Below are 57,671 nucleotides of genomic sequence, written 5' to 3'. Positions count from 1 at the left end.
TAGCCTTGGCTTTAGTACCAGAGGCGATTGCGTTTGCTCTTATACCTGGCTTTTCTCCATTAACAGGACTATATGCAGCTTTTGTATTAGCACTTATTACTTCAATTTTTGGTGGAAGGCCTGGTATGATATCTGGTGCAACAGGGGCTGTTGCGGTTATATTTATTGGTTTAATATTAGAATTGAAACGTAATTTTCCGGGTATAGAGCCAGAGACAATTTTAAATTATGTTTTTGCCACGGTCATAATTGCGGGGCTATTACAAATTTTAGCCGGAGTTTTAAAGCTAGGAAAGTTTATACGTTTAGTGCCGCATCCGGTAATGTTCGGTTTTGTAAATGGTTTGGCAATTATCATATTTATGGCACAATTTCCAAACTTTTATCAGAAAGGCACCGATAGTTTATTGACAGGTATGAATATGGTAATGATGTTAGGTCTTACTCTTCTTACGATGCTTATTATTTGGGGGCTTCCTAAATTAACCAAAGCAATACCATCCTCATTGGTAGCTATCGTTGTAGTTTCGGCAATAGTAATAGGGTTTGGAATTGATACCTTAACTGTTGCTGATACAATGAGAGAAGGCGAATCTATTAAAGGTGGATTCCCACCACTATCCATCCCGCAAATACCATTAACTTTTGAAACTTTTAAAATTATCTTTCCATATGCGGCAATTGTTGCTGGTGTTGGTTTAATTGAGAGTTTGCTGACATTGAACATTATAGACGAGATTACCGAAACTAGAGGTAATAGTAATAGGGAATGCATAGCACAGGGTTCCGCCAATATTCTATCTGGATTTTTATCAGGTATGGGTGGTTGTGCAATGATTGGTCAAAGTTTAATTAATACATCTTCTGGAGCAAGAGCAAGATTGTCAGGTATAACTGCAGCAGTAATGTTGTTGGTATTTATTATGTTCGGTTCTAGTGTAATCGAACGTTTACCTATGGCTGCATTGGTAGGGTTAATGTTTATGGTAGCCATTGGTACTTTTGAGTGGGCAAGTTTTAAGACCTTTCGTAAAATGCCAAATTCAGATGTAGTTGTAATGATTTTGGTAACCTTAATTACAGCAATCACACACAATTTGGCTGTTGCCGTTCTTTTAGGGGTTATAATATCTGCATTGGCCTATTCTTGGGAGAATGCAAAAAGAATTCGTGCGAGAAAATATATTGATGAAAATGGAGTAAAACACTACGAAATTTATGGTCCTTTATTTTTTGGTTCTACTACTCTTTTTAGTGAAAAATTTGATGTTCCAAATGATCCAGAAAATATAATAATCGACTTTAAAGAAAGTAGGGTAGCGGATATGAGTGGCATAGAAGCCTTAAATAAAATAACGGAACGTTATGCGAAATTAGGGAAGAAAGTTCACTTGCGTCATTTAAGTAATGATTGTATTCGTTTATTGGAAAATGCAGAGGAAATAATTGATGTGAATGTCATGGAAGATCCTACCTACAAGGTCATGGTTGATAAACCTCTTTCTAAAACAAAAGATGCAGAAACCAAAAACCCATTTAAACTTTGGGGTTTATAGGAGCCAGCACATTAGTCATTGTTGTTACCTAAAATTATAGATAGCGTAAAAGACTCCTAAGACTATAGCTAAAGAGAGTATATAAATACCTGTTTTTTGTATGCTATCTTTTTTGGCTTGAGCTCTTATTTTATCACGTACCATTTTACGCTCAACATCGGTAAGTTCTTTAAAGTGAAGTTTTGTTTCTTGTGAGTAGTCAAGATAATCTTTACGCAATTCTCTAAAGCTTCTACTTTTTTTAAGTAAAACCCTATTTGACTTTAAAACCTGTGTAGCATGCCCTGAGAATCCCATCGTCATATCTTTCTTATATGTAGAGAAATTGAAGGTTTGGTTACATAAAATCTTATTTATCGAAGTGTTTAGGTAATACTTTTAAGATTTTATTGCTTTCAAATTTTCAAGGTTAGCATATCTTTTGTAGCAACTTACTAAATGTAAGATTGGCTAATAATAAATAGAGATAGTAATAGGAATATTGATGCAGGCATTGACTGTTTCGGTGAATCTTTAATCTTTACATGCATTAATATTGCTCCTACCATTAGTATTGCCATTATACCGGCAGAAGGTAGGGTTAACATAGGAACCCAAATAGAAACTATTAAGCCTAGGGCACTAAGTACCTTTAAGGCACCAATGATATACATAGTAGATTCTGATAATCCATAAGCGGCGAATTCTTCTTTCATTGACGAAGCATTGCCTCCCCTGTACATTGTTTTCTTATTAAATCGAAAAAACCAAACATTAATGATGGCTACGAAAATAATTACTTTGGCAAAAATGACAACAAAATCCATATTGTTTAATATATTTGAAATAAAATTAAACAAAATATTTTAAAGTGAATATAATTTTCTCTGATTTTAAGGAATATTTGTGGGTTACTAAGGTAATTATTGTTTTTTCAGGACTTTCGTTTCTTTTTTTTGGGATTAGCTGTTTGTTTTCAAATTTCATGGTAATTGAATTTAAACGTTATGATTTGGAGAAATTTAGAATTATAGTTGGATTACTACAATTATTAGGTTCGGTTGGGCTTTTTATAGGGCTGTTTTCTAAAAACTGGGCAATGTTAGCAAGCTTAGGTTTAGCTATTTTAATGGCTTTTGGGTTTATGGTAAGAATTAAAATCAAAGACCCATTTTTTTTAGCTTTTCCATCATTATTCTACGCGCTACTAAATATGATACTATTCATCATTATATTCCGATTTGAGAATAAGTAGTCAACAAATCACTGTATTAAAAGATAAAATTGATTGGGTCTTTAGTTATTTGCTAAATTGTATCATAGATTGAAAATAGAGTATTAACAGAGCTTTTACGTAAATAAGTATGTTATTGCCTTAATTTTTAAAATAAAAAATTATGCTCCTTAATGTTTTAGGTACAAATTTGATTCCTTGTTGTTATGAGCCTTTAACGGGCTTTTATAGAGATGGTTTCTGCAAAACCGGTGCAGAGGATTCTGGCACCCATACCGTTTGTGCAGTGATGACAGCAGAATTTCTAGAATACTCTAAGGAACAAGGAAATGACTTAAGTACCGCTAAGCCTATGTATAATTTTCCCGGACTAAAGGTTGGTGATAAATGGTGCCTTTGCGCCTTACGTTGGAAACAAGCTGCTGAGGCTGGTGTTGCACCTCCTGTAATTTTAGAAGCCACTCATAAGAAAACATTAGACCTTATAGATTTCACAATGCTTTTAGAAGCTAAGTACTAATATTTACACTTATTTTTAAATAAGAGTATTCAATACCATTTGGCTAGGTATAATATTTCACGTTTAGTATTAGACAGAATTAAATTGTGCTTATTTTTAGAATATGAAATACAAATCGTTGGTTGCTGTTTTGTTATTAGGAATAGTATTGAGCCTGGTAAATAGTTGTAAGATGAAGGAGATAGAAAATGAAGAGATTCTATTTGTTGGTACATATACCAATAATGGGAGTGAAGGTATTTATAGGTATAACTTCAATCTTGAAACTGGACAATTAGAGAATAAAACCCTAGCTGCTACTATTAAAAACCCTTCATATTTAACCTTGTCTCCTGATAAGAATACAATGTATGTAGTTAGCGAGGTTGATAATTTTAAAGAAGATAATGGCTCAATTACCACGTTTAGAGTAAAAGATACAGTGCTTATAGAAGTAGATGTAAAGTCTACTTATGGAGCTAACCCTTGTTATGTTGGCGTTAATGAAAGCGGCGATTTGGTCGCAGTGGCGAATTATACAGGAGGAAATGTTGCAGTTTATAGTGCTGCGCATAATGGTAACCTTAATCCTTCACCTCAAATTATTGACCATAAGATTTTAGATACAACCAAGACTGCTCATGCTCATATGGCTAAATTTATAAATGGAGAATTATTTGTGTCTGATTTAGGATTAGATAGAATTGAAAAATACCGTAAAACGGATGGGCAATTTTCAACGAGCGAGCACAAAGAATTGGTTTTAGCGGAAGGTGCAGGGCCTAGGCATTTTGTGAGCTCTAACGACGAAAAATTTATTTACGTAATTAATGAATTGAATTCAACCATTACAGTTTTTGGATTGGATGATGAAAAGTACTATGCTATTGAAACTCAAGAAACCACAGCCTCTAATTTTGAGGGGGAGAGTTTTTGTGCCGATATTCACTTATCTTCAGATGGTAAATTTCTTTATGGTACAAATAGGGGAGAAAACACCATAGTTATTTTTGAGGTTGATCAAGCAACCGGTAAACTGAAACTATTAGGTAGAGAATCGGTAAAGGGTGATTGGCCTCGAAATTTTTCAATTGATCCTAGCGAAAACTTTATACTGGTAGCAAATCAACGTAGTAATAATATCGTTGTCTTTAAACGAAATATTGAACTCGGTACTTTGAGTTTCGTTAGCCAGGTTGATTTGCCTAGTCCAGTTTGTTTAAAATTTAATTAAGTAGTTTTAATAACCTTTAAAAGGTCATGCTTGGGCACTACGCCTGATTGTCGCCACACTTGCTTGCCGTTTTTAAACAAAATCATGGTAGGCACTCCTCTTACCTGATATTGCGTTGCTAATGCTTGGTTCTTATCTACGTCTATTTTAATGACTTTTATTGAATCACCTAAATCACTTTTCACGTCTTTAAGAATTGGAGCCAATGATTTACAAGGCCCACACCAGTCAGCAAAAAAATCAACCAGTACAGGTGTTTCTCCTTTTATTATTTCAGAAAATGATGATTTCATAGTTCTTGATTTTTAATGTTCAAAATTTAATATGGAATAATTTTTATCCTTTTAGAGTAAAATTAACAGACCCCAGTTACCGGATCACAACTATTACCTTCACTTATAATCTTTAATGGTGATACTTGTTGAAATGCTTCTAAAAATACTGATGCTGGCTGTGCGCCACTAATACCATATTTATCATTAATTATGAAAAAAGGTACACTATTGACACCACGCTGTTGATAATGAGCAATCTCTTGTTTAACAGCATATGCGATGCTATCATCTTCTAGAACTTGTTTTGTTTTTTCGGCAGACCAATCATATTCAGCCATTATTGAGCTTAATACATCAATGGTATTCAAGTGAAGATTTTCATCAAAATAAGCTTTCATAAAACGCTCTTTCAACGCATCTTTAAATCCTTCTTCGCCAGCTACATGCAATAGTTGATGTAGTTGAAGTGTGTTGACAGCAAGCCATTCTTGTCCGAAGTTAAAAGTAATGCCTTCTTCCTTCCCACTTTCTTCTAAACGTTTTGTCATTTCTAGAGGGCCTTCTAAACTTCCGAATTTATTGGTTAAATAAGTATCTCTATCCAAACCTTCTTTTGGTATATTAGGATCTAATTGAAATGGATGCCATTCTATTTCTATAGGAATACCATGCCATTGTTTAATTGCTTTTTCTAATCTTTTTTTACCAACATAACACCAAGGGCATGCAACATCAGAAACTATATCAATTTTTATTTTATCGTTTTGCATTAGATTTTTCATTTCTATTTATAGCATCTTGGTCGTAAATACACAGTAAAACCTACACGACTTAATGTACTTAATTATACGATTTGATTTAATAATTTAAATCAAAAAAATAGAAATGTGGTACTAACTAAAAAACCCTTTCAAGCTATTGAAAGGGTTTTTTATAACGTGTGTGAATTGTCTTAAAGCGTTCGTAAATATTCTGCTAAATTTCGAGCGTCTTCTTCTTTTAAATTCTGGTTAAGCATGATGGCATTATTATATTCTTTCAATAATGCTTTTGCAATAGGATCTTCTTTCAACATTTTATCTGGGTTGATAATCATATTCATAACCCATTCAGGACTTCTACGTTCGTAGACACCTTTTAATGCTGGCCCGATCATACGTTGCTCGGCCATATGACATGCAGTACATATTGCTTGAAACTTTTCTTTACCTGCAGCGGCCATTTTCTCATTAACAGCATCGTCAAATTTAACGCTGGTTATTGAGCCTACTCCTTTATTATTAAGGTCAACAGGTACACCTTCACTCGCTGTTTCTGTTTTAACTTCTTTTTTGGCTCGGTTCATTTCAAAACCTTCTTTTTTCTCTTCTTTCTTCTCGCCACAGCTGATAATCATCGTGCTAAGGGCTAATAAAGTGAATAATTTACGCATACGTTTATTATAATTTAATTATTGTGAGTCAATTGAAGGACTAAGATAGGAATTTTTACGTGTAGCTCTATCCTATAATAAAGTGCAATTTAACTTTAAAGTGATTTTTTAACAATAGTATTGTGATACATTGTTTTTTTAAAATGATGAACTTAGATTAATTAAAATTCGAAATGAACTCTAAAGTACGACGTTCGGTATAAGTGAAATTGTCAGGACCATAAAAACCTACATGCCCTCCATATTTTGGAACTTCTAAGAACAAGGTTTTATGTTGTTTGGCAATATCAACAGGGTAGCATGCTTCTCCTAAAAAAGAATCGTTTTCAGCGTTAATTAATAAGGCGGGAATTTCAATAGTGTTTAAAAATTGAAGACTACTACACTGCGCATAATAATCCATAGCATCTTTAAACCCATGTGCTCTGCTCGTATAAATATCGTCAAAATCTTTCAATGTCTTTATTTGTTCGATATCCAAATCTGATATCATGTCTGGATATGACTGTTTTTTCAGCTTAAGTTTTTCAACTAAATTACCCTTAAATCTTCTTGCGTATAGAAAATTTTTAAATTGTAATAACTGATGAAGCGAATCTGCTAATTGACAAGGTACAGAAATAGCTACTGCGCCTTTAATTTCTTTAGGCAGTATACGCTCTTCACCTAAATACTTTAGTAACAGATTGCCGCCGAGACTAAATCCGTGTAAAAATATAGAGGAGTATTTATCTAGTTGAAGTACATGGTCAATGACAGATTGTAAATCTTCAGTAGCGCCAGAATGGTACGATCGATATAAATTATTCATTGAGCCACTGCAACCCCTAAGATTAATGGCACAGACATCGAAACTCGATTCGGTTAATGCTTTAGCGCTTCCTTGTATATAAGCGCGTTTAGAGCTTCCTTCAAGGCCATGTATAATAAGAACAAGTTTTTTAGATGGAGATTTTGAATAACTCCAATCCAAATCCAAAAAATCAGTATCTGGTAAGGTTAGCCGTATTCTTATTTGTTCTATAGGCTCAACAGTTCGAATTAACCCAGAATATATCGTCGACAAATGTCCGTTTTTAAAAAGTAGTGGCGGATTGTATGACGAGTTAAGTATGGGCATTACAAGTATTAAGGGATTTTTTGAAATAGGGAATAAACAATCTACATTTTAAAATATACCAAAGACACTGAAACAGGATTGTAAGTTTTTATTTTGGATAGTTTTCAAGAACCTTAATTTGTTCTTCTATAGCCTCTTTAAATTCTGACTTCAAATGTGATACTAACTTGGCTACAGGTAAGCTATCTGTAATAAGTGCAGAACCTTGGCCTGCCGACCAAATAGTTTTCCATGCTTTTGCCTCGGTATCTAGCTCTTTACCAAAATCAATTTTTCGGTCTTTTTTAAGATCTTCTTCGGTTATTCCGGCAGCTTTTAAACTAGCTCCTAGAAAATTCGCGTGAACTCCAGAAATTGCAGCAGTATATACAACATCACTAGCGCCAGCATCAATAATCATCTGACGATATTCTGGTGTAGCCTTACTTTCAATTGTATTAATAAAACGAGTACCCATATAAGCTAAATCAGCACCCATTTGCAATGCCGATGCAATATCTCTACCGGTACTGATACATCCAGATAGCAAAATAGTTTTATGATAGAATTTCTTTATTTCAGCAACTAAAGGCATGGGGTTTATTGTGCCTGCATGACCACCAGCCCCAGCAGCTACTAGAATTAACCCATCTACACCGGCCTCAGCAGCTTTTTCTGCGTGACGTTTTTTAATGACATCGTGAAAAACTAGTCCGCCATAACTTTGAATGGCATCGACAACTTCAGACACCGCACCTAATGAGGTTATTATTAATGGAACTTTATGTTTGACACATAATTTAACATCTGCCTCTAACCTTGGGTTTGTAGGGTGCACAATTAAATTAACACCAAATGGTGCCGCTTTTTTACCAGTTTGCTCTTCAAATTCTTTTAAAGTAGATTTTATTTCAATTAACCATTCTTCAAAGCCTTCACTCGTGCGTTGGTTTAATGCAGGAAAAGTGCCTACAATACCATTTTTACAACATTCTATTACCAATTGCGGACCTGATATTAAAAACATGGGAGCGGCAACTATGGGTAATGATAATTCTTTAATGAAAGCAGGTTTTTTTGACATACAGAAATAAATATTTTCAACTCGAATTAAAAATAGGTATAAAAAACCATGTTCTTAATTCCTTAGGTTTCAAAACTATGTTATTTTTATCAAGTATTATGCATGCATAACAAAAAAAGGCAGAAGATGTACTTGAAAGATTTTGAAATAAGATGGAGCGACGTGGATGCAAATCGTCATCTAGCGAATTCAGCATATATTAATTTTATGAGCCATACACGTATTTCATATTTGATGGAATTAGGATTTGACCATAAAACAATGGCAATTCATGAAATAGGACCTGTTGCGTTTTATGAGCATTTGTATTATTTTAAGGAAGCATTTATTGGTAAACCTATTAAAGTGTCTTTGGAAATAATGGGAATGAGTGAGGATTGCAAATTTTTTGAATTTCATCATAATTTTTATAATCATAAAGGGGAGAATATTGCCCATTGTGAAATGATGGGTGCATGGATGGATTTAAAGACTAGAATGCTGACAGGCTTAACGAATGAATTTCTAAAATCATTTAGTGGAGTAGAAAAAGCGAAGGGTTTTAGAGTTCTTACTAAAGAGGATTCACGCAAATTTGCTAGATTTCCTAAAAATCTATAAGTCTACTATTGTAATTCGGTAATTGAATTGTGATCGATTCCTTAATAGTATTTTAATTATTTGTTGATAACGCTATTTTAGTATATTTACGATATGGTGAGCTTGCCAGAAGAACTATTTCAAGAGACATACGGGAAAGTGAAGAAATTGATCGTTACCAAGAAATTGGCACCAGGTCAGTTAATTACGCTGCATAGGTTATCACATACACTTAATATTAAAGATGATACCATACCCGTAGTATTGCTTCAATTACAAGAAGAATCTTTATTGGTTGGTACGCTTACTAATGGACTAACGGTTCTTGAGCTTTGTGAACAGGATATTTCTGAAATGTTCGATTGCAGAATCGCATTAGAGACAATGACCGTAAAACTATTTACACGTAATGCCTCGCAGTCGAGAATTGACGATTTGCGAAATCTTTTAGTTCCGTTCGAGAATGGACCACAGAACGCATATGTTTTCCATAAAATAGATAGATATTTTCACGAATATATTGCCAAAAATTGTGGGAATAGAAGGTTGTATGAATTGTTTAAGACTGCCAAAATATTACCGTTCATGGATCTTGTAGGTCTAGTAAGGCCATTGAAATTAATAATGCAAGAGCATTTAGATTTAGTCTCTGCAATGCATCATAGAGATGAAGAAATGGCTGTTAATGCAATACAGACACATCTTGAGAATGCAAGAAAATCACATATATAGTCAATCAGTATTAAGCCTATAGGGTTGTACTATTTTAATTTTTGATAAAACCTATTCGGTTTTCTACTGGCGAGATATACCCCGACCAACACGAAACATGCTGCAACGATTTTTATTAAGGTGAGGTTGTCTTGACCGGTGAAAATGGCATACCCTATGCCAACCAAAGGTTGAACATAAACAAAAGCACTTAGCGTAGAAGCCTTTAATTGAGTTAATGCAAAAATGTTAAATAGGTAAGTGCAGAATGTGGTGCCTAAAATAACAAAAGCGATTCCACGATAAGCTTCAAATGGCAGGGAGCTCCATTCTATCTGCATAAATTCTTCTAACCCGAAAGGTAAACAGATAAGGACACCTAATGAGAATAACCACTTCATAAATGTAAATGGGTGATATTTGGTAATTAGTGCTTTTACGACTACTAAATAAGAGCCATAAAATATAGAATTAAGAAAAATAAGGAAATTTCCCATCGGTATATTAGGTGCATCTTGGCGCACTTCTGATCCATATAGAATTAAGCCTAAAGCGCCAAATAGGCCTATTCCGATGCCTAATATCTTTCTGCTTGAAATTTTTTCCTTTAGAATTACTGCAGATAAAACAAGAACAATAATTGGAGTGGTAGTTATTAAAACGGCGCTATTTATAGGCGTAGATAATGACAGTCCTTTAAAGAAAACGAGCATATTTAAACCCATACCTAAAAAGGCGCAAACAATCATTCTTAAATAATCTTTGGGATCAATCTTCTCTTTTGGCCCCAAAGGAGAAATGAGCCAAAATAAAATTGCAGCACCTAGTACTCTTAAAATAATAAAACCATAAGGTTGTACGTAATGTGGCATTATACCTTTTGCAACGGTATGGTTTATACCATAAATAGTGGTGGCCCCAATTGCAGCGATTATTGCTAATAGACGTTTATTCACGAATGAATGGCCTTTTGAGCGGCCTCTACAACCTTTTTGCTATTACCAATAAATATTTGGTCGTCCACCATTATAACCGGACGCTTTAAAAAAGTATACTGTTCTAAAATCAAAGCCTTAAAATCATTTTCGGTAAGATTTTGCGCTTTTAAATTTCGCTCACGATATAATATGGCTCTTTTGCTAAACAATGCCTCGTAGCTATTAGATAAAGCATGCATTTGTTCTAACTGAGATTCCGTAATGGGCTCAGATTTTATGTCCTGTAGTTTAAAATCATTAAGAGGTTGTAATTCTTTAATAATTCGTTGGCAAGTAGAACAAGTACTTAGGTGATATATTTTTTTCATGCTTTGCGGTGTTGCTTTAATTGTATTTTAAACCAAAAAAAGGTGTAAACAACAAATTTCAAATAGGCTTTCTGGTTTACAAAGAAACTTATTTCCCATTAATTGTACTATTTTTATGCTCCTTTAAATGTGAAATAATGTCTAAGAATTTATTTGAAATCACCCTACAGAATCGAAAAAACTTACACTCGATACTTACAAAAACTCCAAAAGAAAAACTTCTTAATATACCAGAGGGCTTCAATAATAATATATTTTGGAATATAGCTCATACCGTAGTTACTCAGCAAATTTTACAATATAAATTTAGCGGACTTCAAATGCGTGTGCCAGATGAGTTGGTGGCTAAATTTATGAAAGGGACAACCCCAGATGGTACAGCGACTGATGAAGAGATTATGATGGTGGCAGATTTTTTAATCTCTACAATAGAATGGTTAAAGGAAGATTATGATACAGACCTATTTCAAAATTATCAAGAGTATACTACTAGTGCGCGTGTAACGCTTAAAAATATTGATGATGCGATTGCATTTAATTTATTTCATGAAGGGTTGCACATTGGTACAATCATTCTATTGTTAAGAGCGGTTAGTTAGGGCATTACGGAAATCTTTAAAAAATTATTAGCATCATTATAAGGTATAGTTAATATAATGGGGCCATCGGCAAATGATGCGATTTCATAAGGCTCGTAAAATAGTAATAGGCCTTTATCGGTATAGCCAATATTTTCTGGTAAATAGAAACGTTCTGTTTCAAACATAAAGCCTGTACTATTTATAGTTGCATCTGCGGGCACATCTTCTTGTTTTCGAAATATAGTTTCAGTAAATGCTTTGAATTCATCTTCATTTTTGAATAATTCTTGGCGGTCTAATTCCACTTTCTTGATTTTGTCAAAGTTTAAAAATCGATTGGTGCCATAGCCATGTGCACCACCTGTGTATATGTATGATTCTAATTTTATAGTTAATACATCTTTGTTTTCAAAAATTATTGAGCCATTTATTTTAGCCTCCCAAGGCATAGATTCTTCCGGATATTTGCCATTCAGTTCTTTGTAATCCTTTACAAATGCTTCAGTAGCTCCTTCAATAGTCTGAGCATTACTTTCTTCATCAAAATTCAGGAGCGCAATAATCTCTTCTTGAAGGGCGATATTAATGGTCTCACTTAATTTTATTTGACCCAATGCTTTTGGAATTTCAATGGATACTGAAGTGCAATTCTCACAGGCATCATTAGATATATTTAATGTTTCAAAGGTGAGAGATTCCTCAGTATTACAAGCAACAAGAGAAATACAAATAAGTAGGTAGAGTAGCTTTGATTTCATGAAAAAATTAGATTTAATGTAAAAATACACCTTCATTGTATTCTCCAAAAGATAACAATACATTTGTGTGCTAAATACTTTAAAAATGGCCACTAAAAAATATAGGTTTAATACAAACACCATTCATGGTGGTCAACAACCAGATAAGGCATATGGAGCAGTAATGCCGCCTATTTATCAAACATCAACTTATGCGCAGACAACCCCTGGTGGCCATAAAGGGTATGAATATTCGAGAAGCGCGAACCCGACCCGTACTGCTTTAGAAAATTCTTTGGCAAGTATTGAAGATGGTGAATTTGGTTTAGCGTTTGGTAGTGGTCTTGCAGCGATAGATGCGGTCATAAAGTTATTAGAACCAGGTGATGAGGTAATTTCTACAAATGACCTTTACGGAGGTTCTTATAGAATATTTAAAAAGATATTTGAGAAATTTGGTATTGTTTTTCATTTTGTGGGCATGCAAGGCACCGATGCCATACGTGGCAAAATAAATTCAAAAACCAAATTGGTTTGGGTCGAAACACCAACAAACCCTATGATGAACATCATAGATATAAAAGCAGTTGCCGAGTTGATTAAGAATAAGAATATTCTTTTAGCGGTAGATAATACTTTCGCAACGCCATATTTACAAATGCCGTTACAATTAGGGGCAGATATTGTAATGCACTCAGCAACTAAATACCTAGGTGGTCATAGCGATACTGTTGTTGGAGCTTTAGTGGTAAGAGATAAGGAATTAGCAGATAGGCTTTATTTTATACAAAATGCGAGTGGTGCGGTTTGTGGGCCAATGGATAGTTTTTTGGTTTTAAGAGGAATTAAAACGCTACATGTAAGAATGCAACGCCATTGTGAAAATGGAAGAGCAGTAGCTGAATATCTAAAGAATAATTCTAAAGTTGAAAAAGTATTTTGGCCTGGTTTCAGTAATCATCCTAATCATTCAGTAGCAAAAGAGCAGATGAAAGATTTTGGCGGAATGATATCATTCGTACCAAAAGGAAGTAATTACGAAGATGCAATTAAGATTGTAGAACGTTTAAAAGTGTTTACTCTAGCAGAGTCCTTAGGAGGTGTTGAAAGTTTAGCTGGTCACCCAGCAAGTATGACGCATGCGAGTATACCTAAACTAGAACGTGAAAAAATCGGCGTTGTTGATGCACTAATAAGACTTAGTGTAGGTATAGAAGATTCGGAAGATTTAATAGCAGATTTAGAGCAAGCAATAGGATAAACCGTAATTCGTTAAATTTTACGCATTAAGAATGGGTATTTTGTTGCTAAAACAACAAATTTTATCAATTTTAAAAAAATAAGCAATCAAATTACATAAATAGCATAATTTTGCCGTTATATTTTGAAATCAATAATTTAACTAAGTGTAAATAGCTTTATGGACGATAAAATAAAAACATTTATGGATGAGGTTACCGCCAGAAATGGCCACGAACCAGAATTCATACAAGCGGTACAAGAAGTAGCAGAAACAGTAATACCATATATTGCTACACAAGAAATATATAATGGTAAGAATATTCTTTTAAGAATGGTTGAGCCAGAGCGTTTAATTTCTTTTAGAGTAGCCTGGGTAGATGATGCTGGAGAAATACATGTAAACCGTGGATATAGAATACAAATGAACTCTGCAATAGGTCCTTATAAAGGTGGTTTGCGTTTTCACCCAACTGTAAATGCGAGTATTCTTAAATTCTTGGCTTTTGAACAAGTCTTTAAAAACAGCCTTACAACACTACCAATGGGTGGTGGTAAAGGTGGTTCTGATTTTGACCCTAAAGGTAAATCAGATGATGAGGTAATGCGTTTTTGCCATGCCTTTATGTTAGAATTGAATAGACATATTGGTCCGAACACAGATGTACCTGCAGGAGATATTGGTGTTGGTGCTCGTGAAATAGGTTTCCTATTTGGTATGTATAAGAAGATACGTAATGAGTTTACCGGTGTGCTTACAGGAAAAGGTTTGTCATGGGGTGGTTCTAAAATTAGACCAGAAGCAACAGGTTATGGTACTGTGTACTTTGCAGAAAGTATGTTAAAGACTAAAAATGAAACTTTTAAAGGTAAAACAGTTGTAATTTCTGGTTCAGGAAATGTTGCTCAATATGCTGCAGAAAAAGCAATTTTACTAGGAGCTAGAGTGGTAACTCTTTCAGATTCTAGTGGATATATCTATGATAAAGATGGTTTAAATGATGAAAAACTAGCTTTTGTAATGGATCTTAAGAATAATAGAAGAGGACGTATTTCTGAGTATGCAGATAAATATGCTTCTGCAGAATTTCATGAAGGTAAAACTCCTTGGAATGTTAAATGTGATATCGCATTACCTTGTGCAACTCAAAATGAGTTGAATAAAGATGATGCTAAAAATCTATTAAAAAATGGATGTATGTGTGTTGCAGAAGGTGCGAACATGCCTTGTAATGCAGATGCTGTTCATGTGTTTAATAATGCAAAAGTATTGTTTGCACCAGGTAAAGCATCTAATGCTGGTGGTGTTGCAACGTCAGGTTTAGAAATGTCCCAGAATTCATTACGAATTAGTTGGACACGCGAAGAGGTTGATGAGCGTCTTAAAGATATTATGGAAGAGATACATGCTTCATGTATCGAATATGGTAGAGAAGAGGATGGATTCTGTAACTACGTTAAAGGAGCCAATATTGCTGGTTTTGTAAAAGTTGCCGATGCAATGCTTGCTCAAGGAGTTATTTAATTTTTAAGCATATACCTAATGTACTAGGATATAATTTATAATGCGGGGCTCTATTTTAGAGCCCCGCATTTTTTATGTAGAATATCGTCGCCGTTGTACAAACTATTATATTTGTTGAAATAGATGGTTCATTATGCAGGTAACAACAAAAGCAATAGTATTTTCTGCAATAAAATATGGTGACACAAGTCTTATAGTTAAAGCATTTACAGCCTCAGACGGTATAAAATCCTATTTATTACGAGGCGTGTTAACATCTAAAAAAGGGAAATTAAAGACAGCTTATTTTCAACCTTTAACACAATTAGAAATTGTTGCAATCCATAGAAATAAAGGAACATTAGAAACACTACGCGAAGCTAAGGTTTACTATCATTATCAATCCCTTTATGCTGATATGGCCAAAAATGCTATGACCTTATTTTTAGCAGAGCTATTGGTTAATAGTATTCGGGAAGAAGAACAAAACGAAGAATTATTCGAATTTTTAGAGGCTTCATTTCAATGGTTGGATATGCATAAAGATGTAGCAAATTTTCATCTATTTTTTATGCTATCAATTACTAAATTTTTAGGGTTTTATCCTGATGTGTATCAGATAGATAAGCCATATTTTGATTTGTTAGAAGGTGAGTTTGTTTCGGTTGAATCATTAAACCCGATGCTTAGAGGTGAAAATATATATTATTTCAAGACCTTGTTGGGCATAAATTTTGATGATATACATAACGTAAAGATGAAAAAAACTAACCGCCAAGAATTATTAAAATCCCTGATACTTTATTTTGAATTACACCTACAGGGTTTCAGGAAACCAAAATCACTTGCCGTGTTAAATGAAGTTTTCAACACATATGTATAAATTTCTATTTGTTGTATTTTTTTTAATGACCATGTTTAGTCATGCCCAAGAAATAACTGTTTTAGATGCGGATAGTGGCGAGGTAATTTCAAACGTTGCAGTTTTTAATAAAGATAAGTCGAAAGTAGCATTGTCAAATTTTGATGGAGTACTAGATGGTTCAATTTTCACTAACAAAGAGCGACTTATTCTAAGACACATAGGCTACGAAGAATATAAATCAACCAAGCAACAAATTAGTAGGCAAGGTCAAAAGGTGTATTTGATTATGAAGGCCCAGCAATTAGATGAAGTTGTAATGTCTGTTTCTAAATGGGAGCAACAGAAAAGGGATATTCCTAATAGAATTATTTCATTAGATGCTAGGTCAATTGCTTTTTCATCGCCACAAACATCTGCAGACTTACTTCAAAATAGTGGTAAAGTTTTTGTGCAAAAAAGTCAATTAGGAGGCGGGAGCCCTATGATTAGGGGTTTTGCAACTAATAGGTTATTGCTTTCTGTAGATGGTGTTCGAATGAATAATGCAATTTTTAGAGGAGGAAATATTCAAAATGTAATCTCGATAGATCCTTTTACTATAAAGAATACTGAGGTAATATTTGGGCCTGGTTCGGTTATTTACGGGAGTGACGCTATTGGTGGGGTAATGAATTTTTATACCAAGAAGCCTATTTTAAGTCAGAACGATAGTCTTTTGGTCCACGGTAATGCCAATTATAGATTTGCTTCTGCAAATCTGGAAAGCACAATTCACGCTGATGTAAATATTGGTAAAAAATATTGGTCCTCTTTAACAAGTATTACCTATAATAACTTTCAAGATTTAAGAATGGGATCGCATGGCCCTGATTCATACTTGCGAAATACATTTGTCCGCACTAAGAATGGTATTGATGAGTTGGCAAATAATAATTCACCCGAAAAACAGGTTTTCACTGGCTATGACCAAATAAACCTGATGCAAAAATTTCTGTATAAACCCAATTCGAAATGGGATTTAAATCTTGGTGCATACTATTCAGAAACTTCAGATTATTCTAGATATGATAGATTGATTAGGCCTACAAGTGACGGGTTAGGACTACGGTCAGCAGAATGGTATTATGGACCTCAAAAATGGTTCATGGGTAATGCTCAAGTTCAAAAAAAAGGAAATGGAAAGTTTTATGATGGTTTAAAATTAGGTCTTGCCTATCAACATTTTGAAGAAAGTAGAAGTAATCGAGATTTTCAAGATGTGGTCTTAAATACCACGATAGAAAAAGTAAATGCTTTGAATATGAATATTGATCTTGAGAATAAGAAGATGGGTAATTTTAGGCTGTACTATGGTAGTGAGTATATTTTTAATAAAGTTGGGTCGAGTGGTTTTGACTTAAATAGTACCACAGATGAAAAAATTGAGTCGGCCTCTCGTTATCCAGATGGTTCAACATGGCAAAGTTTAGCAGGTTATTTGAATGGGGAGTATAAAGCAAAACCAAATTTTACAATTATGTCTGGCTTGCGGTATAGTCATGTATGGGTCGATGCTGTTTTTGATGATACTTTTTATGATTTTCCTTTTGAGACTGCAGATTTAAGCACAGGAGCTTTAACGGGTAGTATAGGTTTCAGCTGGTTTCCAAGAGCAAATCTTCAAATTACCTTAAATGGGTCTACAGGTTTTAGAGCCCCAAATATTGATGATGTCGGTAAGATATTTGATTCTGAGCCAGGGTCGGTAGTGGTTCCTAATCCAGATTTAGAGCCTGAATATGCATACAATGCAGAAATTGGTGTCCAACGAAATATTAACGATAAGTTTATTTTAAAAGGAACTGCTTACTATACGTATTTGGTAGATGCTTTGGTGCGACGAGATTTTAGTTACAATGGTGTTTCTGAAATTGAATATGGAGGTGAGCTTAGTAATGTGCAAGCAATACAGAATGTGGCTAAGGCTTATGTTTATGGCTTTGAATTTGGTTTAGAAGCATACCTTAATGAACAATGGTCTTTATCGTCTAACTTGACAATAACTGAAGGTGTAGAAGAGGAAGATGATGGTACTGAAACACCTGCTCGTCATGCAGCACCGACTTTTGGAGATTTTCATATTGTATGGAAAAACCAAAGACTGCGAACAGATTTGTTTGTAAATTATAATGGCGAAATTGAGTATAAGAATCTCGCAATGTCAGAACAATCTAAAGAATATATCTATGCTTTAGATGAAAACGGTAACCCGTATGCTCCTTCTTGGTACACCTTAAACTTTCGGTCGCAATACGATATTACCAATCGTCTAAAAGCTACCGTAAGTTTAGAGAATATAACAGACCAGCGGTATAGAACATACTCATCTGGTATTGTAGCCCCGGGACAAAATTTAATACTAGGAATAGGGTATCATTTTTAACAAAAAAAAGACCCGCGTAAAACGGGTCTTTTAAAATTATAGAGTAGTAAAATTTAGTTTTTAACTGCCTTTTCTATTTCGTTGGCTTTCTTTGCTGCTGCATCTGCTGCATCGTTAGCTGCCTTTTTTACATCGTCACCAGCTTTTTTAGCAGCGTCTATTGTGTTTTCGCCAGCTTCTTTTACTGATTCTGCAGCACCTTCACCTGCCTCTTCTAAATCTTTCCCAGCTTCTTTCAAATCTTCACCTGCCTCTTCTAATGCAGCGCCAGCTTCTTCAGTTGCAGATTTAGCTTTGTCAACAGTATCTCTACAAGAAAATGACATACTTAACGCTAAAATTGTTAATGATCCTAAAATTACTTTTTTCATCGTGTTATGTTAAAATGGTTATTGTTTGATGTTATTTACGGTTCAAGTCGAATTTTAGACGTTAAACTTGCTATTATTTAATACAATCAGTTAGTTAGGGGTATATCAGTGTCGTCAATTACCTCAAATTAAATCTAAATTTTATAATTTTGCTGCCTTAAAAATCCAGTACCATAAGCATTTCGTATGAAGTTCGCAGAATATAAAGGTTTGAATTTACCAAAGGTCGCAGAAGAGATACTTGACTACTGGTCAACGCATGCCATTTTTGAAAAAAGTATATCTACCCGCGAGGGTAAGGAAAGTTATGTGTTTTATGAAGGTCCGCCGTCAGCAAACGGTATGCCCGGCATACACCACGTAATGGCGCGTACGATAAAGGATATTTTTCCGAGGTACAAAACTATGAAAGGCTTTCAAGTTAAACGAAAAGCTGGTTGGGATACGCACGGATTGCCTATTGAGTTGGGAGTTGAAAAAGAGTTAGGTATTACCAAAGAGGATATTGGGGTTAAGATTTCGGTAGAAGAATATAATGCTGCTTGTAAAAAGGCAGTAATGAGATATACCGATGTTTGGAATTCTATGACTGAAAAAGTGGGTTACTGGGTAGATATGGAAGATCCATATATCACCTACAAATCCAAATACATGGAAACCGTTTGGTGGTTGCTAAAACAAATCTATTCTAAAGGACTAATATATAAAGGTTACACGATACAGCCTTATTCACCAAAAGCAGGAACAGGGCTAAGTTCTCATGAGCTGAACCAGCCCGGTACATATCAAGATGTGACAGATACTACGGTAACGGCACAGTTTAAAGCGGTAGAAGAAACATTGCCTGAGTTTTTACAGAACGAAGGAACCATATTCTTTTTGGCATGGACGACCACACCTTGGACATTGCCTTCAAATACAGCTTTGACGATAGGACCAAAAATAGATTATGTTTTGGTTGAGTCTTATAATCAATACACTTTTGAGCCAATGAATGTTGTTCTTGCCAAGAATTTGGTAGGAAAGCAATTCGCAGGAAAGTTTAAGCAAGTTTCTGAAAAGTCAGAATTATTAAATTATACTTCTGGTGATAAGAATATTCCTTTTTACGTTGTAAAAGAATTCAAAGGAAAAGACTTGCTAGGTATTCGATACGAGCAATTATTGGATTATGTGCTTCCGTATGAAAATGCGGAAAATGCCTTTAGAATAATTGCTGGTGATTTCGTAACTACTGAAGATGGTACAGGTATTGTGCATACGGCACCGACCTTTGGTGCTGATGATGCTTTTGTAGCCAAACAAGCTGTGCCAGAGATTCCACCAATGTTGGTATTGGACGAAAATGGAAATTTGGTTCCTCTTGTTGATTTACAAGGTAAATTTAGACCTGAGTTAAAAGAATTAGGCGGCAAGTATGTCAAGAATGAGTATTACGAAGATGGTAAGGCGCCAGAACGTTCTGTAGATGTTGAGATAGCAATACGTTTAAAAGAAGAGAATAAGGCGTTTAAGGTTGAAAAGTATGTGCATAGTTATCCTAACTGCTGGCGTACCGATAAACCTATTCTATACTACCCGTTAGATTCATGGTTTATAAAGGTGACCGATGTTAAGGATCGCATGTTTCAATTGAATCAAACCATAAATTGGAAACCAAAAGCTACCGGCGAAGGTAGATTTGGAAATTGGTTGGCAAATGCTAATGATTGGAATTTATCTCGATCAAGATACTGGGGAGTTCCTTTGCCTATTTGGCGAACAGAGGACGGTAAAGAAGAAATAATTATCGGGTCAGTTGCAGAGCTTAAATCAGAGATGACAAAAGCTGTAGCAGCGGGAGTTTTACAAAAAGATATATATGCAGATTTCATAGTGGACGATATGTCTGAAGAGAACTATGATAAAATAGATTTACATAAAAACATAGTGGATCAGATCACTTTGGTTTCTGCTTCTGGGAAACCAATGAAGCGTGAAAGTGATTTAATAGATGTGTGGTTCGATAGTGGCTCAATGCCATATGCACAATGGCATTATCCATTTGAGAACAAAGATTTAATAGACGAAGGAAAAACCTTTCCGGCAGATTTTATTGCCGAAGGCGTAGACCAAACACGTGGTTGGTTTTATACGCTGCATGCTATTGCAACTATGGTATTTGACTCGGTAGCCTATAAGAATGTAGTTTCAAACGGACTCGTTTTAGACAAGGAAGGTAAAAAGATGTCTAAACGATTGGGCAATGCGGTAGATCCTTTTGAGACTATGAACGAGCATGGAGCGGATGCTACTAGATGGTATATGATTAGTAACGCTAACCCTTGGGATAATTTAAAGTTTGATACCGAAGGTATCGCGGAAGTAAAAAGGAAGTTTTTTGGTACGCTTTACAATACCTATTCCTTTTTTAGTCTTTATGCCAATTTAGATAAGTTCACTTATGCAGAAGACGATATACCTATGTCTGACCGCACAGAGATAGATCGTTGGATATTATCTGAATTGAATTCTTTGATAAAAACTGTTGATACCGCATATGATGAGTACGAACCAACACGTGCAGCGAGAGCGATATCAGATTTTGTTCAAGAGAACTTAAGTAACTGGTATGTTCGTTTGTGTAGAAGACGCTTTTGGAAAGGGGAATATGCCCAGGATAAAATTGCGGCATATCAAACCTTGTATACATGTTTAGATGTTGTTGCTAAATTATCAGCGCCGATTGCTCCTTTTTTTATGGATCGTTTATATTTAGATTTAAATAGGGCAACAGTAAAGAAAGGTTTTGAAAGTGTACATTTGGCAGATTTTCCAGTTGCAGATGAATCTCTAATAGATAAAAGCTTAGAGGTGAAAATGCAGAAAGCGCAGATTATATCTTCTTTAGTGTTATCCATCCGTCAGAAAGAGAAGATAAAAGTACGTCAACCTTTACAGAAAATTATGATTCCTGTTTTAGATAATAAGGATAGGGAAGAAATTGAAGCGGTATCAGAATTAATAAAATCTGAAGTTAATGTTAAGGAAATTCAGCTGCTTGATGATGCTTCTGGTATTCTTGTGAAACGTATTAAGCCGAACTTCAAGACGTTAGGTCCAAAATTCGGTAAAGAAATGAAAGAGATTGCTCAGAAAGTAGGAGCTTTTACTCAGAATGATATCCAAAAAATTGAGCAGGATGGCGAATTATCAATACAATTAGGAAATAAAAGTATTAATTTACAGTTACAAGATGTAGAAATTACTTCTCAAGATATTGAGGGTTGGATGGTGGCAACATCTGGTAAGTTAACAGTTGCACTAGATGTTACTATTAATGAGGATTTGAGAAATGAAGGTATCGCAAGAGAATTGATAAATAGAATTCAAAATATCAGAAAAGATTCTGGTTTTGAAGTAACGGATAAAATTGATATTAAAATTTTAAAAGACGGGTTTGTTGAAGTTGCGGTTAAGGGTAATTTAGATTATATTAAAACAGAAACTTTAACGGCTTTATTAAGTTTTGAAGAAGAATTAAACGAAGGCATCGAAATTGCTTTTGACGAAGTGAACACTAAATTGTTTATTGAAAAACATTAAAAGATGGCAGAAGATTTAAAAGTAAGGTATTCTGACAAAGATTTGGCAGAATTTAAAGTATTGATCGAGGAGAAAATAGAAAAGGCTAAAAGTCATTTAGAACTTTTAAAAAGTGCCTATATGAACGATGGTAATAATGGTACGGATGATACTTCACCTACTTTTAAAGCTTTCGAAGAAGGATCTGAGACCATGAGTAAAGAGGCTAACACCCAATTGGCTATTAGGCAAGAGAAGTTTATTCGTGACCTTAAGAATGCAATGTTACGTATTGAAAACAAAACCTATGGTCTTTGTCGTGTTACGGGGAAACTAATTAATAAGGAACGGTTAAAACTGGTTCCTCATGCTACACTTAGCATTGAAGCTAAGAATATGCAATCATAATTAAAACGCCTTTAGGGGCGTTTTTTAATACGATAATGTTGAGAACTTGTGTTGTATGTTGTCTGTTATTGATTTCGTTTGGCCTAAAGGCACAAAAGAAATTGCAAAGAATGATCTTGGCACAAGATATTAGTTTGATTCAAGTGAATTCGGCTAATTGTTTTAAGATTGAAATGCATACCGGTCAAGGCAATGAGGTAGCTATAGAGGCTGAAATAGAAGGTGAATATAGTCAAGACTTAGACTTAAAGGTTGACGTAAACGGCTCTACAATTTTAATTGAAGCTGGTTTTGTGCCAAGTTTTGAAAACCCTAACGATAAATTAAGCGCTCATAAGGTAATCTCAATAATGTTGAAGCTTACTATTCCAAAAAATAAAAATGTAGAAATATATGGCACTAATTCAAGGGTAGTCATAGATGGTACATATAAAGAGGTAAATGTAGCTTTATCAGATGGTGTGTGTCAATTAAATGAAGTTTTGGGAAATGTCAGTGTAAGAACTCAGAGTGGTTCTATTGGTGTGTTGACAAAGTCTGCTCAGATAGAGGCGAATAGCAAGTATGGTAAAGTCTCGCTAAACCTAATTCCAAAAGGATTGCCTATTTATAAGCTACAAACAGTTACTGGAAATATAGAATTAATTAAAACCGAATAATATTTATATTTTTGCCCTCATTGATTTATGCCCATGAATATTAAAAAATCTGTACTATTTATTTTATTGATTCTAATTATTGATCAATTAAGTAAAATTTATATAAAGACCCATTTTGTGCTAGGTGAATCTGTTGAGGTATTTAGCTGGTTTAAGATTCTTTTTATTGAGAATGAAGGCGCAGCTTGGGGAGCCAAATTGAGTGATATTTTACCTATTTCTGATGATATAGGTAAATTGGTACTTACTATCTTCAGATTGTTTGCAATTTTCGGAATAGGGTATTGGCTTTTTGATGTAATTAAGAAAAAGGCTTCTACAACATTAATTTGGGCAGTTTCTTTGATTTTTGCTGGTGCTTTAGGTAATATTTTAGATTCCTTATTTTATGGTATCATTTTTAATGATAGCTATAACGGGGTTGCTGCTCTTTTTTCAGACGAACCTTATGGTAAATTGTTTTATGGCAAGGTGGTAGATATGTTATATTTCCCGATGGTAGATGCCACATGGCCAAGTTGGATGCCAGGAGTTGGTGGTCAAAATTTTAGATTTTTCGAGCCCGTGTTTAATATAGCGGATACGGCGATAAGTACAGGTGTTGGTATTTTATTGGTATTTAATAAAAAGGCCTTTCATAAAGAAGAAGACTCAACAGTTGTAGAGAATAATTCTTCTCAGAGTCAAAATAATTAAAAAGTATAGGTTTTAGCCGGAGTTACGCAATAATCTAACGGAATATCGGTAGGTGAAATGTCTTGGATTAAATCTTCTGGCTCAAAAAGAGATAAACCTATTTTTACTACACCGGCCTTACACTTACTTAAAAACCGGTCATAATATCCTTTGCCGTATCCAATTCTATTGCCAAATTTATCGAACGCTAATAGCGGTATAAAAACAACATCAAGTTTATTAGGAGGTACTGTAATACCATCAACGGGTTCTGGTATATTTAATGAATTAGTAATGAACTTCGTGTTATCGGTAAGTAAATAGTGTTCTAACTCTGTATTTGAAATTACTTTTGGTACAATAACATTCTTATCGTAGCCAAGAAGTATAGAAATAATACCTTCTGTGTCTATTTCAGTTTTTTTTTCAATAGGAAGAAATATGTGGAAATATTGATTTTCCCATATAGGTAACTGCAATATAGAATTTGCAATAGCAATACTTTGCTGGCCTAAAAGAGTGGGGGTAATTGAATTTCGTAACCTTGAATATTTTAAGCGTAAATCCTTCTTCAGCATAGTGAAGTAGTGTTAGCTCTAGTGTTTTTTAATTTATTCTTTACCTGCAACAGCAAAAAATACCTTAAAAAATAACATTAATATAAGATATGTTCCTAAAGTGATTATATAGCTTTCCATGATATTCTGGTATTATTAATAAACTAACTTGTGTTGTTATCGAGTTAAAAATAAGTAAAATAATTAATACATATCTATGAAAAGTACTTTTTTATCGTTTAACTGCACTAATTTTTGTAAAAATTAACATACTAGTAAATATCCAAACAGGAAATTTGATATAAACAATTGATAATCAAGTATTTATGATATTAGCTAAATTATCAACTTGGCAATGCGGTAAAATAAGGGTTCATATTTTTAAGATTTACCAGTTTTTAATTAAAATAATGCCATGTTCGCAATTTATTCGAAAACTACTTTTTACAGAATTTTGTTTGTTGATTATAGACATGTAGTGTAATTTAAACTGATTAATATAGACTAAATTAGTAGTGTCAAATTATGTCTGAAATCCCCTTAAATATACAATTAAGTTCATTGCCCACTAGCCCAGGGGTCTATCAATTCTATGATAGTAATGACGGTATTTTATACGTTGGCAAGGCTAAGAATTTAAAGAAAAGAGTTTCCTCTTATTTTAATAAAAACCATGAGTATGGTAAGACTCGGGTATTGGTAAAAAAAATAAGTTCTATCAAGCATATTGTTGTTCCAACAGAGTCAGATGCCTTATTGCTTGAGAATAATCTGATAAAAGAATTAAGGCCTCGGTATAATGTATTGCTAAAGGATGATAAATCATACCCTTGGCTTTGTTTAAAGAACGAGCGTTTCCCAAGATTTTTTCCTACTAGGAGAGTTATAAAAGATGGGTCAGAATATTACGGTCCGTATACTAGTATGAAAACGGTTCGAATTCTTTTAGATTTAATAAAGAGTGTTTACCCTTTGCGAACATGTAATTATGATTTGTCTGCAGAAAAAATAAATGCGGGTAAGTATAAAGTTTGCTTAGAATATCATTTAGGTAATTGTAAAGGCCCATGTGAGGGCCATCAAACTTTTGCTGAATATGACCGACAAATAGAAGACATACGTCAAATTGTTAAAGGAAATTTTAAGTCGTCAATTACCTACTTTAAAGGTCAAATGAAAATGTTGGCCGCCGAAATGAGATTTGAGGAGGCTCAAAAAATTAAGGATAAAATAGATGTACTGAAAAACTATCAGGTAAAGTCAACTATAGTGAATCCTAAGATTAGTAATGTTGATGTGTTCAGTATAATTTCAGACAATTCTTTCGCTTATATAAACTTTCTACAATTGGCCCATGGTTCAATTATTCGGTCGCATACGATGGAAATAAAAAAGAAACTTGAAGAGCAAGATGAAGATTTACTAGAGCTTGCTATTGTTGAAATTAGAGAGCGTTTTAAATCAGATTCTAAAGAATTATATGTTCCTTTTAAATTAGCTGTGTCTACAGGGTTGAAAGTTACTATACCGAAATTAGGAGATAAAAAGCGTATACTAGACTTGTCTGAACGTAATGCCAAATTCTTTAGGCAAGAGCGGTTTAATCAGATTAAGATAATTGATCCTGACCGTCATACGAATAGGATTATGGCTCAAATGAAGAAGGATATAAGGTTATCTGCAGAGCCTAGGCATATAGAATGTTTTGATAATAGTAATATACAAGGGAGTAATCCGGTGGCGGCATGTGTTGTTTTTAAAGATGGTAAGCCTTCTAAAAAAGAGTACAGACATTATAATATTAAAACGGTTACTGGGCCAGACGACTTTGCTTCAATGGAAGAAGTTGTTTATCGCAGATATAAGAGGTTACAAGAAGAAATGCAACCACTTCCTCAGCTTATCGTAATCGATGGCGGAAAAGGGCAATTGTCTTCTGCCTTAAAAAGCCTTGATATTTTAGGGCTAAGAGGGAAAATTGCTATTATAGGGATTGCGAAACGATTAGAGGAAATCTATTTTCCGGAAGATTCGATTCCTCTTTATTTAGATAAAAAGTCTGAAAGTTTAAAGATTATACAATTTTTAAGGAATGAAGCGCATAGGTTTGGCATAACCTTTCATAGAAATAAAAGAAGTAAAGGAGCTATTAATTCTGAGTTAGAGGGTATAGATGGGGTTGGTGAAAAAACAGCTCAACAGTTATTGAAAAAATTTAAATCTGTTAAACGCGTAAAAGAGGCTACTATAGAAAGCCTAAGCCAAGAAGTTGGAGCGTCAAAAGCCAAGAAGATATATGAGTCTTTTCGTAAAGAATAGTTTCAATTTAAATAGTATATTAATGGTAGTGACAGTTCTGTTGCTTAACTCTTTGTGTCTAATTGCGCAGACAGATTCTGATAAAAAAAGACCAAAGATAGGATTAGTTTTAAGCGGAGGTGGAGCAAAAGGAATGGCGCACATTGGCGCTTTAAAAGTAATTGAGGAGGCAGGAATAGAATTAGATTATATAGGAGGTTCAAGTATGGGCGCAATTGTTGGTGCTTTGTATGCTGCGGGTTATACGGCTACGGAGTTAGACTCCATGTTTAATGAAACCAATTTTGGAACGCTTATTCAAGATAATCTTCCAAGAAGTGCTAAAACATTTTATGAAAAAGAGGACGCTGAGCGGTATTCGTTGACCCTGCCTTTCAATAATTTTAAGGTTTCCGTTCCACCTGCCTACTCAGGTGGGCAAAATATTTATAATGAATTGGTTAGGCTTTTGTATCACGTAAAAGATATTGAAGACTTTGATAAATTACCTACTCCGTTTGTTTGTGTGGCCACAGATATAGAAACAGGTAAGCAGGTGGTTTTAGATTCGGGTTATTTGCCTGAAGCAATATTGGCCAGTGGTACATTGCCTTCACTCTTTGAGCCTTCAGTAATAAACGATAAGGTTTTAATAGATGGTGGCGTGGTCAATAACTATCCTATCGATGAGGTTCTGGCTATGGGTGCAGATATTATTATTGGTGTAGATGTGCAGCATGACCTATCCGATAGAGAAGCGCTTTTGTCTGCGACAGAAATCTTATTGCAAATTAATAATTATAGAACGGTGGCAGATATGAAAATAAAATCTGCAAAAACCGATGTCTATATAAAGCCACAAATAGAAAAATATTCTGTAATTGAATTCAATAAGTTAAATGCTATTATTCAAACAGGGGTAGATGCTGCAAATTTAAAAATAGATGAACTTAGAGCATTGGGAACAAAGACTAAGAAAGATAAAAACTATATGACTGCCGTCGATTCGGACCAACAGCTAACTATAAATAGATTGTTGATTGATGGCAACACAAGTCATACTAGAGGATATATAAAAGGGAAGCTAAGATTTAATTTAGATGAATCTATAAGCTTTAAGAAATTGCAGCAAGGCATTGGTAATTTGGCCGCCACAGGTAACTTTAAAACCATTAGATATAAATTATTAAATAATATAAATGATGGTGAAGATTTAATTTTACCCTTAGATGAAACACCCAATACCTCTTTTTTAAGATTAGGTGCTCATTTTGATGATTTATATAAAAGTGCTGCAATAATCAATCTTACCAAACGTAGAATATTATCTAAGGATGATGTAGCGTCTTTTGATTTGATTCTAGGGGATAATATTAGGTACAATTTTGAATATTATGTAGACAAAGGTTCGTATTGGAGTTTTGGTGTTAATTCTAGATTTAATGATTTTGAACAGGAGATAGATTTTGACCTTATAGGAGACAATTTTGATGTTACCCCAAGTTCTAGAATTAATACAATTAACCTTGCTGTATCTGATTTTACTAATCAGCTATATATTCAAACTGTTATAAAAGAGGAGTTTGCTTTTACTTTAGGTGCGGAATTTAAGTATTTGCAATACAGTACTAGAACATTTGGTGATATTCCCAATACTGACCTAACTATAAATACCACTACAGATAATGGGCGAACATATTTTGAAAAAAGTAATTATGTAAGTGCATATGGGGCGTTAAAGTTAGATACTTATGATGACAAGTATTTTCCATCGAGAGGCTTATATTTTAGTGGTGATATGCATTATTATGTTTTATCGTCAGATTTCAATAATAACTTTAAAGATTTTTCTATTTCCAAAGCTAGAATGGGTATGGCCTTTCCTTTAGTGAAAAATCTATCCTTAAATCTAGAAACCGAAGGCGGCTTTAAATTGGGAGTCTCTAATGTTACCACATATGATTTCGTTCTAGGCGGTTATGGCACTGATTTTATAAATAATTTCACCCCTTTCGTCGGTTATGATTTCCTAAGCCTGCCAGGTAATAGTTTTGTTAAAGCATATGCAAGATTAGATTTTGAGTTCGCGAAGAAAAATCATGTAATGTTCACTGCTAATTTTGCCAATGTAGATGATGATCTTTTTAGAACTGGAGATTGGTTCAAAGCACCAACATATTCTGGCTATGGGGTTGGGTATGGTTGGGAGTCATTTTTGGGTCCGGTTAATCTTATGTACTCTTGGTCACCAGAAACTGAGAGGTCACAGTTTTTCGTAAGTGTGGGCTATTGGTTCTAGACAGAAAACAGATTTGAAACTCATCAAAAAAATTTCTAACTCCCCTTTATTCTTAATAGTTTCCCAAATATTAATCTGAAGTGTGAATAACTGTTAAGGTTATCATTAAAGTAAGTTAAACCGTACGTTGGGTATTAAAATGTGTCTTAAATTTACACTAGCTAAGGGGTGGTTCCCTTACAACTTTAAGTAGTGGTTTTTCATAATTTAAAGTTTGGTTGGTTATTTAGGAAAAGCCCAGTTTTTAGACTGGGCTTTTTTTATGCAATACTTTGGAATAAAATTTGTTTAAGATAGTGTAACAGTAATAATTGAGAGCTCTCAATTATTACTTTTGCTTTAAATTAAAGGCTATGCGAAAATCTATCATACTAATCTTTCTTTTTTCTTTTTTTATTGCTCAAAGTCAAAATGAAAATTCTGCTTTTAGCGTTGGAGAGTGGTTGAAGTTTAGAATGCATTATGGGTTTTTAAACGCTAGCTATGCCACATTGCAAGTTAATTCAGCTACTATTAATGAGAAGCCAGTTTATCATGTTGTTGGGCATGGTGAAACAACTGGTGTCGCCAGTTGGTTTTTTAAGGTAGATGACACTTATGAAAGCTACTTTGATAAAAATGATGGAAAACCATATCGATTTGTTCGAAAAATTAATGAGGGCGGTTATACAAAAGACGTTGAAATAAACTTTGATTATAAGCAGTCGAAAGCTGAACTTAATGATAAAAAAAACAAGAAAAAGCTTAGTTTTACATTACAGGACAATATACAAGATTTAATATCTGCTTTTTACTTCTTAAGGAATAACTATAAAACGGAAGACCTTGAAGTGGGAAAGGCAATTACCCTGAAAATGCTTTATGACGATGATGGTATTTTTAACTTTAAACTTAAATATTTAGGTAAGGAAGTTGTCAACACAAAATACGGGAAAGTAGAATGTTTAAAATTTAGGCCTTTAGTTCAATCTGGTCGTGTATTTAAAGAACAAGAAAGTTTGTCGTTATGGGTTTCTAATGACGAAAATAGAATACCGATTAGAATTAAAGCAGATTTAGCGGTAGGGGCAATAAAAGCAGATATTGATGGGTATAACGGACTAAAGCATCAGTTTAAAATTATAATGGATTAGCCAATAGATGGAAGATAAAGAGAAGATTAAATCCCAAATATCTAAACTCGAAGAAAAATATAAGGATTCTGGGCAAGATCTTAGCTCTTATTTAGATGGCTTATTACACCAACGTTATTTAACGTATTGGGACTATATTCATTTAGATACCCTTTTAAGTTTACAAGTTCCTCGAACACATTTTCCCGATGAAGAAATCTTCATCATGTATCACCAAATTACCGAACTCTATTTTAAATTGATTCTACATGAGCAAAAGCAATTGGTAGATGATAAAAGTGGTAATCTTGATTTTTTTATTGAGAAATTAAGAAGAATAAATAGTTACTACACCGTGTTAATATCCTCCTTTAGTGTTATGATTAAAGGAATGGAGCGTGAGCAGTTTTTACAATATCGTATGGCTTTGCTTCCTGCAAGTGGCTTTCAATCTGCGCAGTTTAGAATGATTGAGATTTACGCAACACCTTTAGAAAATTTGGTTCATGTGTCAGAAAGAGATCAATACTCCTCAGAAAGTAAAATAGAAGAATTGTACGAGCATATTTACTGGAAAAAAGGAGCTACCGATATTAGCACCGGCGAAAAGACCCTTACCTTAAAACAATTTGAATATAGGTATACTCCTAGATTGATTAGAATAGCAAAGCAAGTAAAAAGCACAACTATCTATCATAAATACCTAAGTTTGCCCGGTGATTTAAAGAAAAATGAATCATTGGTTGAAGCGCTAAAAACCTTAGATATAAATGCTAATATCAATTGGCAATTAATGCATATGGGTTCTGCTCATAGATATTTAAGAAGAGAGTCTGGTGATATTGAAGCAACTGGGGGCACAAATTGGAAGGAATATTTGCCACCTAGTTTTCAAAAAATTGTATTCTTTCCAGAGTTATACTCAGATCAAGAATTAAATAATTGGGGTAAGCAATGGGTATACCATATGCTAAATCCAGATAAATCAAAAATGAAGTAATGCAGAAATATTGGGGCATAATATTGGCATTAACTGTTTTAGCGTCTTGTAAAGATGATGTAGAGCATAAAAATGACATTGCACAAGAAATTAGTGTGCCAAAAGCTGATGTTGTAAATGAGCAATTTGGCTTTAATCTAGATGAATTTAATGTTCAGCTAGATACTATTAAATATGGAGATAGCTTTGGGGAATTAATGATGCAAAACAAAGTTGCCTACCCAAAAATAGCAGCTATTTCAGAAAATTATAGAGACACGTTCGATGTTCGTAAAATTCGTGTAGGTAAACCATATGTCATTTTAAAATCTAAAGATACTATTGCACAGGCTCAAATATTCATTTATGAGAACGACCCTATAAATTATACGGTCATAGATATGAGAGATAGTGTAAAGGTGTATACAGATAAAAGAAAGGTGAAATATGTTCGACGAGAAGTATCGGGTATAATTGAAACCAGTTTATCAGAAGCAATCTTAGAACAGGGTATAGATTATAACGTAACTCATAATCTAGCGAATGTATATGCTTGGACAATTGATTTTTCAAGACTACAAAAGAAAGATAAGTTCAAGGTAATCTACAATGAAAAGTACATTAATGATTCAATCTATGCGGGAGCAGAACCAATAGAAGCTGCGTTTTTTGAGCATAATGGAAAGCCTATTTATGCATTTGCATATGAGAACGATTCGCTAAAAAGTATAGTAGATTATTTTGATGAAGACGCGAATAATTTAAGAAGAACATTTTTAAGAATGCCTGTTGAATATGGCAGACTATCTTCTAGATATAATCTTAAAAGGAGGATAAAACATTACGGTTTTAAAGTAAGACCACATAAAGGAACGGATTATGCTGCACCAATAGGTACGCCAATTATGGCAACCGCAGATGGCACGGTTATAGAATCAACTCGACGAGGTGGTAATGGTAAGTATGTTAAGATTAGGCATAATGGAACTTATGCAACACAATACTTGCACATGAAAGCTCAGAAGGTTAAAAAAGGTGAGTTTGTTCGTCAGGGTGATGTTATTGGTTGGATTGGGATGACCGGCAGTACAGCAGGGCCTCATGTTTGTTACCGTTTTTGGAAAAATGGGAAACAAGTAGATCCTTTAAGAGAAGAGCTGCCACAGGCAGAACCTTTGCATGAAACTTTAAGACCAGAATATTTCACTTATATATCCCCTTTAAAAGAACAGTTAGATTGTATTATATATCCTAAAGTTTTTTTAGAAGAGGAAGAAGATTTACTAACACTTAACCAGGAAGATGGCATTAAACAAAACTAATCCAACACAAACAGAAGTTTGGAAAAAGCTAACTACTCATTATAAAGAAACGAAAGATGCACATTTAAGAGATCTTTTTTCTTCGGATGCAAAAAGAGCGGAAAAGTTTACGTTGCAATGGAAAGATTTTCTTTTTGATTATTCTAAAAATAGAATATCCACAGAAACCATGCAGTTGTTACTTCAATTAACAAAAGAGGTAAATTTAAAGGGTGCTATTGAAGGCTATTATGATGGTGACATTATAAATGAAACAGAAGGTAGGGCAGTCTTGCATACGGCATTGCGGGCTAAAAAATCTGACAAAGTATTGGTAGATGGCGTCAATGTTATCCCAGAGGTTTATGAGGTTAAGCAGCATATTAAAAAGTTCACCAATAAAGTTATTAATGGTGAATTGAAAGGGTACACGGGTAAAACATTTACCGATGTAGTAAATATAGGTATTGGTGGTTCAGATTTAGGTCCGGCTATGGTAACAGAGGCTTTAAAGTTTTATAAAAATCATCTATCAATTCATTTTGTAAGTAATGTAGATGGTGATCATGTTCATGAAGTTCTAAAAACCTTAAATCCGGAAACAACCTTATTTGTTGTAGTATCGAAAACGTTTACAACGCAAGAAACTTTAAGTAATGCTACCACTATTAAGAAGTGGTTTTTAAAGCATGCGACTCAAGAAGATATTGCAAAGCATTTTGCAGCGGTGTCAACTAATAGTGAAAAAATTGCTGAATTTGGAATTGATGAGGCTAATGTATTTCCTATGTGGGATTGGGTTGGAGGTAGATTTTCATTATGGAGCGCTGTAGGACTAACCATTGCTTTGGCGGTCGGTTATGATAATTTTGATGCCTTATTACAAGGTGCGAATGAGGCTGATGTTCATTTCAAAGAAACAGAGTTTTCTGAGAATATCCCTGTTGTTATGGCATTGTTAAGTGTGTGGTATAATAATTTTTATGGTGCAGAGACTGAGGCAATAATTCCTTACGCACAATACTTAAGTAGATTTTCTGCCTATTTACAACAAGGTATAATGGAAAGTAATGGTAAAAGTGTAGATCGTACTGGTAAAGTTGTTGGTTATGAAACCGGCACCATTATATGGGGAGAGCCAGGTACGAATTCGCAACATGCTTTTTTTCAACTCATACATCAAGGTACTAAATTAATACCAACTGACTTTATTGGGTATAAGCACTCATTGCATGGTGATAAGGACCATCATAATAAATTGATGGCAAATTATTTTGCACAGACAGAAGCGCTAATGAATGGGAAAACTAAAGCAGAGGTGATTTCCGAATTAGAAGCTAAAAACGTAGCGCAAAAAGATATTGATAAACTTGCACCGTTTAAGGTCTTTGCTGGTAATAAGCCAACGAATACCATTCTTATTAATAAATTAACACCAAAAAGTTTAGGTTCATTAATTGCCTTTTATGAGCATAAAATCTTTGTACAAGGTGTAATTTGGAATATATTTAGCTACGATCAATGGGGGGTAGAGTTAGGTAAACAACTAGCAGGTACGATACTTAGTGATATTGAAAATTCAGATATTTCAGCACATGACAGCTCTACATTGAGACTTCTTCAATATTTTAAGAAATAATTTAGAATATTGATAAGACTCTTTAAAAAGAGTATAACTATTTCATTTACAGTTCTATTATATAATTTTTTCAAGTATTTTTGCAATGCTGATTTAACGTTATCTTAACGTTAGAGGACAAAAATTAGAAGACTTTTGCAGCAAGTTAAAAACTAACAAATACTTGAAAAAATGAAAAAAATGTACTTTGCAATTGCGGTATTTTTAATGACCGTAACTGCTTTTTCACAAGGAACTATTACTGGTACTGTGCTAGATGGTGATTCTAACTCACCTTTACCTGGTGCAACTGTAATGGTAAAAGGTACCACAAATGGTACTTCATCTGATTTTGATGGAAATTTCACAATTAATGTAAGTTCAGCAACTGGAACTTTAGTAGTGTCTTACATTGGATTTGATTCTAAACAAATTTCTTTTACTGCTTCAGGTAATATCGGTTCAATTGTTTTAGAGCCTAATGCTGAAGAATTAGAAGGTGTTATTGTAACTGGTGTACAAGATATTGCTAAGGATCGTAAAACTCCTGTTGCAGTTTCTACCATTAAAGCAGAGGAAATTCAATTGAAATTAGGTTCTCAAGAGTTTCCAGAGTTGTTAAATACAACTCCATCTATATATGCTACGAAATCAGGTGGTGGTTTTGGTGATGCACGTGTAAATATTCGTGGTTTCGACACTAATAACTCAGCGGTAATGATAAATGGTGTTCCGGTAAATGACATGGAAAACGGTCAAGTATACTGGAGTAACTGGGCTGGTCTTTCAGATGTAACATCTGCAATTCAAGTACAAAGAGGTCTAGGTTCTTCTAAATTGGCAGTATCATCTGTTGGTGGTACAATTAATGTTGTTACTAAAACATCATTGAATGCTCAAGGTGGTGCTATAGGCGCAACAGTTGGTAATGATGGTTATGTTAAAACATTAGCTTCTTATTCTTCTGGACTTTTAGATAATGGATTATCTGCTTCTATGTTAATTAGTAGAACAGGTGGTAGTATGTATGCTGATGGTACTGAATTTGAAGGGTACAACTTCTTTATGGGATTGGGTTATACTGCTGGTGATCATAGTTTAGAGTTTATGGTTACAGGTGCTCCTCAATGGCACAATCAAAGAAGTAGAGCTACATCAATTGGTACTCAAATTCTTTATGGTGATGGCGATGGTGAGCCAAACAGAAAATATAATGAAGATTGGGGTTACCGAAATGGTGAGGAATATAGCTTTCGTCGTAATTTCTACCATAAACCTGTTATTAGCTTAAACTGGAACTGGAAATTAAGTGAAAAAACTACTTTAGAAACTTCTACCTATGCTTCTTTTGGCCGTGGTGGTGGTACTGGTGAAATTGGTGAAATTAATGGAAATAGACAATTTAGACTTCCAAGAACTGCTGATGGTTTAATCAGAGTTGATGATATTGTAGCTTATAACAGTGGTCAGTTGGTGTCAGATTTTAGTGATACTCCAAGAGAGCAAATTAATGGTCAATACGTAAATAATAGTGATCAAAATGCTAATGAAAATAACACTAACGGTATTTCAAGAAGAGCTTCTGTAAATTCTCATAACTGGTATGGAATTTTGGCTAACTTCAATAACCGTATTTCTAGTGATTTAACTATTGATTTTGGTGTTGATCTTAGAAAATATAAAGGATATCACTATAGAAGAGTGAATGATCGTTTAGGTGGTGATGTTTATCAAGAAACAGATAATAGAAACAATCCAAACCAGTTATTCTCTGAAACCTATAATGCAAACCAACCATGGTGGGTATTTGGTAACATTGATGATGAAGAAAAAATTGATTACTACAATACCGGTTTAGTAAATTGGTTAGGTCTTTTTGGTCAAGTTGAATATAACTTTACTGAAGATATTACAGGTTTCGTTCAAGGAGCATTATCTAACCAAGGTTTTGCAAGAGAAGAATTCTTTAATGAAGTACCAGCAGCTAAAACTGATTTCGAAAATATTCTTGGCGGAAACGTTAAGGGTGGGGTAAACTGGAACGTAGATGCAAGAAATAACTTTTTTGCTAATGCAGGATATTATTCTAAACAACCATTATTTGATGCGGTTTATATCAATTTTGGAAATAACTTGAATCCAAATTTAACCAATGAAAAAATCACTGGCTTCGAATTAGGATATGGTTACAGAAGGTCAAAGTTTAGAGCAAATGTTAACTTGTATTACACAAGCTGGAAAGATAGATTTGAATCTACTGGTGCTACATTCAATGCAGGTCAGCCAGATGAGATTCGTGGTACCGCTAATATTTTAGGCATTACTCAGGTTCACACAGGTATTGAGTTTGATGGTAGATTCCAAGCTAGTGACAAGTTTGCACTAACTGGTATGATGTCAATTGGTAACTGGGAATATAAAGATGATGTTACTGCTACTTATTTTGATAACGATCAAGCACCTATTGTTATAGGTGGGGTAGAGCAGGTTGAAACGTTAGCCTTAGATGGTGTTAAAGTTGGTGATGCAGCACAGTTCACTGCATTCATAGGTGCTGATTATAATGTAGCTAATAACTTAAATGTTGATTTTGGATATCGTTTTGCGGGTAATCTATACGCCCAATTTGATGCTACAAGTGTAGGTCCTGATGGTGCTTTGAAATTGCCTTCTTTTGGTCTTGCCGATGCAGGTGCAACATATAGCATTCCATTCGATGATAAAAAGTTAAGCTTCAGATTAAATGTAAACAACCTGTTTGATACAACGTATATCGCAGAGTCTGATACTAATATTTTTGCACAGCCTGGTGATGATACTTATGATGGTATTAATACTAGCAACCGTGTATTCTTTGGTTTCGGTACCACTTGGAACTTAAGTGCTAGATTTAATTTCTAAACTAGTTCTTTGATATGATTTAAAACCCTGCCAATTGGCAGGGTTTTTTTATGCTTAAAATTCAGTACTTTTAAATCTTAATAAATGAAATTATGGAAGAAACAGGATTAGCGTATACTTGGGTGCATTCTTTACACTCTTATTTGGCCTATATCGCATTAGCGGTATTGATTTTAGCTGTTGCAAATGCAATAACTGGTTTAATGGGAAAAAGAATTTTTAATATGGGTAAAGATTTAAGGCTAAGTCTCTTCGCCTTGATTTTGTGCCATATACAATTGTTGGTTGGTCTGTTGCTTTATTTTGTTTCGCCAAGTGGTTTAAGTGCTATTCAAGAATTTGGAATGGGAGGTTTAACCTCTGCAGCTCGCTTACTTGCAGTAGAGCATCCATTTATTAATATTTTGGCAATCGTTTCAATAACTATTGGTTGGTCTAGACACAAAAAGTTTGTTGAAGGAGATAAAAAATTTAAAAGTATCGCTATTTTCTACGGAATTGGCTTGGTGCTTATATTAAGTAGAATACCTTGGGGACAATGGTTTAATTAATCAATTAAAATTAATCAATGAATAAAATTACATCTACATTATTGGTGCTATTATTTAGTGCCTCATTATTAGCTCAAAAACAAGAATTGTTTAATGGTGAAAGCTTAGAAGGCTGGTCTGTTTATGGCACTGAAAAGTGGTATGTTGAAGATGGGCTTTTAATTTGTGAAAGCGGTCCTGATGCAGAGTATGGATATTTGGGTACAGACAAGCATTATAAAAACTTCATTCTTGATCTAGATTTTAAACAAGAAGCAGACGGTAATAGCGGAGTTTTTATCAGGTCAACAGTAGATGGTACGACTGTTAGTGGTTGGCAGGTAGAGGTTGCTCCTCCTGGCGCGTTTACCGGCGGTATTTACGAATCTTATGGTAGACAATGGTTGATTAAACCTACACTAGATAAAGACAAGGCATTAAAGTTTGGTGAATGGAACCATATGAAAATTAAAGTGGACGGCAAAGTAGTAACCTCTTGGGTAAATGGTGTCGAAATGGTTTCTTTAAAGGATAGGCTTATTGGTAAAGGAGAAGGAGCTATTTTATTACAAATACATTCTGGTGGTGGTATAAAAGTAAAGTGGAAAAATATCCAAATAGAAGAATTGGATTAATTAGGATTGCTGAATCCTAAGGAGCCTTAGGGCTTTGCTTTTTTAATCAAATGAAGATAAACGGGAAAATGGTCGCTATATCCCCCAATATAGCTGCCTCCCGCATAGGTGCGTAAGGGATAGCCTTTATATTTTCCTTTTGGGTCCATTAAATAGCTGGGTGTAAAAATACCTGCTTTCCAATAACTGTACGTATGTTTTTCTTTATCTAATAGTGTAGAGGTCATATATAGTTGGTCAAAAAGATTCCATTTATCTCTATATGCCAAAGAACCTTTTCCTTTTTTATAAAGCTTTTCCATAGGGCCATAGAGGCTAAGAGAATCTAGATTTTTATAGCTCTTCTGTACATTTAATATTTTTTTAAAACTAGGGTCAACAGGGTCATCATTAAAATCACCCATGCTAATGATCTTGGCATAGATATCTTGCCTTCTTACAGAGTCTATAATGCGTTTGTTAAGTTTAGCTGCCTCTAACCTATAAGGTCTGCTTCTGGCCTCACCTCCACTTCTAGATGGCCAATGATTTACTAAAAAGTATATTTTTTCGTTGTCCAATAATCCTTCAACGATAAGTTGATCTCTAGTGTAGTTGCGTTTTCCATCTAAATCGAAAAGTAATAACCGATGACTATTAAAATTTACGGGAATAAATGCATCCTTTTTATATAGCAGCGCTACATCAATACCACGTTCATCTGGCGAATCGAAATGTATAATACCATAATTGGTCTGTAATAGATTACTATGGTGTACCAAATCTTGTAAGACACTTAAGTTTTCAACTTCACAAACACCAATAATATCAGGAGCAGTTTTGTTTTCTGAAGAACCAATTTCAGAAATCACTTTAGACATCTGAGCAATTTTTTCTATATAGCGTTCTTCCGTCCAGTGATCTTTGCCTGTTGGAGTCCGGTCATCGTCAAAAATTAATGTGTCATTTTTCGTGTCAAAAAGATTTTCCAAATTGTAAAAAGCAACGGTTCTGATTTGATAACTGGCTGCCTCTTGTGCAATTAAACCCATTTGAGAAAAAAGTAAAAAATAGAATAGATATAGCTTCATCGAGGGCATTGTGTCTTAATTATTAGCTAGTATACGGAATTTTCACGTTAATTATTTCTTAAAAATGTATCTTAATGGCTTAGTAACAATACGTTGAGTTTTTAAATGATAAAACATTTACTGTTTTTATTAGTAGTGTTTAAAATTTGCACCCTACAATCTCAGGCCACTTCTACTATTATAGGAGTTGTCGAAGAGACAACAAATAGGCAGAAAATTACGAATGCAGAAGTAATGGTTGAGGGGAGCGTCTTTTCAATTGGCAGTAATGATATGGGAGAGTTTAGCATTACTACTTCGAAGAAAGGACAATTTATTTTAAATATTACTGCACCAGATTATGTTATTAAGCGAATACCTATTTTTCTTAATGGTGTTGATTTAGACTTAGGAACAATACGTTTAGAGCGTGATATAACTTTTGAGAAAATTATTAATCTGGTAAACATTACTGATGATGAGCTGCTTGATGATGAAGTTAACTCTAATGCATTAGCGTTGCTTCAGTCTACTAAAGACATTTTTCTTAATAGGGCTGCTTTTGATTTCGGACAAGCATTTTTTAGGGTAAGAGGATATGATTCACAATATGGTGAGGTGCAGCTAAATGGTATACCCATGAACAAAATGTACGACGGTAGACCACAATGGAATAACTGGGGCGGGTTAAATGATGTTATCAGAAATCAACAATACGCTAATGGGTTAAGTGCTTCCGATTTTACTTTTGGTGGTATACTAGGAAATACAAATATAGATTTACGACCATCAGGGTTACGACCTGGCACTCGGCTATCATCATCTTTATCGAACAGAACATATAGTGGTAGGCTTATGGCAACTTATAATTCTGGAGTTAAAAAGGAAAAGTATGCTTATATGCTTTCGGCTTCTAGAAGATGGGCTAAGGAAGGTTATATCGCTGGCACTTTATATGATTCATATTCTGTATATGGCTCTTTTGAATATCTACTAAATGAGCAAAATACACTATCTGCAACTGCTATTGTAGCTTCGAACAGAAGAGGTCGTTCTTCTGCAATTACCGAAGAAGTATTTCAAATTCAAGGAAATAGATACAATCCATATTGGGGTTTTCAGAATGGTAAGATTCGAAATTCTAGAGAGCGAAATATACGTGAACCATTATTTTTATTGAACTATAATCATGAATCTAACGGATTAGTAATAAATGCAGGTTTGGCTTACCAAACCGGAATTTATAAAAGAAGTAGGTTGGGTTATTTTAATGCTCCAAATCCTGACCCTACTTATTATAGATATTTACCGAGTTTTTATTTGAATAGTCCAATTGGGGCAAATTTTGAAAGTGCGGTTTTGGCTGAAGAAGGTTTTATTCAAAACGCACAGTTGAATTGGAGCAATATATTTAAAGCTAATACCAGTTTAGGCCAAGAAGGTAAAGCCGCATATGTTTTGTATGATGATACGACAAAAGATAATCAGCTTGCGGCTAGGGTAAATACTAACATAGATATTAATAGTCATTTAAGGGTTGATTTTGGACTAACCTATAAACATTTAATGTCTAAAAATTATGCTCTAATCGACGATTTGATAGGCGCTGAATTTCATCGAGATATCGATACATTTTCTGAAACGCTTAACGATATCGATGGAGATGTCAATAAAAAGAAAGGCGATATTTTTAATTACAAATATGATTTTGAAGGGAATATGACAGACATGTATGCCCAACTAAATTTAAACTATAATAAAGTAAATGCATTTATTTCTGGTAAATACAGCTATGTAAATTATCAAAGAAATGGATTGTTTATGAATGAACGCTTTTTAGAAAATTCATACGGTGAAAGTGAACGAATACGATTTTCGAATTGGTCATTTAAATCAGGAATCACATATAATATAACGGGAAGACACTGGGTTACTGCTAATGCAGCATATATTAATAGGGCTCCGGTACTTCAAAATGTTTTTATAAATCCGAGGGAAAATAATGCTATTGTGCCTAATCTGCAAAGTGAAAAGATTACAAGTGTAGATGCTAATTATTTTTTGAGAATGCCAAAACTTACAGGAAGGCTTACAGGTTTTTATACCCGCTTTCAAGATGGCACTGATGTAAATTTCTTTTTCGTTGATTCTGGTATAGGTTCAGATTTTGTGCAAGAGGTATTGACCGATTTAGATAAATTGCATTTAGGTACTGAACTAGGCTTTGAATATCAGCTGTCAAGCGCGGTAAAATTGTCATTGGTTACTTCGGTTGCAAAGTATCTATATGCTAGCGACCCTTTCGTAACAATTAACTTTGATACTGCAGGGGCGACCGAAGATTTAATTGATGTTTCTGGTTCAAAGTTTTTAGGTCAATCTGCTATTAAAGGATATAAATTGGCTCAAGGGCCGCAAAAAGCAATTGCTGTAGGTATTGAATATAGGGATCCAAAATATTGGTGGGTAAGCATGACCGCGAATTACTTAGCCAATAATTATGCAAACATTTCTACAATAACCAGAACTAAAAGTTTTTTAATAGATCCAGAAACGGGACAAAGATTTCCAGATGCTACTGATGAAAATGTTCAAAAGCTTTTAAAACAAAATCGGTTAGATAATTTCTATTTATTAAATCTAGTTGGAGGTAAGTCTTGGTTAAAGAAGGGGAAATATTTTAGTGTCTTTGCAAGTGTCAACAATGTCTTTGATACAGCCTTTAGAACTGGTGGGTATGAACAAAGCAGAAATGGTAATTATGGACAATTGAAGCAAGATAATTTTAGCGGTAACCCATCTTTTGCACCAAAGTATTGGTATGGTTTCGGTAGAACCTATTTTTTAAATATGGCGTTTAGTTTCTAAATATGATGTGATTAAGATGATTTTTAAAAACAATTTTTTATTTAAAATTTATGTTTTAAGCATTATGCTAGTGTTTAGCGCATGTGTAAAAAATAGAGACTTTGATGAACCTGAATTAGTTTGTTCTGATGAAGATTTCAGTATCTTAAGTATATCAGAACTAAAAAATTTGTACGCTGGCGAGACTGTTCAGATTCAAGAAGATTGGGTTGTTAAAGGGTATGTTGTTTCTTCTGATAAGTCAGGTAATTTTTTCAATATACTTCATTTTCAAGACGCATCGAGTAATCCTACAAAGGGCTTACAAATAGAATTAGAATTAAGAGATTCCCATTTATTTTTTGATATTGGCCAGACAGTTTTTATAAAATTAAAAGGTCTGTATTTAGGTCAATCGAACGGTTTATTTAAGATAGGAGGTGTATTTACCTCTTTTGGTAATCGTAGTGTAGGTAGGTTACCTAACAGCGTAATTTTTAATCATATTTTAGTGTCCTGTGACCCAGTTGAAAACATATTGCCAAAATCGGTTTCTATTTTAGAGTTAAACGAAAGTATGGTTAATACGTTGGTGCGTATAGCTAATGTTGAGTTTAAAGAAGATGAATTAGGTAAATCTTTTGCAGTTGAAAAAGAAGAGACACAAAGAACTTTAATTGATTGTGATGATAATGAGTTAATACTTTTAAATAGTGGCTATTCTGATTTTCAAGCGCAAATTATCCCTGATAAAATGGGAACCGCTACTGGTGTTTTAACGATGGATAAAAATGAGTTTCAATTAATTATTAGAACGGTAGATGATTTAGATTTTAATAAAGTACGCTGTGAAGAGTTAATAGATGAGTTTACATCTAACTCTATTTTTATTTCTGAAATTGCTGACCCAAATAATAATGCCGGAGCTCGATTTTTAGAATTATATAATTCTTCAAATGAAGCTTTATCATTAAATGGCTGGACCTTGGTGCGATATACGAATTCAAGCACAGAAGTGAGCTCATCTATAGACTTATCTGACTATAGTATAAACGCCAACGGACTTATAGTAATTTCGCCAAATGCTTTAGAATTTGAAACGGTCTATGGGTTTTTACCAACAATTACTGTGGGTACAAATTCACCAGCAGATTCTAATGGCGATGATAATATTGCTTTAATAGACCCTTTCGGTACTGTAATAGATATATTTGGTGTTATTGGGGAAGATGGTAGTAATACAAACCATGAATTTGAAGATGGCAAGGCAGAAAGAAAAATAGAGGTCATATCAGGAAACACGGTTTTCACAGAAAGTGAATGGATTATATATAATGACACGGGTAATAATGGTACTGTAAATCTACCACAAAATGCTCCTCTAGATTTTACGCCTGGCGTAAGATAGCATCACTCTAATTCTTGTGAATCAATTATTTTTTTAACAGCACTATCGGTTAAGGGTTTAACGATATAATCTTTTACCATGCTGTAGTTTTTTGCCTTTTTCATAAGTTCTGGGCTTATGAAAGAACTGGTGATATAAATTTGAACATGTGCTATTTTATCTTCAGGTAGGTCTTGAAACTCTTCTAGAAATGACCACCCATCTCTTCGAGGCATATTTAAATCAAGAAAAATTATAGTGGGTAAAGGTATATTTTCTACTAATAGACCAATTAAACCATCAAGTGCTTCTTGACCACCTGTGTAATACAAGATGTTATCAGAAAAGTCAAAATGTTTTAAAACTCTTTTACTACTTATAGAAAAAAACTCGTCATCATCAATGATGCAACAGCTATGAAATTTGCTCATTCTTAATTAAATCTTTCTGTGATTTAGGTTTGTAAAAAGTCTAAATAATAAAGGGCGAAGATAAGTAATTAGTTAGGTGTTGAAGTAATTAAGAGAATAATTTACAATAACTTTTATTAACAAAAAACAATATAAGTATAACATTTATAGGGTGTTAGGCTTATATTTATTAAAACTAAAATACCAAGATGTCAGTATAGATTATACTGTTGTTGCGCTTATGATTTTGCCTAAATCATCCGGTGTAATGGGTTTTAAAATATACGTGTCAACTTGATTATAGTGTTTAACACGCTCTAAATCTCTAGGGTCTACTGAAGAACTAATAATATATATAATGGTCTTTTTTGATATCTCGTGACGGCAATTTTCATACTCATCTAAAAATTCCCAACCGTTCATAATAGGCATATTTAAATCTAAAAATATCACTTCTGGCAGAAGGCCTCCCTCATTAATGATTTCTTTAAGGCCGTCTACTGCCTCTTGGCCGTTATTGTAAACGATTATATTTTCTGCAAAATCAACTTCTTTCATGATTCTTTTGGTACCGTATATAAAAATGGGGTCATCATCTATAATACAACATACTTGTACATTCTTCTTCATAATATATTTGGCTTTAGCTTTGTTTTAATTCTATAAAAATGGTGGTACCTTCATCTATGACACTTTCTATTTTAATGCTTCCACTCATAGCTTCTATTTGATTTTTTGTGATGAATAAACCGATGCCTTTCGCGTCTTTATGTTTATGGAATGTTTTGTACATACCAAATATTTTATTGCCATGCCGCTTTAAATCGATTCCTTGTCCATTATCTTTAAATGTAATTAGCACAGTTTCTTTTTTAAGCTTCGATTTTATTTCAATAACAGGGGTACGGTCTAGGGAACTATATTTTAATGCATTGGTTAGAATATTTAAAAATATACTTTCTAAATATGCAGGTACAGCATTTACAAAATGTGATTTTTCAATATCAATTTTTATAATGGCGTCATGCTCTTCTAATAAACCGCCTATACTCTTTTTAATATGCTCAATTGTATTTAATACGCTAGTACTTTGAAGATTCTCTAGAGCTCCTGTTTTAACTTGAACAACATCATTTAAATGCGTTATGGTTTCAGATAGACTTTCAGCAGCATCAGAAATCATTCGATTAATATTTTTCAGTTCTTTTTTATCTTCTTCTTGTGACAAAAATTTCGTAAGCATTGTCATGTTAGTTGAATGTGAGCGTAGATTATGAGAAACGATATGGGCAAAGTTCATTAGACTATCATTTTGACTTTTTGTGACTTCAACCAAGGATTGTAATTTTTTTTCAGATTCGATTCTATCTGTTATATCTAGAATTTGTGCTATGGAATGGATAGGATTTCCGTCTAAGTCTTTTACGACCGTTACCCCTAAAAGTACGTGCACCAAATGACCATCTTTATGGAAATATCTTTTCTCTAATTGATAGGTGTCTTTTTCCCCCTTATAGGCTTTATCATGAACTTTCGTACTTTTATCCAAATCATCTGGGTGGGTTATATCCAAGGTTTTTGATTGTAGTAGATCTTCTTCTGAATATCCTAGAATATCTGATAAACTTTTATTGACTTTTAACCAATCATGTTGGGGACTCACTAGTGCCATTCCTATGGCCGCATTTTCAAATGTTTCTGTAAAAGACTCTATATTTCGTTCTAATTGGAGCTCTGTACTTCTTAAAGCAGTAATATCTAAATTGGAGCCAATTATTTTTTCTATTTTCCCATCATTTCCACTTTGGGCTTCCCCAATCACTACTAAATGAATTATTTTCCCATTGGGTTTAATGCCTCTGAACTTTATGTTGAGAGGAGCATGATTATTGATGGTTCTTTGCAAAGCAGTTGTGACTTTTTCTACGTCTTCCGGGAGAATATGCTTCAACCATTCATCAAGAAGGTCAGCGGTGCCTTTGGGAATGCCATATATGTCATACATGTTATCATTACATTGAACCGTGTTATTTGCAATGTGATATTCCCATATGCCTATATTGGCAACACGGGTAGCCACATTGAGTCGTTCAGACGTTTCCTTAAAATTATGTTCAGCTTCCTTTTTAGACGTGATATCCTGAACCTGAGAAATCATATAAGAAGGGTTGCCATCCAAATCTTTTACCATTGTTGTAGTAAGTACCACATAGACAAGACTTCCATTTTTGTGAACATACCTTTTCTCTATTTGGTAGCTCTCAAGTTCATGATCTAAGACCTTTTGCAATAGACTTACGTTTTTTGCTAAATCTTCTGGGTGGGTAAGGTCTTGAAATGTTAATTCTGTTAATTCATTGGCACTATACCCTAAACTATTGGCAAGACTTTTATTGACCTTGATGAATTTTCCATCAAAGCCTACCATTGCCATGCCAATTATGGAATTATCAAAGGTCTTAATAAAGGATTCTTCGTTTCTCTCTAATTTTAACTGTGTTCTTTTAAGTTCTGTAACATCCCAGTTGGCACCGGTCATTTTAATAGCTGTGCCATTAATATCTTTAATGGTTTTTGAAATACCTTTAATATGTTTTACACTTCCATCCTGTAATATTATCCTAAACTCCTCATCAAAATCTTTTTCTCCAGAGATAGCTTTGCTGGTTGCTGCTAAGGCCCTCTCTTTATCCTCTGGATGAAGGGTAGATTCCCAGGCTTCAAATACTCCTGAAAATTGATCTTTGGCCACTCCAAAGACATTATACATTTTATCATCCCAAACCAATTCATTTTTCTGAATATGATACTCCCAAATACCAATATGGGCAGTTTGTGTAGCAATTTTTAAGCGTTCCGTAATTTCCTCATGTGCTAGTTCAATTTTTTTTCTTTCATCAATATCTTGAAAAGTACCAATAATTCGAATCACCTTATTGTCAAGCATCTCAGGCTCACCTATTGCCCTTACCCATACTTCATTGCCTTTTTGTGTAATAATGATTAATTCGGTGTCCCAAGGTTTACCTTTTTCAATTGCAGCACTGACCAATTTGGCTATTTTATCTCTGTCAAATCCTTCTTTATAGAAATTGATACCCTGTGCTAAATCCGTCACAAAATCTTCTGGTACCTCGTGTATGTCCTTGGTTGTTTTGGTCCAATAAAGCGAATTTTTTTGAAGGTCAACCTCCCAACCTCCTATTCTTGCTACAGTTTCCGCCTTTTGTAGTAGTTCGAGCTCTCTTTTATCAGCGGTAATATCTTCTAAGTAAATAACTAATCCTTCTAAAATATTAATATCGTTTCTAATTGGAGAAATCTTCCATTTAAGCCATTGTACTTTTCCGCTTGGTAAAATGAATTTTTGCCCAGCATTTATGTTTTCTTTACCAGTTAATCCTACTTTAATTGCATAATTGAATAAAATTGGCATTTCTGAAATGCCATCAAAAAGAGGCTTACCAATTATATCTGTTTTGTTTGGCGTAAAATCGCTTTGCCATTGGTTTGAGTAGTTAATAAAGTTTAACTTAGTGTCCACGATAGCAATTGCATTGGGTGACTCTTTTAAGAGAAAATCAGTGGCTAATGTTTTCAATCTGGTTCTGTTTATAATTTAAAGGTACATATTTCTAATAAAGTAGGAAAAAATAGTTAGTAAGTAAGAAAATACTTCAACTTAAATTCTTGCATGTGATTTTACAGATTCATGAGGTTTAATAATAATTTACAGCTATGAACGAATTCTTTTTTAAAGCAATTAGAGAGGGTAATTTAAACGAGGTTAAACCTATGTTAGAAAAGAACCCGGTACTAATTAATAGTAAAGATGCTCGGGGGTCTACACCATTGATTCTGGCTACGTATTATGATGAAATGGAGATAGCAACTTTGTTGTTAGATAAAGGAGCTAAAATAGACGCTGTTGATGCTTCGGGAAATACGGCCCTAATGGGTGTTTGTTTCAAAGGGTTTACCGATATAGCTAAACTTTTAATTGAGAAAAAAGCTCAATTAAATGAGAGAAATGCAATGGGTGCAACATGCCTTATTTATGCCGCTCAGTTTAATCGTTTTGAGATTGCTAAATTATTGATAGCTAATGGCGCGGATAAAACCATTAAAGATAATAGAGGTAATTCAGCTTTAGATCATGCCAAAACCCAAGGTTTAAATGCTTTCATTGATTTACTTGAATAAGTTGTTTTATGAAAAATGAGAATAATACTTTAAAAATAGCTCTCGTTCAATCCATTCTACATTGGGAAAACCCAAATGCCAATAGAGCAATGTTCAGTGATAAAATTGAACAAATTGAAGAAGATATTGATGTTATTGTTTTGCCAGAAATGTTTACTACTGGTTTTACTATGTCACCACAAAATATAGCAAGTGAAGAAGGTTCCCTAACTTTAAGTTGGATGAAAGAGATAGCTACTCTAAAAGACTGTGCAATTATTGGTAGTATAGTTTATAATGAAAAAGAGACCTATTTTAATCGACTTTTTTTTGTAAAACCTGATGGCGAAACCTATACATATGATAAGAGACATACGTTTACGTTGGCAGGGGAACATAAAAAATATCAATCTGGTAAACAAAGATTGGTGGTAGCTTATAAAGGATTTAATTTTTGTCCCTTGATATGTTATGATCTACGGTTTCCTGTTTGGAGTAGAAATACCGAGAATATTGACATTTTACTTTATTCAGCTAATTGGCCAGCGCCAAGAATAAATGCTTGGAATGCTTTATTGAAAGCACGTGCCATTGAAAATATGGTATTTTGTATTGGAGTCAATAGAATTGGAGAGGATAACGAAGGGCATGAATATCCAGGTCACACAAGTATATACTCTCCGCTCGGTAATGAAATGGCTCTCTCTAAAAAAGAAGAAATATTAATTGTTGAGATTACTAAAAATGAGATTGAAAAGCTGCGTAATAAACTTACATTTTTAGAAGACCGAGATCAATTCAATTTATTAGATTAAAGGTTTCTATTTTTTCCCAATTGGCTCGCAACTCTATTAAGCTCGGGTAATAACTTATCTTTTCTGGTTGTATTTTCTTTAAAAAATTACCGGTATCCCATTTTCTATTTTTATTGGAATCAAATATGACTCTAGCCATATACTTGCCAGGGTTTAAATTATTGAACGCGTAGGTTTGCGGTTGGTTTGCATAAATTTCCCTTTGTAGGTCACCCTTTTCATTGGTAAGTTGAACAATTATAGGGTATTTAATATTATTGCCATTTAGTTCTAAACTAAGATTACCATAATCTGCAACGCTTTTTGTTCTTAGATTATATACTACGGTATCATTGGTATTATCAAAAAAATCTGTAATCGCTCCGGGTAAAAGTTCAATTTTATAGCTTTGATTAGGCAGAATTTTAAAATCAAAATTTAACTGATTTTCGAGAGTGTCTAACTTTAAATTATTGGCTACCAGTAACGTATCCTTGTCAGTAAGTTTAATTTTAGTAGAATCAAAACTAACCAATGGCGTATTAACTAAAATATTAATTGGTTTATCAAATTCAATATTGCCCTGTTGGTTTAATGATAATCGTAAAGAATCAAAAGCAACTTTGCGGCTTTTTACATTAAAGGTGTCAGAAACCTTTAAATTATCATTGGTAATAGCAAAAAGGATAGAATCCATTGCATATGGAGTAAACCAGAAATTTAAGGTGTCTTTTTCCCTTTCTTTGGTGATTATTGATTTTACGGTATCGGGTAATTTGGTAATCGTTTCAATATTTATTGCTGAACCGTCGCCATAATATCCAAAACTAATTTTATTACTTGCCCCCATACTAGGAACAGCAACACCATAATCAGGAATCTCTTTAAAAAGATTTAATAAGTATATAGAATCTGTAGGTAAATTTATGGTGTCTTCTACAAAGCCAATTTTATCTGTCTTCTGATCAAATAAATTATTGCCAGCATTATCTTTAAGGGCAAATAATGCATATTTACCTTCTTTTAAATTTTTAAGCTTAAATATTACCGAACTGTCAAGAGTATTAGTGATATAATTAGGTGGTTTTTTATAAAGGGTAGAATCGGTGTAGCTTGAGTCTATTTTATAAAGCATTACACTTACAAATTCATCGACTTTTTTATTAAATGCATCTTTTATTACCCCTGTTAGTTCTAAAGAGTCAATATAATCACCAGTGGAAAACACGTAGGTAAAAAATGGAAGCGGATTTTCTTCATTGTTATCTACAATACCTTGTCCAAAATTTAAAGTATACGTAGTATTATCGGCTAAGGTATCCTTAATCGTAATTTCAACATATTTATTAGCGTTGCCCTGCGGGGAAAGAATCGGTGTATACTTTAAAGGAGGAGATATAATAAGTTGTTTTTGAATGTCTTTCAATTTTACCAACTCATTAAAATAAAGTCTAATTTTTTGTTCCTTAAAATTAATAGACATATTGGGTGGTTCTGCCCTTATTAATTCTGGAGGTGCAATATCTTTAGGTCCTCCAGTAGGTGTGCCTCGTTGCGCACATTGGTATGAGACTAATACAATGATAAAAACAAATATAAATCCAAGAATTTTTCTACTCATAAGTGCGATTATCAATCACAAAGAAACAACATATTTTATAGAAAACTAAGCCTTTGGTACAACTGCCATACTCGACATATAAATGGTTATACCTTCAATGTCTTTGAAGGTATTAGCACAAATCTCCATCGTAGCACCGGTAGTAATAACATCATCAACCAATAAAATGTTTTTGTTTTTAAGTATTTGTTTATTATTAATTTCATACAGAGACCGGTTATCATGCCACCTGCTTAATCTATTCTTTTTGGTCTGTGTTTTAGTATTAGCTGTTTTTATAAGTATATCATCGGCATAACTGGCATTAATGTGTAAAGCAATTTGTTTAGCAAAGAGTGCAACTTGGTTATAGCCGCGTTGTCTCAATTTTTTTCTATGTAATGGAACAGGAATTACAAAATCAATGTCTGTTAAATGGCCTTGTTCTTTTAAAATCTGTCCCTGCCAATCACCCAAAAATTGTCCAATACTTTCTTGATTCTTGTATTTTAAAAAGTGAATCAAATTTTTTACTATTCCAATTTCGGTAAAGAATAAGAATGAATTTGCCTTTTTAATGTTAATTCGACCATAAAAAATACGGTCAACGGCATTTTCTTCGTTAAAGTTATACTCGGTGAGAGGTAATTGATGTCGGCAAGATGTACAAAGAAAGACCTCTCCTCTATATAATCGTGCATTACATCCAAAACATGATATGGGCAACAGTACGTTGGTAACATCCTTTAGTATATTTGAAATTCTGTTTTGTATCAAATCTTACAGATTAAATTAACCTACAGCCCACCTATTAAATGGACAGTCAAGATAACAAATTCAATTATAAAATAATACTCGCAGCATTTGTAGCGGTTATTATAGCATTATTGATTGCATTCTACTATAGTTACGCTCAATCAAATGCTCAAATAAGTTTCTTAGAAGATGAGAAAGCGATTTTGATAAAGGATCTTACCATCATGAAGGCTGACGTAGATCGTTTGTCTGCCAAAAGCGAAATGAATGAAATTGAACTTCAAGATTCTAAATACAGGGTTCAAGAACTTTTAGATTCAGTAGGACGATTAAATTTTACTGTTCAAAAACTGAGAGAATTTAAAACAGAACTTCGCAGATTAGAATCTAAGAATGATAGTTTACTATTAAAAAATAACTTTCTACGATATAACAATATGCTTCTCACCGATAAATACGATGAATCGCGTAAGCAAATAGAGCAATTGAGAGCTAACTCAAATTCTTTGGCTGAGGCAGAAGCACTACAAAGAAGAAAGATTCTTGAATTAAACCAAAAATTAAAAACGAAGAGCTATCTAAAGATGGCCAATGCAGAAGGCAGTGGTTTTAGACTTATTAGAAACACAAGGCCTACAAAGACCAATAAGGCTTCTATTATTGAAAAATTAAGAGGATGTGTCACTATTTTGGCCGATGAAAGCGAGGCAAATAATGATAAAATTATTTATTTACAGTTTTTAGATCCTAACAAACAAATTATAGAAGACAATGCGAATACCATTACCGTAAACGGAAATGTATATAGCAAAAGAGTAGAATTCGTTTTCACAGGTATAGATACGTATGTATGCGAGTCTATTACCATACCAGAAGGTTCATTAATGGAGGGTAACTATACCTTAAATGTCTTTGAAGATGAACGATTGATTACTTCTTCAGAATTTCAATTGAAATAATCATTCTTTTTTTGGGCTAATATTCTATTTTTGCCGCATGGCAAAGCAAGAAGATGATTTTAAGCGTGTAATATCTCACGCAAAGGAATATGGTTACGTATTTCAATCAAGTGAAATTTACGATGGTTTAAGTGCTGTGTATGACTATGGTCAGAATGGTGTTGAGCTAAAAAAGAATATTCGCGAATATTGGTGGAAAGCCATGGTACAACTCAATGACAATATTGTTGGGTTAGATGCAGCGATTTTTATGCATCCAACTACTTGGCAAGCCTCTGGTCATATTGATGCATTCAATGATCCATTAATAGATAATAAGGATTCTAAAAAAAGATATAGAGCTGATGTTTTGGTCGAAGATTATGTAGCCAAAATAGACGCTAAAATTGAAAAAGAGGTTAGCAAAGCTCAAAAACGTTTTGGTGATGCTTTTAATAAAAAGACATTCTTAGAAACGAATCAACGAGTAGTTGATTATCAAGAACAAGGGAAAATCATTTTAACTAGATTGGGTAAATCATTGCAAAATGAAGATTTGGCAGATGTTAAAGCCCTTATTGAGGAATTGGATATAGCCTGCCCTATGTCTGGATCTAAAAACTGGACCGATGTAAGGCAATTCAACCTTATGTTCGGTACTAAGTTGGGCGCCAATGCAGAAAGTGCGATGGACTTATTTCTTAGGCCAGAAACAGCTCAAGGTATTTTTGTTAACTTTTTAAATGTTCAAAAATCTGGCCGAATGAAGATTCCTTTCGGAATTGCACAGACCGGTAAGGCTTTTAGAAATGAAATTGTTGCTAGACAATTTATTTTTAGAATGCGTGAATTTGAGCAAATGGAAATGCAATTCTTTATACAGCCTGGCACGCAAAAAGAATGGTATGAGATTTGGAAAGAGAAGAGAATGAAATGGCATTTATCTTTAGGCTTAGGGCAAGATAATTACCGTTTTCATGACCATGAGAAATTAGCACATTATGCTGATGCAGCTGCAGATATAGAATTTCGTTTTCCTTTTGGATTTAAAGAATTGGAAGGAATACATTCCCGTACCGATTTTGACTTAAGTAGTCACGAGAAATTTTCAGGAAAGAAACTTCAATACTTCGATCATGAAGTGAATAGAAATTATGTGCCATACGTACTTGAAACTTCAATAGGTTTAGATAGAATGTTTTTAGCGGTGTTCTCAAATTCTCTTAAGGAAGAAGAATTGGAAAATAATACCACCAGAACTGTTCTTAAGTTGCCAGCGGTTTTAGCTCCTGTTAAAGCAGCCATTTTACCATTGCTTAAGAAAGATGGTTTGCCAGAAGTGGCGCAAAGCATCGTAGATGATCTTAAATGGGATTTTAACGTTACTTACGATGAAAAAGATGCTGTCGGTAGGCGTTATAGGAGACAAGATGCTAATGGCACACCATTTTGCATTACCGTAGATCATCAAACTTTAGAGGATCAAACAGTAACCATTAGACATAGAGATTCGATGGAGCAAGAGCGTGTAGCGATTTCAGCTTTAAACGGCATTATACATGCAGCTGTTGACATGAAGACTTGGTTGAAAAAAATGGAATAAGCTAAAGCGTATAGCTTAGTTTTAAACTTCCATAATAATTTATATTGTTCCCAGGGTAGAAATACCTTGGGGCATTCCCCCCAAAGCTACTAGCATTTATCAACACGGATTGTGCGTACTTGGTATCTGTTAAATTGTTGATACCAAAATCTAATCCGAGTAATAGTTTCTCTAAAATCTGTTTCTTGTACCCTAATTTTACGTTGAGTAAATTAAACGATTTACTATAAAGAGTGTTGCCATCTGTCAACGGAATCTCATCTATAAATTGATGTATAATATTTGCATATAGGCCGTTACCGAATGTAGTCTGTACTCCGGTATTTAATTTATGTTTAGGAACACCAGTTAATGAATTTCCACTATAATCTTCATTTGCTTCTTCATCAATAAATTCAACAAAAGAATGATTGTTAAATGTGTAGCTTATAAATGGGGTAAGTATTATTTTACTTGAAATATTGAATTTGTAATTCCAATCTAAATCAATGCCTTGATGTTTTGTCTTACCGGCATTACGACCAATATACTGGTCATCACCAACCCTTTTCGCAACAAGTAGATTCTTTATAGGCATTAAATAGAAAGCAATATCTAGTTTCATTCTATCATCTTTGCTTTTATGTTCAATACCGAGTTCATAATTAGTACCTGTTTCCTGAACTATATCAGGATTTATAATTCCATCGGGAGTTAAGGTTTCTTCCAAACTAGGATTTGAAAAACCACGACTAATATTCGCATACAATTGACTTGTTGCTGTAATTGAATAGTTGACATCTAAACTAGGTAAGAAAAGTGCTTTAAAGTTTCTATTTGCGCTAGTGTTCGTTCCTCCTGAATTAAACAAGTCTCTAAAGTCATATTGTGTTTTATTAACGTTTAAGCCCAACTGCGCAGTAAGTTTTGTTGTAAAGGGGTATGAGATGGTAGCGAAACTATTAACTTGGCTTCGAAATTCTTTGTTTTTAGATAATCTATCACCTTGTAAACTACCGTTACCATTATTTTCTTCATAAAGATTTTGAAAGGTTCCCCATGCATATTCATCTTTATATAATTCGCCCCCGAAGGTATAAGAAAGTAAGTTTTCAGAAATATTTAAATTCCCAGAAAACAAGGTTCGTAGACCATATCCGTTTGTATATTCATCTAAAATATTAAAAGGGCGAGGTTCATAATGGTCTAAATACGTGTAGAATAAACTTGTAGTATTTTTTAGTTTTGTGCTAGCTTTATAGGTGTGTGATAGGCCAATAAGGCTATAGTTATTGTCTTCGTAACCCTGTGATGCTTTCCATGTGAATGCAGCTTGTGTTGGGTCTTCATCAAAATCTGCTTGACTAATTGAGCTAGCTATTTGAGCTGAGTAGTCAATATGGTTTACTAAAAGACCTAACTCGCTTTTTTCGGATAGCTTAAAAATTGAGTTTAAAAGAAATCCGTCACGTTCAAATCTATTGTTTTCGCGGTATCCATCAATTTCCATATGTCCGTATTGTAAGGTCATATAAAAATCATCTTGCGAATGCGTAAATCCTAAACTATTTTTAAATAAACCATAAGAGCCAAGGGTAGAACTATTAGTAAGTTTTGTAGGTTGGCTGCTCAGTTGTTTGGTGTTTAAAATTATAGAACCGCCTAAATTTGTACCGAAGCCAGTTCCCTTGGGACCTTTAATGATTTCCACTGAGGTTAAGTTTTCTAAATCATAAGCTTCAATAGTAGAAAATCCCGTTCCATTTGTTACGGGTATGTTATTATAGTAAAGTCTAAGTTTGTCGGTGCCAAATGCTGTTCTTGAACCTACCCCTCGAATGGTAATTCTATTGGTATTCAGGGCGCCAGATAATGCATATACTCCAGAAATTTGATTGATTGAGCTTATGAAATCAACAGGGCTATAATTTTTAAAAACATTTGCTCCAATTATTTGTGATGGAATAATACCTATCGCGTTTTTTGCGGTAAGTGTGTCAATTAAAATAACTTCATCTAAAATGGTGACACTATCCTTTACAGATTTAATTTGCGCCCTTACACTGAAAGCGATTACAAATAAAAGAATGAATAAAATAGATTTTTTCATAGGGAATTAAAACCTCAAAAATACTTATTAAAAACGAAAACCTATAGAAAGGCCAGTCCTAAACATAAAGTCATTTTGAAAATCTTCAGGATTAATATTTCTTCCTAGTCCACCATTTATCTCAATGATAAATCGCTGGCTTCTAGTAGTCCATTTTGAACCCGCACCTAAACCAATAGCGGTTGTTGAGTAATCATAATTTCTGCTACCCAATTCTTGTGAAACTTCATCGTTCTCACCAGTATAGTACAGCCCAAATACCTCGGCAAAGAAACCACTACGAGGCTCATAGCCGAAATAAGCTCTAAAATTAGGGCCAATTCCAAAGTTTCCATTGTAATTAGTTGCATCACCATTAAAATAAATGGATCCCCCTATACTAGTATCCTCATTTAAATAGTATTCATAAGATCCTTCTACAGCGGTGGTGACCAAAAACTGACCAATATTGAATTTTATCTCATGGCTATTTAAGTTATTGTGATAGGCTTGCGCAAATGAATATGTTGAAAATGTAAATAATAGAACCGAAAGTACAATCTTGTTCATGAAAATATTTTTAGTAATGGTACTAGCAATACAAATAATGTTCCAAAGCTATGAAATTTGGATATTAATAGTTTGTATGCCCACATAATCTATTACACTTTTCTATTTTTAACCTAAAAACAAAGGATGAAAATTATTTCCTACAATGTTAATGGAATCAGAGCAGCTGTAAAAAAAGGGTTTTTAGACTGGCTGGCTACGGTATCACCAGACGTTGTTTGTCTACAAGAAATAAAAGCTAACGAGGATCAATTGGATCTTACTTTATTTGAAGAAGCTGGATACAAATATAATTATTGGTTTAGTGCTCAAAAGAAGGGGTATAGTGGCGTTGCAATACTTTCTAAAACTAAACCTGATACTGTAGTATTTGGTACTGGTATTGAATATATGGATTTTGAGGGTAGAAATATTAGAGCAGATTTTGGAGATGTATCAATCATGAGCATGTATTTGCCTTCAGGTACAAATATTCAGCGACTAGACCATAAACTGATGTATATGGCAGATTTTAAAGAATATACAAATGAATTGCGCAAAACCAATCCGAACCTTATTATCCTTGGAGATTATAATATTTGTCATGAAGCAATAGATATTCATAACCCGGTTGGTTTAAAGAATGTATCAGGATTTTTACCTGTAGAACGTGAATGGATTGGAGATTTTATCGATAGTGGTTTTATAGACAGTTTTAGAGAATTCAATTCTGAACCAGATAATTATACATGGTGGAGTTATAGGGCTAATGCCAGGAATAATAATAAAGGGTGGCGGTTAGATTATGGGATGGTCGCAAAGTCTTTAAAAAATCGATTATCTCGTTCGGTAATTTTATCTGGTGCTAAGCATAGTGATCATTGCCCTATATTGATAGAGATAGATAGTTAGGCGTATGAGTTACAGGTGCCCTCAATATATTTAGTAGTTTTGCGTTTTAATTATGAAAAAATCAAAATTTAATGATTTATACTAATTTACCACATACCGATATTGAAGTAAGTAAATTATGTTTGGGCACAATGACTTGGGGCAATCAGAATACGGAAGCCGAAGGTCATGAACAAATTAATTTTGCAGTGGATAAGGGTATAAATTTCTTAGATACGGCAGAGTTATATCCAATACCTGCTCATAAAGATAGATACGCAGCCACAGAAAAAATTATAGGTAGTTGGATCAAGAAGAATGGAAATAGGGAAGACCTGGTTCTTGCATCGAAAA

Annotated in this window: 52 protein-coding genes (2 of these 52 cut by a window edge); 32 read left to right on the top strand and 20 right to left on the bottom strand. The window is 33.9% G+C overall.

Going from position 1 to position 57,671, the window contains the following annotated elements; translation table 11 throughout:
- Positions 1 to 1,556 carry the 3' portion of a SulP family inorganic anion transporter gene (locus tag B5X55_RS04095; protein ID WP_079511334.1) on the top strand. Its footprint begins 76 nt before the window's first position, so only the last 1,556 of its 1,632 coding nucleotides appear in the window; its start codon lies off the left edge, out of view; its stop codon occupies positions 1,554 to 1,556.
- A 24-nt stretch (positions 1,557 to 1,580) separates the two neighbouring features.
- Here the strand turns inward: B5X55_RS04095 and B5X55_RS04090 are convergent, their stop codons facing one another.
- Positions 1,581 to 1,853, bottom strand: coding sequence for a hypothetical protein (locus B5X55_RS04090; RefSeq protein ID WP_079511333.1), 273 nt, complete (start codon positions 1,851 to 1,853; stop codon positions 1,581 to 1,583).
- 137 nt (positions 1,854 to 1,990) lie between these two features.
- Entirely contained in the window at positions 1,991 to 2,362 is a 372-nt protein-coding gene (locus tag B5X55_RS04085; protein ID WP_079511332.1) for a DoxX family protein, read from the bottom strand.
- A 44-nt stretch (positions 2,363 to 2,406) separates the two neighbouring features.
- On the opposite strand from B5X55_RS04085, the gene B5X55_RS04080 reads away from it, so the two are divergent.
- The 3 genes from B5X55_RS04080 to B5X55_RS04070 all read left to right on the top strand — a co-directional run bounded on the left by B5X55_RS04080 (position 2,407) and on the right by B5X55_RS04070 (position 4,502).
- Positions 2,407 to 2,790 (top strand): DoxX family protein, encoded by a 384-nt coding sequence (locus B5X55_RS04080; RefSeq protein ID WP_262494150.1) that lies wholly within the window; start codon positions 2,407 to 2,409, stop codon positions 2,788 to 2,790.
- A 142-nt stretch (positions 2,791 to 2,932) separates the two neighbouring features.
- Positions 2,933 to 3,289 (top strand): DUF2237 family protein, encoded by a 357-nt coding sequence (locus B5X55_RS04075; protein WP_079511331.1) that lies wholly within the window; start codon positions 2,933 to 2,935, stop codon positions 3,287 to 3,289.
- 103 nt (positions 3,290 to 3,392) lie between these two features.
- Positions 3,393 to 4,502, top strand: coding sequence for a lactonase family protein (locus B5X55_RS04070; RefSeq protein WP_079511330.1), 1,110 nt, complete (start codon positions 3,393 to 3,395; stop codon positions 4,500 to 4,502).
- Here the strand turns inward: B5X55_RS04070 and trxA are convergent.
- The 5 genes from trxA to B5X55_RS04045 form a co-directional block, all read right to left on the bottom strand.
- A complete protein-coding gene (gene trxA, locus B5X55_RS04065; RefSeq protein ID WP_079511329.1) occupies positions 4,499 to 4,795 on the bottom strand; it encodes a thioredoxin in 297 nt (98 codons plus the stop codon). The genes B5X55_RS04070 and trxA overlap by 4 nt on opposite strands.
- Positions 4,796 to 4,857: 62 nt before the next feature.
- Positions 4,858 to 5,547 (bottom strand): DsbA family oxidoreductase, encoded by a 690-nt coding sequence (locus B5X55_RS04060; protein ID WP_159447521.1) that lies wholly within the window; start codon positions 5,545 to 5,547, stop codon positions 4,858 to 4,860.
- Positions 5,548 to 5,729: 182 nt separating this feature from the next.
- The gene (locus tag B5X55_RS04055) at positions 5,730 to 6,209 is read right to left on the bottom strand and encodes a c-type cytochrome (RefSeq protein WP_079511327.1); all 480 of its coding nucleotides are present in this window, start codon (positions 6,207 to 6,209) and stop codon (positions 5,730 to 5,732) included.
- A gap of 157 nt (positions 6,210 to 6,366) precedes the next feature.
- Positions 6,367 to 7,329: a YheT family hydrolase gene (locus tag B5X55_RS04050; protein ID WP_079511326.1), complete on the bottom strand. Its 963-nt coding sequence runs from the start codon at positions 7,327 to 7,329 to the stop codon at positions 6,367 to 6,369.
- 88 nt (positions 7,330 to 7,417) lie between these two features.
- Complete coding sequence (locus B5X55_RS04045) at positions 7,418 to 8,392, bottom strand: NAD(P)H-dependent flavin oxidoreductase (protein ID WP_079511325.1); 975 nt, start codon at positions 8,390 to 8,392, stop codon at positions 7,418 to 7,420.
- 126 nt (positions 8,393 to 8,518) lie between these two features.
- On the opposite strand from B5X55_RS04045, the gene B5X55_RS04040 reads away from it, so the two are divergent.
- Together B5X55_RS04040 and B5X55_RS04035 are read left to right on the top strand one after the other, a co-directional pair.
- Positions 8,519 to 8,992, top strand: a complete 474-nt coding sequence (locus B5X55_RS04040; protein WP_079511591.1) for an acyl-CoA thioesterase — start codon at positions 8,519 to 8,521, stop codon at positions 8,990 to 8,992.
- 138 nt (positions 8,993 to 9,130) lie between these two features.
- Complete coding sequence (locus tag B5X55_RS04035; protein WP_234999661.1) at positions 9,131 to 9,703, top strand: GntR family transcriptional regulator; 573 nt, start codon at positions 9,131 to 9,133, stop codon at positions 9,701 to 9,703.
- Positions 9,704 to 9,732: 29 nt separating this feature from the next.
- On the opposite strand, the gene B5X55_RS04030 is transcribed toward B5X55_RS04035, so the two are convergent.
- The gene (locus B5X55_RS04030) at positions 9,733 to 10,638 is read right to left on the bottom strand and encodes a DMT family transporter (RefSeq protein WP_079511323.1); all 906 of its coding nucleotides are present in this window, start codon (positions 10,636 to 10,638) and stop codon (positions 9,733 to 9,735) included.
- The gene (locus B5X55_RS04025; protein WP_079511322.1) at positions 10,635 to 10,988 is read right to left on the bottom strand and encodes an arsenate reductase family protein; all 354 of its coding nucleotides are present in this window, start codon (positions 10,986 to 10,988) and stop codon (positions 10,635 to 10,637) included. The genes B5X55_RS04030 and B5X55_RS04025 overlap by 4 nt, the downstream gene beginning before the upstream one ends.
- 137 nt (positions 10,989 to 11,125) lie before the next feature.
- Between B5X55_RS04025 and B5X55_RS04020 the strand changes: the two genes are divergently transcribed.
- Positions 11,126 to 11,587: a DinB family protein gene (locus B5X55_RS04020; protein ID WP_079511590.1), complete on the top strand. Its 462-nt coding sequence runs from the start codon at positions 11,126 to 11,128 to the stop codon at positions 11,585 to 11,587.
- On the opposite strand, the gene B5X55_RS04015 is transcribed toward B5X55_RS04020, so the two are convergent.
- On the bottom strand, positions 11,584 to 12,327 hold the full coding sequence (locus B5X55_RS04015) for a DUF3298 and DUF4163 domain-containing protein (RefSeq protein ID WP_079511321.1): 744 nt from the start codon (positions 12,325 to 12,327) through the stop codon (positions 11,584 to 11,586). The two genes, B5X55_RS04020 and B5X55_RS04015, sit on opposite strands and share 4 nt — an antisense overlap.
- Positions 12,328 to 12,412: 85 nt before the next feature.
- Between B5X55_RS04015 and B5X55_RS04010 the strand changes: the two genes are divergently transcribed.
- From B5X55_RS04010 to B5X55_RS03995, 4 genes are all read left to right on the top strand, one after another.
- Positions 12,413 to 13,567: a cystathionine gamma-synthase gene (locus B5X55_RS04010; protein WP_079511320.1), complete on the top strand. Its 1,155-nt coding sequence runs from the start codon at positions 12,413 to 12,415 to the stop codon at positions 13,565 to 13,567.
- Positions 13,568 to 13,726: 159 nt separating this feature from the next.
- Positions 13,727 to 15,070, top strand: a complete 1,344-nt coding sequence (gdhA, locus tag B5X55_RS04005; protein WP_079511319.1) for an NADP-specific glutamate dehydrogenase — start codon at positions 13,727 to 13,729, stop codon at positions 15,068 to 15,070.
- Between the two features lie 133 nt (positions 15,071 to 15,203).
- A complete protein-coding gene (gene recO / locus B5X55_RS04000; RefSeq protein ID WP_079511318.1) occupies positions 15,204 to 15,932 on the top strand; it encodes a DNA repair protein RecO in 729 nt (242 codons plus the stop codon).
- Positions 15,925 to 18,336, top strand: a complete 2,412-nt coding sequence (locus tag B5X55_RS03995; protein WP_200811584.1) for a TonB-dependent receptor plug domain-containing protein — start codon at positions 15,925 to 15,927, stop codon at positions 18,334 to 18,336. Before recO ends, B5X55_RS03995 begins: the two co-directional genes overlap by 8 nt.
- A gap of 53 nt (positions 18,337 to 18,389) precedes the next feature.
- Here the strand turns inward: B5X55_RS03995 and B5X55_RS03990 are convergent, their stop codons facing one another.
- A complete protein-coding gene (locus B5X55_RS03990; protein WP_079511316.1) occupies positions 18,390 to 18,707 on the bottom strand; it encodes a hypothetical protein in 318 nt (105 codons plus the stop codon).
- A 186-nt stretch (positions 18,708 to 18,893) separates the two neighbouring features.
- Between B5X55_RS03990 and ileS the strand changes: the two genes are divergently transcribed.
- From ileS to B5X55_RS03970, 4 genes are all read left to right on the top strand, one after another.
- Positions 18,894 to 22,292 carry an isoleucine--tRNA ligase gene (gene ileS / locus B5X55_RS03985; protein WP_079511315.1) on the top strand — a complete coding sequence of 1,133 codons (3,399 nt, stop codon included), beginning with the start codon at positions 18,894 to 18,896 and terminating at the stop codon, positions 22,290 to 22,292.
- A 3-nt stretch (positions 22,293 to 22,295) separates the two neighbouring features.
- The gene (locus B5X55_RS03980) at positions 22,296 to 22,679 is read left to right on the top strand and encodes a TraR/DksA family transcriptional regulator (protein ID WP_079511314.1); all 384 of its coding nucleotides are present in this window, start codon (positions 22,296 to 22,298) and stop codon (positions 22,677 to 22,679) included.
- A 101-nt stretch (positions 22,680 to 22,780) separates the two neighbouring features.
- Complete coding sequence (locus B5X55_RS03975) at positions 22,781 to 23,338, top strand: DUF4097 family beta strand repeat-containing protein (protein WP_143814396.1); 558 nt, start codon at positions 22,781 to 22,783, stop codon at positions 23,336 to 23,338.
- Positions 23,339 to 23,371: 33 nt separating this feature from the next.
- Positions 23,372 to 24,034: a lipoprotein signal peptidase gene (locus B5X55_RS03970; RefSeq protein WP_079511312.1), complete on the top strand. Its 663-nt coding sequence runs from the start codon at positions 23,372 to 23,374 to the stop codon at positions 24,032 to 24,034.
- Here B5X55_RS03970 and B5X55_RS03965 read toward each other — a convergent pair.
- On the bottom strand, positions 24,031 to 24,591 hold the full coding sequence (locus B5X55_RS03965; RefSeq protein WP_079511311.1) for a 5-formyltetrahydrofolate cyclo-ligase: 561 nt from the start codon (positions 24,589 to 24,591) through the stop codon (positions 24,031 to 24,033). The genes B5X55_RS03970 and B5X55_RS03965 overlap by 4 nt on opposite strands.
- A 504-nt stretch (positions 24,592 to 25,095) precedes the next feature.
- Between B5X55_RS03965 and uvrC the strand changes: the two genes are divergently transcribed.
- The 9 genes from uvrC (at position 25,096) to B5X55_RS03920 (ending at position 38,243) form a co-directional block, all read left to right on the top strand.
- Positions 25,096 to 26,889 carry an excinuclease ABC subunit UvrC gene (gene uvrC, locus B5X55_RS03960; protein ID WP_079511310.1) on the top strand — a complete coding sequence of 598 codons (1,794 nt, stop codon included), beginning with the start codon at positions 25,096 to 25,098 and terminating at the stop codon, positions 26,887 to 26,889.
- A gap of 22 nt (positions 26,890 to 26,911) precedes the next feature.
- Positions 26,912 to 29,167 (top strand): patatin-like phospholipase family protein, encoded by a 2,256-nt coding sequence (locus B5X55_RS03955; protein ID WP_234999660.1) that lies wholly within the window; start codon positions 26,912 to 26,914, stop codon positions 29,165 to 29,167.
- 353 nt (positions 29,168 to 29,520) lie between these two features.
- Positions 29,521 to 30,300, top strand: coding sequence for a DUF3108 domain-containing protein (locus B5X55_RS03950; protein ID WP_079511308.1), 780 nt, complete (start codon positions 29,521 to 29,523; stop codon positions 30,298 to 30,300).
- A 7-nt stretch (positions 30,301 to 30,307) separates the two neighbouring features.
- Positions 30,308 to 31,279 (top strand): tryptophan 2,3-dioxygenase family protein, encoded by a 972-nt coding sequence (locus tag B5X55_RS03945; RefSeq protein WP_079511307.1) that lies wholly within the window; start codon positions 30,308 to 30,310, stop codon positions 31,277 to 31,279.
- The gene (locus B5X55_RS03940) at positions 31,279 to 32,580 is read left to right on the top strand and encodes a peptidoglycan DD-metalloendopeptidase family protein (protein ID WP_079511306.1); all 1,302 of its coding nucleotides are present in this window, start codon (positions 31,279 to 31,281) and stop codon (positions 32,578 to 32,580) included. The genes B5X55_RS03945 and B5X55_RS03940 overlap by 1 nt, the downstream gene beginning before the upstream one ends.
- Positions 32,561 to 34,198 (top strand): glucose-6-phosphate isomerase, encoded by a 1,638-nt coding sequence (gene pgi, locus B5X55_RS03935; RefSeq protein ID WP_079511305.1) that lies wholly within the window; start codon positions 32,561 to 32,563, stop codon positions 34,196 to 34,198. Before B5X55_RS03940 ends, pgi begins: the two co-directional genes overlap by 20 nt.
- A gap of 171 nt (positions 34,199 to 34,369) precedes the next feature.
- Entirely contained in the window at positions 34,370 to 37,078 is a 2,709-nt protein-coding gene (locus B5X55_RS03930; protein ID WP_079511304.1) for a TonB-dependent receptor, read from the top strand.
- A gap of 92 nt (positions 37,079 to 37,170) precedes the next feature.
- Entirely contained in the window at positions 37,171 to 37,629 is a 459-nt protein-coding gene (locus B5X55_RS03925; protein ID WP_079511303.1) for a hypothetical protein, read from the top strand.
- 17 nt (positions 37,630 to 37,646) lie between these two features.
- The gene (locus B5X55_RS03920) at positions 37,647 to 38,243 is read left to right on the top strand and encodes a 3-keto-disaccharide hydrolase (protein WP_079511302.1); all 597 of its coding nucleotides are present in this window, start codon (positions 37,647 to 37,649) and stop codon (positions 38,241 to 38,243) included.
- 26 nt (positions 38,244 to 38,269) lie between these two features.
- Here B5X55_RS03920 and B5X55_RS03915 read toward each other — a convergent pair whose 3' ends face one another.
- Complete coding sequence (locus tag B5X55_RS03915; protein ID WP_079511301.1) at positions 38,270 to 39,313, bottom strand: endonuclease/exonuclease/phosphatase family protein; 1,044 nt, start codon at positions 39,311 to 39,313, stop codon at positions 38,270 to 38,272.
- Between the two features lie 105 nt (positions 39,314 to 39,418).
- On the opposite strand from B5X55_RS03915, the gene B5X55_RS03910 reads away from it, so the two are divergent.
- Complete coding sequence (locus B5X55_RS03910) at positions 39,419 to 42,160, top strand: TonB-dependent receptor domain-containing protein (protein ID WP_079511300.1); 2,742 nt, start codon at positions 39,419 to 39,421, stop codon at positions 42,158 to 42,160.
- Positions 42,161 to 42,224: 64 nt separating this feature from the next.
- Complete coding sequence (locus B5X55_RS03905; RefSeq protein WP_234999659.1) at positions 42,225 to 43,547, top strand: DUF5689 domain-containing protein; 1,323 nt, start codon at positions 42,225 to 42,227, stop codon at positions 43,545 to 43,547.
- 2 nt (positions 43,548 to 43,549) lie between these two features.
- Here the strand turns inward: B5X55_RS03905 and B5X55_RS03900 are convergent, their stop codons facing one another.
- The 3 genes from B5X55_RS03900 to B5X55_RS03890 all read right to left on the bottom strand — a co-directional run bounded on the left by B5X55_RS03900 (position 43,550) and on the right by B5X55_RS03890 (position 47,537).
- The gene (locus tag B5X55_RS03900) at positions 43,550 to 43,957 is read right to left on the bottom strand and encodes a response regulator (RefSeq protein ID WP_079511298.1); all 408 of its coding nucleotides are present in this window, start codon (positions 43,955 to 43,957) and stop codon (positions 43,550 to 43,552) included.
- 201 nt (positions 43,958 to 44,158) lie between these two features.
- The gene (locus tag B5X55_RS03895; protein WP_079511297.1) at positions 44,159 to 44,566 is read right to left on the bottom strand and encodes a response regulator; all 408 of its coding nucleotides are present in this window, start codon (positions 44,564 to 44,566) and stop codon (positions 44,159 to 44,161) included.
- Between the two features lie 13 nt (positions 44,567 to 44,579).
- Entirely contained in the window at positions 44,580 to 47,537 is a 2,958-nt protein-coding gene (locus B5X55_RS03890; protein ID WP_079511296.1) for a PAS domain-containing sensor histidine kinase, read from the bottom strand.
- A 137-nt stretch (positions 47,538 to 47,674) separates the two neighbouring features.
- On the opposite strand from B5X55_RS03890, the gene B5X55_RS03885 reads away from it, so the two are divergent.
- On the top strand, positions 47,675 to 48,139 hold the full coding sequence (locus tag B5X55_RS03885; protein ID WP_079511295.1) for an ankyrin repeat domain-containing protein: 465 nt from the start codon (positions 47,675 to 47,677) through the stop codon (positions 48,137 to 48,139).
- A gap of 8 nt (positions 48,140 to 48,147) precedes the next feature.
- A complete protein-coding gene (locus B5X55_RS03880; RefSeq protein WP_079511294.1) occupies positions 48,148 to 48,933 on the top strand; it encodes an amidohydrolase in 786 nt (261 codons plus the stop codon).
- Here the strand turns inward: B5X55_RS03880 and B5X55_RS03875 are convergent.
- Positions 48,917 to 50,533 carry an Ig-like domain-containing domain gene (locus B5X55_RS03875; RefSeq protein WP_079511293.1) on the bottom strand — a complete coding sequence of 539 codons (1,617 nt, stop codon included), beginning with the start codon at positions 50,531 to 50,533 and terminating at the stop codon, positions 48,917 to 48,919. The genes B5X55_RS03880 and B5X55_RS03875 overlap by 17 nt on opposite strands.
- 45 nt (positions 50,534 to 50,578) lie before the next feature.
- Entirely contained in the window at positions 50,579 to 51,289 is a 711-nt protein-coding gene (locus B5X55_RS03870; protein WP_234999658.1) for a ComF family protein, read from the bottom strand.
- Between the two features lie 38 nt (positions 51,290 to 51,327).
- On the opposite strand from B5X55_RS03870, the gene B5X55_RS03865 reads away from it, so the two are divergent.
- Together B5X55_RS03865 and B5X55_RS03860 are read left to right on the top strand one after the other, a co-directional pair.
- Positions 51,328 to 52,227: a DUF8428 domain-containing protein gene (locus B5X55_RS03865; RefSeq protein ID WP_079511292.1), complete on the top strand. Its 900-nt coding sequence runs from the start codon at positions 51,328 to 51,330 to the stop codon at positions 52,225 to 52,227.
- A gap of 37 nt (positions 52,228 to 52,264) precedes the next feature.
- On the top strand, positions 52,265 to 53,809 hold the full coding sequence (locus tag B5X55_RS03860) for a glycine--tRNA ligase (protein ID WP_079511291.1): 1,545 nt from the start codon (positions 52,265 to 52,267) through the stop codon (positions 53,807 to 53,809).
- Position 53,810: 1 nt separating this feature from the next.
- On the opposite strand, the gene B5X55_RS03855 is transcribed toward B5X55_RS03860, so the two are convergent.
- Both B5X55_RS03855 and B5X55_RS03850 read right to left on the bottom strand, forming a co-directional pair.
- On the bottom strand, positions 53,811 to 55,898 hold the full coding sequence (locus B5X55_RS03855) for a TonB-dependent receptor domain-containing protein (protein WP_079511290.1): 2,088 nt from the start codon (positions 55,896 to 55,898) through the stop codon (positions 53,811 to 53,813).
- A gap of 27 nt (positions 55,899 to 55,925) precedes the next feature.
- On the bottom strand, positions 55,926 to 56,447 hold the full coding sequence (locus B5X55_RS03850; RefSeq protein WP_079511289.1) for a DUF3575 domain-containing protein: 522 nt from the start codon (positions 56,445 to 56,447) through the stop codon (positions 55,926 to 55,928).
- Between the two features lie 126 nt (positions 56,448 to 56,573).
- Here B5X55_RS03850 and B5X55_RS03845 point away from each other — a divergent pair, with 126 nt between their 5' ends.
- The gene (locus tag B5X55_RS03845; protein ID WP_079511288.1) at positions 56,574 to 57,338 is read left to right on the top strand and encodes an exodeoxyribonuclease III; all 765 of its coding nucleotides are present in this window, start codon (positions 56,574 to 56,576) and stop codon (positions 57,336 to 57,338) included.
- A gap of 71 nt (positions 57,339 to 57,409) precedes the next feature.
- A protein-coding gene (locus B5X55_RS03840; RefSeq protein ID WP_079511287.1) for an aldo/keto reductase crosses the window boundary here: on the top strand, positions 57,410 to 57,671 show its beginning. It continues 779 nt past the right edge of the window; the window shows 262 of its 1,041 coding nt (coding positions 1–262); the start codon lies at positions 57,410 to 57,412; its stop codon lies beyond the right edge, outside the window.

This window comes from Maribacter arcticus (assembly GCF_900167935.1).
In the GTDB taxonomy this organism is placed as follows: Bacteria; Bacteroidota; Bacteroidia; order Flavobacteriales; family Flavobacteriaceae; genus Maribacter; species Maribacter arcticus.
The sequence above is the reverse complement of the archived record's forward strand: the minus strand, read 5'-3'. Positions and strand labels throughout refer to the sequence as shown.

Coding starts and splice junctions, on each gene's coding strand:
- B5X55_RS04090 (WP_079511333.1), bottom strand. CDS start 1,853: ATGGGATTCTCAGGGCATGCTACACAGGTTTTAAAGTCAAATAGGGTT.
- B5X55_RS04085 (WP_079511332.1), bottom strand. CDS start 2,362: ATGGATTTTGTTGTCATTTTTGCCAAAGTAATTATTTTCGTAGCCATC.
- B5X55_RS04075 (WP_079511331.1), top strand. CDS start 2,933: ATGCTCCTTAATGTTTTAGGTACAAATTTGATTCCTTGTTGTTATGAG.
- B5X55_RS04070 (WP_079511330.1), top strand. CDS start 3,393: ATGAAATACAAATCGTTGGTTGCTGTTTTGTTATTAGGAATAGTATTG.
- trxA (WP_079511329.1), bottom strand. CDS start 4,795: ATGAAATCATCATTTTCTGAAATAATAAAAGGAGAAACACCTGTACTG.
- B5X55_RS04060 (WP_159447521.1), bottom strand. CDS start 5,547: ATGCAAAACGATAAAATAAAAATTGATATAGTTTCTGATGTTGCATGC.
- B5X55_RS04055 (WP_079511327.1), bottom strand. CDS start 6,209: ATGCGTAAATTATTCACTTTATTAGCCCTTAGCACGATGATTATCAGC.
- B5X55_RS04050 (WP_079511326.1), bottom strand. CDS start 7,329: ATGCCCATACTTAACTCGTCATACAATCCGCCACTACTTTTTAAAAAC.
- B5X55_RS04045 (WP_079511325.1), bottom strand. CDS start 8,392: ATGTCAAAAAAACCTGCTTTCATTAAAGAATTATCATTACCCATAGTT.
- B5X55_RS04040 (WP_079511591.1), top strand. CDS start 8,519: ATGTACTTGAAAGATTTTGAAATAAGATGGAGCGACGTGGATGCAAAT.
- B5X55_RS04025 (WP_079511322.1), bottom strand. CDS start 10,988: ATGAAAAAAATATATCACCTAAGTACTTGTTCTACTTGCCAACGAATT.
- B5X55_RS04020 (WP_079511590.1), top strand. CDS start 11,126: ATGTCTAAGAATTTATTTGAAATCACCCTACAGAATCGAAAAAACTTA.
- B5X55_RS04015 (WP_079511321.1), bottom strand. CDS start 12,327: ATGAAATCAAAGCTACTCTACCTACTTATTTGTATTTCTCTTGTTGCT.
- B5X55_RS04010 (WP_079511320.1), top strand. CDS start 12,413: ATGGCCACTAAAAAATATAGGTTTAATACAAACACCATTCATGGTGGT.
- gdhA (WP_079511319.1), top strand. CDS start 13,727: ATGGACGATAAAATAAAAACATTTATGGATGAGGTTACCGCCAGAAAT.
- recO (WP_079511318.1), top strand. CDS start 15,204: ATGCAGGTAACAACAAAAGCAATAGTATTTTCTGCAATAAAATATGGT.
- B5X55_RS03995 (WP_200811584.1), top strand. CDS start 15,925: ATGTATAAATTTCTATTTGTTGTATTTTTTTTAATGACCATGTTTAGT.
- B5X55_RS03990 (WP_079511316.1), bottom strand. CDS start 18,707: ATGAAAAAAGTAATTTTAGGATCATTAACAATTTTAGCGTTAAGTATG.
- ileS (WP_079511315.1), top strand. CDS start 18,894: ATGAAGTTCGCAGAATATAAAGGTTTGAATTTACCAAAGGTCGCAGAA.
- B5X55_RS03980 (WP_079511314.1), top strand. CDS start 22,296: ATGGCAGAAGATTTAAAAGTAAGGTATTCTGACAAAGATTTGGCAGAA.
- B5X55_RS03970 (WP_079511312.1), top strand. CDS start 23,372: ATGAATATTAAAAAATCTGTACTATTTATTTTATTGATTCTAATTATT.
- B5X55_RS03965 (WP_079511311.1), bottom strand. CDS start 24,591: ATGCTGAAGAAGGATTTACGCTTAAAATATTCAAGGTTACGAAATTCA.
- uvrC (WP_079511310.1), top strand. CDS start 25,096: ATGTCTGAAATCCCCTTAAATATACAATTAAGTTCATTGCCCACTAGC.
- B5X55_RS03955 (WP_234999660.1), top strand. CDS start 26,912: ATGGTAGTGACAGTTCTGTTGCTTAACTCTTTGTGTCTAATTGCGCAG.
- B5X55_RS03950 (WP_079511308.1), top strand. CDS start 29,521: ATGCGAAAATCTATCATACTAATCTTTCTTTTTTCTTTTTTTATTGCT.
- B5X55_RS03945 (WP_079511307.1), top strand. CDS start 30,308: ATGGAAGATAAAGAGAAGATTAAATCCCAAATATCTAAACTCGAAGAA.
- B5X55_RS03940 (WP_079511306.1), top strand. CDS start 31,279: ATGCAGAAATATTGGGGCATAATATTGGCATTAACTGTTTTAGCGTCT.
- pgi (WP_079511305.1), top strand. CDS start 32,561: ATGGCATTAAACAAAACTAATCCAACACAAACAGAAGTTTGGAAAAAG.
- B5X55_RS03930 (WP_079511304.1), top strand. CDS start 34,370: ATGAAAAAAATGTACTTTGCAATTGCGGTATTTTTAATGACCGTAACT.
- B5X55_RS03925 (WP_079511303.1), top strand. CDS start 37,171: ATGGAAGAAACAGGATTAGCGTATACTTGGGTGCATTCTTTACACTCT.
- B5X55_RS03920 (WP_079511302.1), top strand. CDS start 37,647: ATGAATAAAATTACATCTACATTATTGGTGCTATTATTTAGTGCCTCA.
- B5X55_RS03915 (WP_079511301.1), bottom strand. CDS start 39,313: ATGAAGCTATATCTATTCTATTTTTTACTTTTTTCTCAAATGGGTTTA.
- B5X55_RS03910 (WP_079511300.1), top strand. CDS start 39,419: ATGATAAAACATTTACTGTTTTTATTAGTAGTGTTTAAAATTTGCACC.
- B5X55_RS03905 (WP_234999659.1), top strand. CDS start 42,225: ATGCTAGTGTTTAGCGCATGTGTAAAAAATAGAGACTTTGATGAACCT.
- B5X55_RS03900 (WP_079511298.1), bottom strand. CDS start 43,957: ATGAGCAAATTTCATAGCTGTTGCATCATTGATGATGACGAGTTTTTT.
- B5X55_RS03895 (WP_079511297.1), bottom strand. CDS start 44,566: ATGAAGAAGAATGTACAAGTATGTTGTATTATAGATGATGACCCCATT.
- B5X55_RS03885 (WP_079511295.1), top strand. CDS start 47,675: ATGAACGAATTCTTTTTTAAAGCAATTAGAGAGGGTAATTTAAACGAG.
- B5X55_RS03880 (WP_079511294.1), top strand. CDS start 48,148: ATGAAAAATGAGAATAATACTTTAAAAATAGCTCTCGTTCAATCCATT.
- B5X55_RS03875 (WP_079511293.1), bottom strand. CDS start 50,533: ATGAGTAGAAAAATTCTTGGATTTATATTTGTTTTTATCATTGTATTA.
- B5X55_RS03865 (WP_079511292.1), top strand. CDS start 51,328: ATGGACAGTCAAGATAACAAATTCAATTATAAAATAATACTCGCAGCA.
- B5X55_RS03860 (WP_079511291.1), top strand. CDS start 52,265: ATGGCAAAGCAAGAAGATGATTTTAAGCGTGTAATATCTCACGCAAAG.
- B5X55_RS03855 (WP_079511290.1), bottom strand. CDS start 55,898: ATGAAAAAATCTATTTTATTCATTCTTTTATTTGTAATCGCTTTCAGT.
- B5X55_RS03850 (WP_079511289.1), bottom strand. CDS start 56,447: ATGAACAAGATTGTACTTTCGGTTCTATTATTTACATTTTCAACATAT.
- B5X55_RS03845 (WP_079511288.1), top strand. CDS start 56,574: ATGAAAATTATTTCCTACAATGTTAATGGAATCAGAGCAGCTGTAAAA.